42 protein-coding genes (1 of these 42 only partly in view) are annotated in these 57,671 nt (G+C 64.8%); 23 read left to right on the forward strand and 19 right to left on the reverse strand.

Annotation, left to right across the window (positions count from 1 at the left end; genetic code table 11):
• Window positions 1–235: 235 nt before the first annotated feature.
• From NJH59_RS14865 to NJH59_RS14880, 4 genes are all read right to left on the reverse strand, one after another.
• Complete coding sequence (locus NJH59_RS14865; protein WP_253086938.1) at window positions 236–2,131, reverse strand: hypothetical protein; 1,896 nt, start codon at window positions 2,129–2,131, stop codon at window positions 236–238.
• Between the two features lie 19 nt (window positions 2,132–2,150).
• Window positions 2,151–2,675 carry a hypothetical protein gene (locus NJH59_RS14870; RefSeq protein WP_253086939.1) on the reverse strand — a complete coding sequence of 175 codons (525 nt, stop codon included), beginning with the start codon at window positions 2,673–2,675 and terminating at the stop codon, window positions 2,151–2,153.
• Window positions 2,676–2,775: 100 nt separating this feature from the next.
• Window positions 2,776–4,449 carry a VPA1262 family N-terminal domain-containing protein gene (locus tag NJH59_RS14875; protein ID WP_253086940.1) on the reverse strand — a complete coding sequence of 558 codons (1,674 nt, stop codon included), beginning with the start codon at window positions 4,447–4,449 and terminating at the stop codon, window positions 2,776–2,778.
• Between the two features lie 1,031 nt (window positions 4,450–5,480).
• Window positions 5,481–6,395, reverse strand: a complete 915-nt coding sequence (locus NJH59_RS14880) for a LysR family transcriptional regulator (protein WP_058540294.1) — start codon at window positions 6,393–6,395, stop codon at window positions 5,481–5,483.
• A gap of 198 nt (window positions 6,396–6,593) precedes the next feature.
• On the opposite strand from NJH59_RS14880, the gene NJH59_RS14885 reads away from it, so the two are divergent.
• From NJH59_RS14885 to pgm, 5 genes are all read left to right on the forward strand, one after another.
• Window positions 6,594–7,616 carry a zinc-dependent alcohol dehydrogenase family protein gene (locus tag NJH59_RS14885; RefSeq protein WP_043863985.1) on the forward strand — a complete coding sequence of 341 codons (1,023 nt, stop codon included), beginning with the start codon at window positions 6,594–6,596 and terminating at the stop codon, window positions 7,614–7,616.
• 546 nt (window positions 7,617–8,162) lie between these two features.
• Window positions 8,163–9,572, forward strand: coding sequence for a hypothetical protein (locus NJH59_RS14890; protein ID WP_253086941.1), 1,410 nt, complete (start codon window positions 8,163–8,165; stop codon window positions 9,570–9,572).
• A 71-nt stretch (window positions 9,573–9,643) separates the two neighbouring features.
• Window positions 9,644–11,296: a VRR-NUC domain-containing protein gene (locus NJH59_RS14895; RefSeq protein WP_058540292.1), complete on the forward strand. Its 1,653-nt coding sequence runs from the start codon at window positions 9,644–9,646 to the stop codon at window positions 11,294–11,296.
• Window positions 11,293–13,554 carry an ATP-dependent DNA helicase gene (locus NJH59_RS14900; RefSeq protein WP_253086942.1) on the forward strand — a complete coding sequence of 754 codons (2,262 nt, stop codon included), beginning with the start codon at window positions 11,293–11,295 and terminating at the stop codon, window positions 13,552–13,554. The genes NJH59_RS14895 and NJH59_RS14900 overlap by 4 nt, the downstream gene beginning before the upstream one ends.
• Before the next feature lie 95 nt (window positions 13,555–13,649).
• Complete coding sequence (pgm, locus tag NJH59_RS14905) at window positions 13,650–15,290, forward strand: phosphoglucomutase (alpha-D-glucose-1,6-bisphosphate-dependent) (RefSeq protein WP_253086943.1); 1,641 nt, start codon at window positions 13,650–13,652, stop codon at window positions 15,288–15,290.
• A gap of 89 nt (window positions 15,291–15,379) precedes the next feature.
• On the opposite strand, the gene NJH59_RS14910 is transcribed toward pgm, so the two are convergent.
• Window positions 15,380–16,078 carry a pirin family protein gene (locus NJH59_RS14910; protein ID WP_229590174.1) on the reverse strand — a complete coding sequence of 233 codons (699 nt, stop codon included), beginning with the start codon at window positions 16,076–16,078 and terminating at the stop codon, window positions 15,380–15,382.
• Window positions 16,079–16,300: 222 nt separating this feature from the next.
• Here NJH59_RS14910 and NJH59_RS14915 point away from each other — a divergent pair, with 222 nt between their 5' ends.
• Window positions 16,301–18,790, forward strand: coding sequence for a UvrD-helicase domain-containing protein (locus NJH59_RS14915; protein ID WP_253086944.1), 2,490 nt, complete (start codon window positions 16,301–16,303; stop codon window positions 18,788–18,790).
• Here the strand turns inward: NJH59_RS14915 and preA are convergent.
• The 3 genes from preA to hydA form a co-directional block, all read right to left on the reverse strand.
• Complete coding sequence (gene preA, locus NJH59_RS14920) at window positions 18,772–20,046, reverse strand: NAD-dependent dihydropyrimidine dehydrogenase subunit PreA (protein ID WP_253086945.1); 1,275 nt, start codon at window positions 20,044–20,046, stop codon at window positions 18,772–18,774. The two genes, NJH59_RS14915 and preA, sit on opposite strands and share 19 nt — an antisense overlap.
• Complete coding sequence (locus NJH59_RS14925) at window positions 20,047–21,414, reverse strand: NAD(P)-dependent oxidoreductase (protein WP_043863979.1); 1,368 nt, start codon at window positions 21,412–21,414, stop codon at window positions 20,047–20,049.
• 126 nt (window positions 21,415–21,540) lie between these two features.
• Complete coding sequence (hydA, locus tag NJH59_RS14930) at window positions 21,541–22,980, reverse strand: dihydropyrimidinase (protein ID WP_054914390.1); 1,440 nt, start codon at window positions 22,978–22,980, stop codon at window positions 21,541–21,543.
• Window positions 22,981–23,327: 347 nt separating this feature from the next.
• Between hydA and NJH59_RS14935 the strand changes: the two genes are divergently transcribed.
• From NJH59_RS14935 to NJH59_RS14945, 3 genes are all read left to right on the forward strand, one after another.
• A complete protein-coding gene (locus tag NJH59_RS14935) occupies window positions 23,328–24,815 on the forward strand; it encodes an NCS1 family nucleobase:cation symporter-1 (protein WP_043863977.1) in 1,488 nt (495 codons plus the stop codon).
• 39 nt (window positions 24,816–24,854) lie between these two features.
• Window positions 24,855–26,135 (forward strand): Zn-dependent hydrolase, encoded by a 1,281-nt coding sequence (locus NJH59_RS14940; RefSeq protein ID WP_253086946.1) that lies wholly within the window; start codon window positions 24,855–24,857, stop codon window positions 26,133–26,135.
• A gap of 265 nt (window positions 26,136–26,400) precedes the next feature.
• Window positions 26,401–27,108 carry a YebC/PmpR family DNA-binding transcriptional regulator gene (locus NJH59_RS14945; RefSeq protein ID WP_043863975.1) on the forward strand — a complete coding sequence of 236 codons (708 nt, stop codon included), beginning with the start codon at window positions 26,401–26,403 and terminating at the stop codon, window positions 27,106–27,108.
• Window positions 27,109–27,136: 28 nt separating this feature from the next.
• On the opposite strand, the gene NJH59_RS14950 is transcribed toward NJH59_RS14945, so the two are convergent.
• The gene (locus NJH59_RS14950; protein WP_104572535.1) at window positions 27,137–28,444 is read right to left on the reverse strand and encodes a leucine-rich repeat-containing protein kinase family protein; all 1,308 of its coding nucleotides are present in this window, start codon (window positions 28,442–28,444) and stop codon (window positions 27,137–27,139) included.
• A gap of 129 nt (window positions 28,445–28,573) precedes the next feature.
• On the opposite strand from NJH59_RS14950, the gene NJH59_RS14955 reads away from it, so the two are divergent.
• Window positions 28,574–30,463, forward strand: a complete 1,890-nt coding sequence (locus NJH59_RS14955) for a propionyl-CoA synthetase (protein ID WP_078481714.1) — start codon at window positions 28,574–28,576, stop codon at window positions 30,461–30,463.
• A gap of 3 nt (window positions 30,464–30,466) precedes the next feature.
• Here NJH59_RS14955 and zapE read toward each other — a convergent pair whose 3' ends face one another.
• Complete coding sequence (zapE, locus tag NJH59_RS14960) at window positions 30,467–31,540, reverse strand: cell division protein ZapE (protein WP_253086962.1); 1,074 nt, start codon at window positions 31,538–31,540, stop codon at window positions 30,467–30,469.
• 260 nt (window positions 31,541–31,800) lie between these two features.
• Between zapE and NJH59_RS14965 the strand changes: the two genes are divergently transcribed.
• The 7 genes from NJH59_RS14965 (at window position 31,801) to NJH59_RS14995 (ending at window position 38,167) form a co-directional block, all read left to right on the forward strand.
• Window positions 31,801–32,328 carry a spore coat U domain-containing protein gene (locus NJH59_RS14965; RefSeq protein WP_078481712.1) on the forward strand — a complete coding sequence of 176 codons (528 nt, stop codon included), beginning with the start codon at window positions 31,801–31,803 and terminating at the stop codon, window positions 32,326–32,328.
• 28 nt (window positions 32,329–32,356) lie between these two features.
• A complete protein-coding gene (locus NJH59_RS14970) occupies window positions 32,357–32,890 on the forward strand; it encodes a spore coat U domain-containing protein (RefSeq protein ID WP_043863971.1) in 534 nt (177 codons plus the stop codon).
• 16 nt (window positions 32,891–32,906) lie between these two features.
• A complete protein-coding gene (locus tag NJH59_RS14975; RefSeq protein ID WP_043863970.1) occupies window positions 32,907–33,440 on the forward strand; it encodes a spore coat U domain-containing protein in 534 nt (177 codons plus the stop codon).
• Between the two features lie 3 nt (window positions 33,441–33,443).
• Window positions 33,444–33,941, forward strand: a complete 498-nt coding sequence (locus NJH59_RS14980) for a spore coat U domain-containing protein (protein WP_043863969.1) — start codon at window positions 33,444–33,446, stop codon at window positions 33,939–33,941.
• A 75-nt stretch (window positions 33,942–34,016) separates the two neighbouring features.
• Complete coding sequence (locus NJH59_RS14985) at window positions 34,017–34,772, forward strand: molecular chaperone (RefSeq protein ID WP_229590270.1); 756 nt, start codon at window positions 34,017–34,019, stop codon at window positions 34,770–34,772.
• Between the two features lie 168 nt (window positions 34,773–34,940).
• Window positions 34,941–37,181, forward strand: a complete 2,241-nt coding sequence (locus NJH59_RS14990) for a fimbria/pilus outer membrane usher protein (RefSeq protein ID WP_116055334.1) — start codon at window positions 34,941–34,943, stop codon at window positions 37,179–37,181.
• A complete protein-coding gene (locus NJH59_RS14995; RefSeq protein ID WP_229590169.1) occupies window positions 37,178–38,167 on the forward strand; it encodes a spore coat U domain-containing protein in 990 nt (329 codons plus the stop codon). The genes NJH59_RS14990 and NJH59_RS14995 overlap by 4 nt, the downstream gene beginning before the upstream one ends.
• On the opposite strand, the gene NJH59_RS15000 is transcribed toward NJH59_RS14995, so the two are convergent.
• Window positions 38,131–39,345, reverse strand: coding sequence for an MFS transporter (locus NJH59_RS15000; RefSeq protein ID WP_043863968.1), 1,215 nt, complete (start codon window positions 39,343–39,345; stop codon window positions 38,131–38,133). The genes NJH59_RS14995 and NJH59_RS15000 overlap by 37 nt on opposite strands.
• Before the next feature lie 96 nt (window positions 39,346–39,441).
• Between NJH59_RS15000 and NJH59_RS15005 the strand changes: the two genes are divergently transcribed.
• On the forward strand, window positions 39,442–39,897 hold the full coding sequence (locus NJH59_RS15005; RefSeq protein WP_043863967.1) for a helix-turn-helix domain-containing protein: 456 nt from the start codon (window positions 39,442–39,444) through the stop codon (window positions 39,895–39,897).
• 104 nt (window positions 39,898–40,001) lie between these two features.
• Here NJH59_RS15005 and NJH59_RS15010 read toward each other — a convergent pair whose 3' ends face one another.
• From NJH59_RS15010 to NJH59_RS15020, 3 genes are all read right to left on the reverse strand, one after another.
• Window positions 40,002–41,150 (reverse strand): M14-type cytosolic carboxypeptidase, encoded by a 1,149-nt coding sequence (locus NJH59_RS15010; RefSeq protein WP_210014728.1) that lies wholly within the window; start codon window positions 41,148–41,150, stop codon window positions 40,002–40,004.
• 48 nt (window positions 41,151–41,198) lie between these two features.
• Window positions 41,199–41,711: a DUF4880 domain-containing protein gene (locus tag NJH59_RS15015; RefSeq protein WP_229590168.1), complete on the reverse strand. Its 513-nt coding sequence runs from the start codon at window positions 41,709–41,711 to the stop codon at window positions 41,199–41,201.
• A gap of 435 nt (window positions 41,712–42,146) precedes the next feature.
• Window positions 42,147–42,479, reverse strand: coding sequence for a DUF3077 domain-containing protein (locus NJH59_RS15020; protein ID WP_054914395.1), 333 nt, complete (start codon window positions 42,477–42,479; stop codon window positions 42,147–42,149).
• A gap of 132 nt (window positions 42,480–42,611) precedes the next feature.
• Between NJH59_RS15020 and NJH59_RS15025 the strand changes: the two genes are divergently transcribed.
• The gene (locus NJH59_RS15025) at window positions 42,612–43,229 is read left to right on the forward strand and encodes a S24 family peptidase (RefSeq protein ID WP_078481708.1); all 618 of its coding nucleotides are present in this window, start codon (window positions 42,612–42,614) and stop codon (window positions 43,227–43,229) included.
• A gap of 72 nt (window positions 43,230–43,301) precedes the next feature.
• Here the strand turns inward: NJH59_RS15025 and NJH59_RS15030 are convergent, their stop codons facing one another.
• From NJH59_RS15030 to NJH59_RS15045, 4 genes are all read right to left on the reverse strand, one after another.
• Window positions 43,302–45,260: an acetyl/propionyl/methylcrotonyl-CoA carboxylase subunit alpha gene (locus tag NJH59_RS15030; protein WP_253086947.1), complete on the reverse strand. Its 1,959-nt coding sequence runs from the start codon at window positions 45,258–45,260 to the stop codon at window positions 43,302–43,304.
• Window positions 45,257–46,075, reverse strand: coding sequence for a gamma-carboxygeranoyl-CoA hydratase (locus NJH59_RS15035; protein WP_043863961.1), 819 nt, complete (start codon window positions 46,073–46,075; stop codon window positions 45,257–45,259). The genes NJH59_RS15030 and NJH59_RS15035 overlap by 4 nt, the downstream gene beginning before the upstream one ends.
• Window positions 46,076–46,078: 3 nt before the next feature.
• The gene (locus NJH59_RS15040; protein ID WP_043863960.1) at window positions 46,079–47,683 is read right to left on the reverse strand and encodes a carboxyl transferase domain-containing protein; all 1,605 of its coding nucleotides are present in this window, start codon (window positions 47,681–47,683) and stop codon (window positions 46,079–46,081) included.
• A gap of 83 nt (window positions 47,684–47,766) precedes the next feature.
• The gene (locus NJH59_RS15045; protein WP_043863959.1) at window positions 47,767–48,930 is read right to left on the reverse strand and encodes an isovaleryl-CoA dehydrogenase; all 1,164 of its coding nucleotides are present in this window, start codon (window positions 48,928–48,930) and stop codon (window positions 47,767–47,769) included.
• 204 nt (window positions 48,931–49,134) lie between these two features.
• On the opposite strand from NJH59_RS15045, the gene NJH59_RS15050 reads away from it, so the two are divergent.
• Entirely contained in the window at window positions 49,135–50,808 is a 1,674-nt protein-coding gene (locus NJH59_RS15050; RefSeq protein WP_253086948.1) for an AMP-binding protein, read from the forward strand.
• A gap of 132 nt (window positions 50,809–50,940) precedes the next feature.
• Here the strand turns inward: NJH59_RS15050 and NJH59_RS15055 are convergent, their stop codons facing one another.
• On the reverse strand, window positions 50,941–51,096 hold the full coding sequence (locus tag NJH59_RS15055) for a hypothetical protein (RefSeq protein WP_167400188.1): 156 nt from the start codon (window positions 51,094–51,096) through the stop codon (window positions 50,941–50,943).
• Window positions 51,097–51,238: 142 nt separating this feature from the next.
• Here NJH59_RS15055 and NJH59_RS15060 point away from each other — a divergent pair, with 142 nt between their 5' ends.
• The 3 genes in view from NJH59_RS15060 to glgB are tightly spaced (at most 27 nt apart) and all read left to right on the forward strand, a layout consistent with a single transcriptional unit that may run on beyond the window.
• Entirely contained in the window at window positions 51,239–53,245 is a 2,007-nt protein-coding gene (locus NJH59_RS15060) for an alpha-1,4-glucan--maltose-1-phosphate maltosyltransferase (protein ID WP_058540282.1), read from the forward strand.
• A 27-nt stretch (window positions 53,246–53,272) separates the two neighbouring features.
• Window positions 53,273–56,581, forward strand: coding sequence for a maltose alpha-D-glucosyltransferase (gene treS / locus NJH59_RS15065; RefSeq protein ID WP_253086949.1), 3,309 nt, complete (start codon window positions 53,273–53,275; stop codon window positions 56,579–56,581).
• Window positions 56,582–57,671, forward strand: the start of a protein-coding gene (glgB, locus tag NJH59_RS15070) for a 1,4-alpha-glucan branching protein GlgB (protein WP_229590165.1). The gene runs 1,124 nt beyond the window's last position; the window shows 1,090 of its 2,214 coding nt (coding positions 1–1,090); the start codon lies at window positions 56,582–56,584; its stop codon lies beyond the right edge, outside the window.

The following is a 57,671-nucleotide window of genomic DNA, read 5'->3' on the forward strand; positions in this document are numbered from 1 at the left end:
AACCTGAATGGTGGCTTGGGGCCATGTTTTGCGGGGTTTGCTGGGAGGCTGGTCTGTCAGAGGCTGTCAGGGGCGATTCAATCCTGACGAACACTGCAACGCCCGCACGATCCCAATGGGCGGGCCGGGTTGTCAGTAATACGGACTGTTTCGGGGATTTGGTCATCCTGCAGATGGTGCCGGGCTCGCTTCTCCTCAGCGAGCCCTTTGTAATGCGTCGGGTATCTACGATCGACTATCGTAGTCCCTCGATTAAGTCGACGTGATGAGGATCGATGTTGAATTTCTTTTTCGGGGCTTGTTCGTATTTGTGAGCGCTCGCGGCCAATGCTGACATGTCGATTTGCGCGATGGTGAGGAGATACCTTAGGTTTTGCTTAGTGGTGTTTTGGAGTAGCAGCGGAAGGAGCTTCAGAATGGAGCTTGTATTCGCAGAAACCTCCTTCAGTAATTCCGCAGCCTTTGGCATTGTTACTTCGTTGAGGTAAGCACAGTAAGCCTCTGCAGGCTGACCGGGTGCTACAGCCCATCGTATGCGGCGTATAGCCAAATGTTGCTGCATCTGACTCCAGAATTCGTCACCGTACAGGTCGATGCTAAGCATTTCCGTGGTAGCTGACCATAGCGCAGTGAAGAGCTTTGCAGTTTTGTCCAAGGCTTCGGTGTCCAGGGTTTCCTGTTCGTAGGCTGTGCAGTCAAGAATTCCCAGGCCGATGTCGAGCAACGTTCGCATTAGGCCCGACACATCCGAAGAGCGCCATTTGTCGGACGTTTGGGCAGTAGGGCGGAACTCCAAGATCTCTCTCAGCGCAACGCTACACTCCCACATGCGCAACCAATCATTCGCATAGTCATCACTCAGAGCGATTGAATAACCGAGTACTCTGCAGGCATAGTCGCTTGCGCGGGTCGCATGGTAGTGCTTGGCGTGATCTCGAAGTCGCTGGCCTTTGACCGAATCCCAATCCTCCACTGTCAGATTCCACTCATCGATGAAACTTTGTATATCCGGCGGGGCAAAATGGTCTGGTTTTTCACCGTGCAAGAGAGCGAGCATGCTTTGATAGACCCACGGCTCCCAACTGTTATCCAGATCGCTTGAGGCTCTGGATACAAATGAAGGGGCTATTCGGTCAGCCAAAGCCATCAGGAGGTGGCTGCTATCTATGAGTGTCTTACGCTGTGACTCATGAGCTGGGAAGTTAAGGGTCTGACGAGTAATCCACGTGCCCCAGCGTTTGAATATCCCGACGAAGTCGGAGCGCTTTGCAAGGGTATCGCTCAGGCGACTCAGCAAGGCTTCGACATGAGTTTCCAGTATATCCTTAGGGTGCTCTGTCCTATCAGCGACGTGAAGCAACATCGATTTACCATGGCGGATCAAACTCGGCAGCAATATTTCGCCGTTCCAAGAGCCGTCGTTTAAAAAACTTGGTGCCGCTCTGGAAGTTAAGCTCTCCCATAAATCATAATTATTGTAGAATTCTGGGCTCTCTAATATCCGGTTAAGCAGCACGGGATTTCGTATCGCACTCATCGTTTCGAACAACTGTTCAAAGTCTAACTCGGCAAGCAGTCGTACCCAAGACCAGCTCGAATCGTTTGATCGTGACTCGCGGAAGTGCCCGCTCCAAAGATCACCAAGCGTGAAGGGATCGTTATGGTCTTGTGGGTTATCTTTACTTAGTTGCTCCTCAACGTTGATAAAGTGTTGAGCAGCGATGGTGATGACAGTAATCCTGAAGCCTTCGTTTAACTTGGCGAATGCAGAGGTAGAGTCGATCCATAGGTGCTCAAGCCACCAAGAGTGTCGAGTCAGTGCCAAGAGTGCATTTGTTCTGAGCGCAGTTTCTTCAGAAGACCAAACTTGAACGAGTGCGCTGGATATGACAGCAAGTGACTCGGCGTCGTCTAGGATCTCCGATGCGTCATGAGTATCGCTTAACTCTGAGGAAAATTCATTAAGCGCGATTTTAGCGTCATAAGGGTTGCAAAAATAATTCCTGATGAGCGTTATTAAGTGAGATGGGTAATTGATATTTCCTGCGGCGTAGTTGTTGATGAGGGCTATGGCACTGTTGTAATCATTTTCAGTTCTATAGGGAGAGGGCAGTAACCATTCTGTTTTCATTTGTAAAAAAACTCCTAGATTAGTCGCTTACGCCATTCCACGCCATTTCGAAAAAATCGATCGCTCTGTGAGCATTAACATCCCAACCTCGGCTGGCAGCACTTACGCTGCGATGGAATCCGCCGACAGTCGCACCGAAATGCCATAACTCATCGTCTATGATGGCAAAACGGTCGTGTATATAGGGGAATTTGTTAATGGAGAATTTGATCTGAGCATCTAGTGGTGGGTTGAGTGGCAGTCTGCGATTTGAGACCTCTTCTGAAAGAGCTAGAAATTTTTGTGCTGCTTCTTTTTCATTAGGCGAAGTGCCCGTTAAAATGCGTACAGATTTAACCTGATCGGTGCTTTGGAACCATTTTACGACGGTGTCGAGTCGTCGTTTATGATCGGGTTTTTTGCCATCATCTGAAAGGATATGTTTATCTATTATCCAAACTCGTGACTGTGCTGCACAAATAGCACTGGAAAACTCGTCAGAAATTTGTACCTTTTCAACTCCTAGGCGTGCCTTAATGGCTGCTATGCTAGGAAAATGCTGCACTCCTTCTTCCCGGTGAAAGGGCTCGCATGGGATGAGTAGCTGAGGGCTTAAGACGGATTCGGTTATTGGGGCGACCTTGACAGATGGACTTGATAAAAGCTTAGGCATCGGATTCGCCCTGTTCCGAAAACCCTTCCAAAATAGCAGAATTGTCAAATAGCTGGCCTAAGAGATCTATGACTTTATCACCATGTGGAACTCGCATAATTAAAGTTGGCTGCGTGCCTATAGAATTCAGTGAGCTGCCAAGTATCCATACCCGACCGTCTATTGCAATGAATCGGTCGTGGAAGCTCGTTTCGCTTGTTTCTGCAATCCTGACTTCAAGAGGATTGGCGTGCAGGGATTTGAAACTATCGAGTGCGCTTTTGAAATCTGCTAGTTTTTCCTCTGAGGTAACTTCCGTGGTTTTACCATCTGCGGTTTTTTTTGATTTGGCGAAAGCGCTCTTAGAAGTCAGGATTTTTAATTTTATATTGCTGCGCTCAAGTGCAAAAAGAAATTGCGCGATTTGAGTTGCTGCGAAATAGGGGTCGACGATGAAAACGCTAGCTCGGGCATTCCTAATTTTGGTTCGTATGTAATCGAGTGCCAGTATACGTTGACCTGTGCCAAACCATGTTTGATCATACCGGAGGGCGCTGTAATTCAGACTTCGGTCATTCCGAGCCTCAGTCAAACGCTTGAAAGCATCGGAGGTATCTGCAGGGGAGCCGTAAGTTTGCGCCGAAGCTAAGGTCTTCTTTTCTGTGTGGTAATGGTTTTCCGCGCTATTTTTACTTTCGGTTTCAGGTACTGTCACCTTGACGCGTTGTTCAACGACTTCCATTGTGAAGTGCATTTGTCTCAGGAATGATTTCATGGGCGTCTGTAGTAACACACCTCGTTGCTCATGTGCTAGAACCAAGCCTGCGGTATCGATGGAATTCAGTCTTTTGATTTCAATCAGACCATCCTCGGGTACTTTTAGCGTTTGAAAGGCGGTCAGCATACCTTCCTGTCCCTCAAATACAGTCAGATTGAGGTTTTGCAATGGTCGCCCTAGATGAGGTTTAAGGTGGAAATACAGCGACTCAGAGTCGCCAGTCTTAGGGTCGATGAATTGTCTTACGGAAGCAACGTCTATGTCAGGAACGGCAAGTGTAATTCCGCCTAAATATTCGGGATAATCCCTAAGGTCTACATGCAAATTTCTTAGCAAAAAATCAAAGGCATCGTCGCTATTTTTTGTTCGTCCGCTGGGGTTCAAAAAATCGGGCCATGATTGAGTTCCTGAGATTCGACGAGAGTATCGGGTAATGCCGATGTTCTGGAATGGAACCGGAGATTGTTCCGATGAATCCGTAAGGCTTTCACTTTGCATCGGCACGCCTAATATCGGCCATTTGGGGAAGTCAGAAAGAGCTGCTACATCAAGTGGTGCGCCATCTGAGGCGTTTTTATTTTCGAAAGGGATCGGCGTTGTGAAAGTTCCAAATGAGCTTCTATACCAATTGAGCGCGTCTTCAGCACGCATTACTACTCGGTCCACTGCGATGCTGTATTTTTCTTTTTTGAATCGTTTGAATGCGGTGTCATATCGCTTCTGGGGTATTTGTCGACCCAGTGGCAAAAGCGAAACCGATCCGAAGATCAATCGCAGAGGGGGGCGTTCGGTTTGATCCGATTTGGGTTGTGGCGGTACTACTACTGCAATTCGAACAACTGCGTAATCGAAGCCCGCAAGCGCATCGGCGGATTGATAAGGTGATGAAAGGGTTTCTAAACTATCCATGTTTGGCTCATTCTATGAAGTGGCTTGCTGTTCACTTTGTATGCCGTACTAGCGTGCAGATCTTACCTAATGTTGGGTTAGGCCACCATCGTGCCATCAAATATTAGTGGTGTCAGAGGTTTGCGTGCTGATTGAGGAGCACACCGCGCGACGTTGGAGAACTGATCGTGTCGGCGGGATGTAGCCAGAAAGCAGGCCTTAACTCGCTGCCCAGAACCTCCAGTCGTTTCGAATTCGGCAAACTCCGCACGAACACGTTCAAGCAGGCCGCAGAGCGCGAGGCCAAAGTTGCTTCGATGGCCGAGGTACGCATCTGGGCGAGCGCTCCTCATGCACTGGGTAGCGACCAAACCGTCCGGTGTACTTATTAACTTGAGTGCCCAGATACCCATTGGCGATAGCTTTGGCAATGAGTGTCCACCTATCAACGAGGGATAGGTGTTTCATACAGTGCATAACAGATCGCGCGTCCGGTCAATAACATGCTCTTTTGCCTTTCGGGGAGGTACGACGCTTCTTCGATGCGACGTTCAAACAAATTGAGGTTGAAGACGATCTGGGCCAAGCGCTCTTTGCGAACCGTGGAAAGCTGCTTGAGGTTGGCTTGATGGTCGATGTACCAAGGATTACGGTGTCACGTCTGCTAGAGGTCTGTTCAAGCCTCCAGCATCCTAGGGGTGAGCTGCCTACTTTCTGGCAGCGCTTTGAAAAGCGTCGGAGTGAGGTCTGAATTCAGCTTGGCAAGCTACACCTGCGATCCTAATTGCACAGGAGGTATCACTCGGTTGCTCACGCACTTGGGCAGAGGAGAGCATCTCATCGGTCTACCTTCACTCCGCGGTGTGTGGGAACAACAAAGGGTGACTTTTCTAGAAGGGAACTGTTGGACCTCAGGCTGGGGCATCCTTTTCAAACCATCCAAAGCATGCCCTCAAATGTGCCCCCAATGTAGCGATCCACTGGAAGTGAATGGAACTTCGTGGTTTGTGGAAAGGCAGAAATGATCAGCCGAACAGCCTGCCAGACGACGTCTAAAGACTCTCAGGGTCGCCAAAAAACATCTGAATCCGCGACCGCAACCACCGCTCCCCCGGATCATTGTCCTGCGACCCGCGCCACGCCATATGCAGCTCGAAGCTCTGCACCTCCAGCGGCGGGTCTTCGGCGCGCAGGCCGCCGGCGGCGGTCAGCTGCTCGGCGGTGTAGTCCGGCACCGTGGCGAGGATGTCGGTGCCGGTCAGCAGGCTGCCCAGGCCGTTGAACTGCGGCACGGCCAGCACCACATGGCGCTTGCGCCCCAGCTTCTCGAGGATCTCATCCATGAACCCGCTCAGGTCGCCGGCAAACGACACCAGGGCATGCGGGCGTGCGCAGAATTCATCCAGGCTGAGGCTGCCCGGCTTGCTGTCGGCACGCAGCACCTTGGGCCTGCTGCGACGCAGCACCTTGCGCTTGGCGTTGGCCGGCAGGTCGCTGGTCCAGCTCACGCCCACCGAGATTTCACCCGACGCCAGCAGCGAGGGCATCAGCAGGTAGTTGACCCGGCGCACCACCAGCACGATGCCCGGCGCCTCTGCGCGCACACGTTTGAGCAGTTGCGGCAGCAAGGCGAACTCGGCGTCGTCGGAGAGGCCGATGCGAAACACCGCCGTGCTGGTGGCCGGGTCGAAGTCGGCAGCGCGGCTTACCGCCGTGGAGATGGAGTCCAGCGCCGGGGAGAGCAGGGCGAAGATCTCCACCGCCCGCGCCGAGGGCTCCATGCTGCGCCCGGTACGCACGAACAGCGGGTCGTCGAACAGGCTGCGCAGGCGCGACAGCGCCGCACTGATGGCCGGCTGGCCGAGGAACAGTTTTTCCGCGGCGCGGGTGACGCTGCGCTCGTGCATCAAGGTCTCGAACACGATCAGCAGGTTCAGGTCGACGCGACGCAAGTCGTTACGGTTCATCGGCTTCGCTTCATAGGTCTGGTCGGGGCAGGGGTGAATCTTAAGGGCAAAGACGGTACCCTGCACCGCATAAATTGCGCAGCAGGCGCTATCACCAATCAATGACAGGCATGTTGACTATTAATGGCCACTGATGGTCTAACCGCTATAGCCCCGATAGAGTTGCGGGTATTAGAGGTTCACTAGGCGAGGTTTGCGATGTCCCGCATGATCCGTTTTCACAAATTCGGCCAGGCCGAGGTGCTCAAGTGCGAGGACGTGGCCACGCCGCAGCCGGCTGCCGGTGAAGTACAGGTGCGGGTGCAGGCTATCGGCATCAGTTGGTACGACGTGCTGTGGCGGCAGAACCTGGCGCCGTCCCATGCGCGCCTGCCAGCCGGCATCGGCCACGAAATGGCCGGTGTGGTGACCGCCCTCGGCGCCGGCGTCGACGACCTGGCCATCGGCGACAAGGTCGCCAGCTTTCCGGCCACCAGCCCCAACGAGCACCCGGTGTATGGCGAGGTCATCGTGTTGCCGCGCAATGCACTGACCCGCTACCCCGATATCCTCAGCCCGATCGAGGCCAGCGTGCACTACACGCCGCTGCTGATCGCCTATTTCGCCTATGTCGACCTGGCGCGGGCCAAGGCCGGGCAGACCGCCCTGGTCACCGACGCCAGCCACTGCGCCGGGCCGGCCTTCGTGCAACTGGGCAAGGCCCTGGGCCTGAAGGTGATCGCCGCCACCAAGGACAGCGCCGAGCGCGACAACCTGCTCAAGCTGGGGGCAGAGAAGGTCATCGTGACCGAAGAGCAGGACCTGCTCATGCAGATCAACAAGTACACCGACAACCGTGGCGTGGACATGGTGCTCGATGGCCTGGGCGGCCCGCAGATGTCGTTGCTGGGCGATGTGCTGGCGCCACGCGGCAGCCTGGTGCTGTACGGCCTGCAGGGCGGCAACCAGACGCCGTTCCCGGCCTGTGCGGCGTTCCAGAAGAACATCCAGTTCTTCGTGCACTGCGTGAGCAACTTCACCGGCAAGCCGGAGCTGGGCATCACCCAGGACCAGGTGGCGCTGCAGCGCGCACTGCGCGATATCAACCAGTTCACCGCCGACCGCCAGGTATTGCCACACATCATCAAGGCCTACCCGTTCGACGAGGTCGTCGCCGCACACCGCCACATGGACGAGTGCCCGTGTGGAGGCCGCGTGGTACTGGTGCTGCCTGACGCCTGACAGGCTGCGCGACACGCCAAGCCCGAGCCGAGTCTCGGGCTTTTTTGTGGAAATTTCTTATTAAAGTTTCAGATGTTTCCTATTTAACTTGTGCGGACTAAGTACGGCGCTTGCGTTATGTTGTGGGCGTGGGAATAAAGACTTTCCGGTGTCCGTAAAATTACATCTTCGCGTGGAAGGGCTGCTGTTTCCTATGGGCGTCGGGCACTGTCGTGCCTAAGGCGGCGCTGTTCATCCAACCATCAATCATCTCAAGGAGCGAGATATGGTGTGCCAGCTGTACTGTTCATGGAGGTGGGGCCTTCGCACGCAACGCGCCGGGGGGCGCTGTCCGGGGCAAGGGTGGTCATCGGGCGATGCTGTTTCGACCTGAGTCGGAATAATCGTAGGAAGTTGTAAGAAACATCCTAAGACCATCATTCTTTTTTTAATTCACTTTGCCGTTGTTGCGCAACGATGTCCTGTTACCCGCATCGGGTAACTTCCGGCTGCCGGCAGTCGTTATCGAATCAGGTATACACCATGAGTACCCTCCACGATCAAGCCATGACTCACATTTACCAGCAGGTCCTGCAGCGACTGCTCGAGTGCCTTACCCAGGGCCAGCGCGCGTCGCTGCAATTGCTTATCCAGCGCATGCTGGTGGCTGCCGGCGGGATCGAGCGCATAGGCGACTTCAAGGTGATGCTGGCCCATGGCGGCGGCAAGGACAGCTCCTTCGCCCTGGCGTTTCTGCGCGCCGCGCAGCTGAGCATTGCGGCGCGTGCGCCGGCCACCTTCGAGCTGCGCGTGGTCACCGCCCGCCATGTGGGCATGTCGACGGCGGTGATCGAGAACATCGAGCGTGGCTATTCGGCGCTGGTGCTGCATGACGACCTGCGGGTCGAGCTGCTGGTGCTGGACGACGGCGGCCTCCAGCACTTCGATGCACTCAAGCCGCTGTCGCCGCGTCAGCAGCAGGTCGAGCGGTTCGACACCCTGGTTGCCGGGCACCTGACCGCCGGCCAGGTGCGGCCGATGTTCTGCAATCGCTTCTACCTGGCGCTGGCCGAACTGTACCGCCAGGGCATGGGCTGGGAGGGCGGGGTGGACGCATTGATCAACGCCGACCCGATGCCCGAGCGCAAACGCTACCTGGCGTGGGGCCGCCGCATGATGCGCGAGGCCGGGTTGAGCAGTGCAAGGCCGGCCCACTCACACCCTGGCGCCCTGTTGCAGGGCCTTGGCCAACTGCGCCGCATCTACCTCAACAAGGTGCTGGGGCTGCCAGCCGAGCCCCTTCGGCAGGTCCCGGGCCCCCGCCGTATCCCGCGCTTCATCGACATCGCCGACCTGCTGCAGGACAGCCAGCAGGGGCAGAGCGTGCTGCTGCTCGAATTTCTCAGGTTTCGCTATGACGAGCTGGCCCTGGGTTTCAGCCAGTCGGCCTGTGCCAACCCGTTGCTGATGGCACACCTTGCCGGGCTGCGCGCGCAGTGGGTGCAGGGGCAGGACTATGCGCTGGGCATTGCCGAGCACCTGCAGCAGGTCAAGGCCCAGCTGCGGCGCAAACCGGTGCCGGCGGCGCTGCAGGCACTGGCCATGGAAACCTGGCAAGACCGCGAGCGCCACGGCCAGCGCCGCCGCCTGGCGGACAACTTCGCCCTGCAGGGCTACAACCTCAACGAAGAACAGCTGGCCTGCCTGCTGTTCGCGCCCTTCGTCGACCGCGGGCGCAACCTGGAGCGCTTCGTACAGGCACGGCACCCCGGCATGCAGGCGGCGCTGCCCTACCTGCACAAGGCACTCAAGGGCGTACCCTCGCCACAGCCCATGGTGCAATGGCTGGAGGAGATCAGCGGCTTGTCCCTGAGCACGCTGCAGATGCTCTACCAGCGCGAAAGTGAAGCGGCCGCCGGTGGACGTTCGCTGCTGGCGCGGGCCCGCGACAGCGATCCGGGCCGGTTGCGCCATTGATCCGCTGAGGTTGCCAAGCTCGCCTGTCTGTATGTATAACCAGTGGATTCCTTCTGCTGGTTACCCGCTCCGTGATCGCCCATTCCGTCGCCGACCCGTTCTATTACCTGTGCAACTTTCAGCAGGTACTGGCCTGGGTGCAACTGCGCTACGCCGACCTGCTCGATGAACACGAACACGCCTTCATTCAACAGTTCGCGACGCTGGGCCAGGCCTCCCAGGCCCTGCTGGTACGCATGGTGATGCGCAAGGGTGTGATGTTTCGCGCCAGCAAGCTGACCTACCTCGAAATCGGCGCAATCGAGCCTGCCGCCGCGCCGCTGGTGGCGCTGGGCTGGCTCGACGACCAGCCGAGCCTGGGCCTGGACCACCTGTTCCAGTTGCTGCGCAAGGACGAAATCGCCCGCTGTTTCGCCGACGTGCTGGAGCGCCCGCGGGCTGCCAAGGGCGAACTGCTCGAACAGTTGTCGGCGCTGTATGCCGAGGCCAGGCCCCTGCGTCAGTGGTGGCCCGAATTCGACGAACCGGTGTACGTGCTGCACCTGCAGGCGCTGTGCGATCGTCTGCGCCTGCTGTTTTTCGGCAACCTGCACCAGGACTGGTCGGAGTTCGTGCTCGCCGACCTTGGCCTGCTGCGCTACGAGCAGGTCGCGTTCGGCGAGGATTCCCGGGCGCTGCGCGAGCGCGCCGATATCGACCTGTGCCTGGCCCTGCACACCTGTGCCGAGCAGCTCGAGGCCGGGCAGCCGGTCGAGCAGGTGCTGGCACTGCTGGACGGCCTGCAGCCGAGCAACCCGTGGCTGGAACGGCGCCGCGCCAGGTTGCTGTTCCAGCTTGGCCAGCATTGCGAGCGCAGCGGCGACTGGGCCCAGGCCCTGAACATCTACCCCCGCAGCAACCACCCCCAGGCACGTATCCGGCATATCCGCGTGCTGGAGCGCAGCGCCGATCATGCCGCCGCCCTGGAGCTTGCCAGCGTAGTGGGCGCCAAACCGGCCAACGCGCTGGAGGTCCAGGCGCTGGCGCGCATCGTGCCCCGCCTGCAGCGCAAGCTGGGCGGCCCGCCACAGCGTCGGCGCGCCCCGGCAGCGATCAGCCGGCTGGACCTGTGCCTGCCTGTCGATCTGTCGACGCTTGGCGTGGAGCAGGCGGTGCAGGTGCACCTGGCGGCCGATGACGGGCCGGTGCACTACGTCGAGAACACCCTGTTCAACAGCCTGTTCGGGCTGCTGTGCTGGGAAGCCATCTTCGCGCCCGTGCCCGGCGCGTTCTTCCACCCGTTCCAGAGCGGCCCGCTGGACCTGCACGACGCCGGCTTCCAGGCGCGCCGCGCCGAGCATTTTGCCGCCTGCCTGGGGCAGCTGGACGATGAGCGCTACCGCCACACCATCCTGGCCAACTACCAGGCCAAGCACGGCCTGCAATCACCCTTCGTGTACTGGGAGCTGCTGGATGCCACGCTGTTGCAGCAGGCCCTGGACTGCCTGCCGGCGGCGCACCTCAAGCGCTGCTTCGAGCGCCTGCTGGAGGATATCCAGGCCAACCGCGCCGGCATGCCCGACCTGATCCAGTTCTGGCCCGGGCAACGGCGCTACCGCATGATCGAAGTGAAGGGCCCGGGCGATCGCCTGCAGGACAACCAGCTGCGCTGGATCGCCTTCTGCACCGAGCACGGCCTGCCCGTCGAGGTGTGCCACGTGCAGTGGGCACAGCCGGCAGCATGAGCTACAAGGTAGCGGTGCGTGCGCTGTGCGAGTTCACCGCCAAGGTCGGTGACCTGGACCTGCGCTTCACCCCGTCGCCCTCGGCCCAGGAGGGCATCACCGGCCACCGCACGGTGGTTACGCGCCGGGGTCGGGGCTATGAGTCGGAGGTGGCGCTGGAGGGGCAGTTCGAGCAGTTGCAGGTACGCGGGCGCGCCGACGGCTACAACCCGGCGCTCAACCGCCTGGAAGAGATCAAGACCTACCGCGGCGACCTGGCCAGCCAGCCCGACAACCACCGCCAACTGCACTGGGCACAGGCCAGGGTGTATGGCTGGCTGCTGTGCCAGCAGCGAGAACTGGCCGAGGTGAACCTGGCGCTGGTGTACCTGGACGTGGACAGCGACCGCGAAACCCTGGTGGAGGCCCGCCATACCGCCGCCGAACTCGAGCAGTTCTTCATCGCCCAGTGCACGCTGTTCCTGCGCTGGGCCCAGCAGCAGATGCAACGCCAGGCCTTGCGCAACAGCGGCCTGCAGGCGCTCGCGTTCCCCCACGCCAGCTTTCGTACCGGGCAGCGCGAGCTGGCCGAGACCGTGTACAAGGCGGTAAGCACCGGCCGCTGCCTGATGGCCCAGGCCACCACCGGCATCGGCAAGACGCTGGGCACGCTGTTCCCGTTGCTCAAGGCGATGGTGCCGCAGCAACTGGACAAGGTGCTGTTCCTGACCGCCAAGACGCCGGGGCGGGCGCTGGCGCTGGAGGCCGTGCAGCGGGTCATGCACGCCAGCCCCGAGCTGGCCCTGCGTAGCCTGGAACTGGTGGCACGGGAAAAGGCCTGCGAGTTCCCCGGCACCGCCTGCCACGGCGAAGCCTGCCCGTTGGCCAAGGGCTTCTACGACCGCTTGCCCGCCGCCCGCCAGGCCGCCGCGCAGCAGCCGGTGCTGGACCAGGCCCGCCTGCGCGAGGTAGCCCTGGCGCACCAGGTGTGCCCGTACTACCTGGGGCAGGAAATGGCGCGCTGGGTGGATGTGCTGGTGGGCGACTACAACTACTACTTCGACCAGAGCGCCTTGCTGTTCGGCCTGGCCCAGCTCGACCAGTGGCGGGTGGCGGTGCTGGTGGACGAGGCGCACAACCTGGTGGAGCGTGCACGCCAGATGTACAGCGTGAGCCTCGATCAATGGCAATTGAAGGCCCTGCGGCGTGATCCCCCGGCAGGCATGGCCAACGCCTTGCAGCGCCTTGACCGGGCCTGGAACGCCGTGCACAAGGACCAGGACGTTCCCTACCGCGCCACCGGCCAGTTGCCCGAGGCCTTTCTCAAGGCGCTGCAGCGTTTTGTCAGCCATGTGCAGGACAGCATGAACCAGCAGCCTGCCGGCGTCGAAGGGCCGCTGTTGCAGCTCTTCTTTCAGGCTTCGCAGTTCCTGCGCCTGTGCGAGGTGTTCGACGAGCATTTCGTGTTCGACATCAGCAAGCGCGACGGCCCGGGCCGGCGCAGCCTGTCCACCCTGTGCCTGCGCAACGTGGTGCCGGCGCCGCTGATCGGCCCGCGCATGGCCGCTGCGCGCAGCGTCACGCTGTTTTCCGCCACCCTCAGCCCACGCCATTACTACGCCGACCTGCTCGGCCTGCCGGCCGACACCGCGTGGCTGGATGTGGCCTCGCCGTTTGCCGCCGAGCAGTTACAGGTGCGCGTGATCAGCAGTGTGTCGACGCGTTTCCAGCACCGGCAGGCGTCACTGGCGCCGATCGTGGAACTGATCGCCGAGCAGTACCGCCTCCAGCCGGGCAACTACCTGGCGTTCTTCAGCAGCTTCGACTACCAGCAGCAGGTGGCGCGGCTGCTGGCCGAGCGCTACCCGCACATCGTGCAATGGTCGCAGTCGCCCGGCATGGACGAGGCGCAGCGCAAGGGCTTTCTCGAACGCTTTGTCGAAGACGGGCAGGGCGTGGGCTTCGCCGTGCTGGGCGGGGCGTTCGGCGAAGGGGTCGACCTGCCTGGCACCCGGCTGATCGGCGCCTTCGTTGCCACCCTGGGGCTGCCTCAGGTCAACCCGGTGAACGAACAGCTCAAGCTGCGCATGGGCGCTCTGTTCGACGCGGGCTTCGACTACACCTACCTGTACCCCGGCGTGCAGAAGGTGATCCAGGCGGCCGGGCGGGTGATACGTGGCACTGAAGATCGCGGTGTGGTCATGCTGATCGACGACCGTTTTGCCGAGCCCCGGGTGCAGCGGATGTTTCCCGGCTGGTGGGCACCGCAGTACAAATAGTCGCGGCGGGCGGGATCGCCGCCGTCGCGTTGTGGTCGAAGTGCCAGTAAACTGCGTATTTTCATCACCCTGTACATCTTTACTTGAGGTTTTGCATGAAGCTCAGTCCCTTGGCGGGTAAACCGGCGCCAGCCTCCGTGCTGGTCGATATCCCCCAGCTGCTGACCGCGTACTACACCGGCCAGCCCGATGCAGGCGTCGCCACCCAGCGCGTTGCCTTTGGCACGTCGGGGCACCGCGGCAGCTCTGTGGACCTGGGCTTCAACGAAGCGCACGTGCTCGCCATCAGCCAGGCCATCTGCCTGTACCGCAAGGCGCAGGGCATCGACGGGCCGCTGTTCATCGGCATCGACACCCATGCGCTGTCGACCCCGGCGGCGGCTACCGCACTGGAGGTGCTGGCAGCCAACGGCGTCGAGGTGATGCTGGCCAAGGATGACGAGTACACCCCGACCCCGGCCATCTCCCACGCCATCATCTGCTACAACCGTGGCCGCAGCCGTGGCCTGGCCGACGGCATCGTGATCACCCCGTCGCACAACCCGCCGCAAAGTGGCGGCTTCAAGTACAACCCGCCCAATGGCGGCCCGGCCGACAGCGACGTGACCAAGTGGATCGAGGCCAAGGCCAACGAGCTGCTGGCCGACGGCCTCAAGGGCGTACAGCGCATGGGCCATGCACAGGCCCTCAAGGCCAGCACCACGCACCGTCACGACTACCTGGGCAGTTACGTCAGCGACCTGGTCAATGTGATTGATTTCGATGTGATTCGTGGTGCGGGCCTGCGCCTGGGTGTCGACCCGCTGGGCGGCGCCGGGGTGCGTTACTGGTCGGCGATTGCCGAGCACTACAAGCTCGACCTGGACGTGGTCAACACCGAGGTCGACCCCACGTTCCGCTTCATGTGCGTGGACTGGGACGGCCAGATCCGCATGGACCCGTCCTCGCCTTACGCCATGCAGGGCCTGATCGGCCTGCGTGATCGGTTCGACGTGGCGTTCGGCTGCGACCCCGACCATGACCGTCACGGCATCGTCACCCCGTCAGGCGGCCTGCTGGCGCCGAACAACTACCTGGCGGTGTCCATCGACTACCTGTTCCAGAACCGCCCGCAATGGCGCGCCGATGCGGCCGTGGGCAAGACCGTGGTCAGCAGCGGCATGATCGACCGCGTGGCGGCACGCCTGGGGCGTCGCCTGTACGAAGTGCCGGTGGGCTTCAAGTATTTCGCCGATGGCCTGTTCGACGGTTCGCTGGGCTTTGGTGGGGAGGAGAGCGCCGGCGCCTCGTTCCTGCGCAAGGACGGCACGGTGTGGAGCACCGACAAGGACGGCCTGATCCCGTCGCTGCTGGCGGCAGAGATGACCGCCCGTACCGGGCGCGACCCAAGCCAGTCATACGAGGCGCTGGCCGAGGCGCTGGGCAGGCCGTTCTCCACCCGGGTGGATGCCAAGGCCACGCCGCAGCAGAAGGCCCAGTTGGGCAAGCTGTCGCCGCAGCAGGTCAAGTCGACCACGCTGGCGGGCGAGCCGATCGAGCAGATTCTCAGCCATGCGCCGGGCAACGACCAGGCGATTGGCGGCTTGAAGGTGATGACGGCCAACGGCTGGTTCGCGGCGCGGCCGTCGGGCACCGAAGACATCTACAAGATCTATGCGGAGAGCTTCGTCGACGACGCGCACCTGCAGCGCCTGGTGGGTGAGGCGCAGGAGCTGGTGGACGCTGCCATCGCCTAAAAGCTTCGCGGGTCAAGCCCGCTCCCACAAGGTTTTGCGGCGTTCGCAAACCCTGTGGGAGCGGGCTTGACCCGCGATGACGTCGGTACCTACGCCACATCCACCAGCACAATCTCGCTGTCTTGCAGCGCCACCACCCTGAGCACCTGCTCATCCTCCACCGCCACCCCGTCGCGGGCCTCGGCGCGCAGGCCGTTGACCTCGATCACGCCCTTGGCCGGCACCAGGTAGGCCCGGCGACCCGCATCGATGCGGTACTCGGCGCTTTCCCCGGCCTTCAGCGTCGCCGCCACCAGCCGCGCATCGGCGCGGATCCCCAGGCTGCCTTCATCCCCCTCGCGCCCGCTGGCCAGGGTCACGAACCCTTCGTCGCGCTCGCCCTTGGGAAACGGCCGCACGCCCCACGACGGTGCCTGGCCCACACGCTGGGGCACAATCCAGATCTGGAAGATCCGCGTGTCCACGGCCTCCACGTTGTACTCGCTGTGAGTGATGCCGGTACCGGCGCTCATCACCTGCACGTCACCGGCTTCGGTACGTCCCTTGTTGCCCAGGCTGTCCTGGTGGGTGATCGCGCCTTCACGCACATAGGTGATGATCTCCATGTCGCGGTGCGGGTGCGGCGGGAACCCGCTGCCGGCGGCGATCAGGTCGTCGTTCCATACCCGCAGCGTGCCCCAGTTCATGCGGCGCGGATCGTGGTATTCGGCAAAGGAGAAGTGATGGTGGGCATCCAGCCAGCCATGGTTGGCGTGGCCAAGGGTGTCGAAGGGGCGCAGTTGCAGCATGCTCGTGTCCTCGGTAATCAGGTGGATGGCGCTGATGATCCTCTCGATAAACATCGAAAAAAAGCGTAAATATCGGCTAAATATGATCGTTATATTCGATATATAACCTGCGGTAGTTTCGCCGCTTCGTCGCCTAATCCACTGATCTGAAAGCATTCGGCTGGTGATTTGGTCGTGATAAGGCGAACATGGCCGCTGATTGAATTGATTGCCGGAGTCGGTGTGTCACACGAGCGTCCCAAGCTACCCACGGATCTAACCCCACCCGCGCAACTGCCCTGGGTCAGACGTCTGGCCGCACGCCTGCTGGGCCGTGGCCTGAGCCGGTTGCAGGCACAGCACCGAGATTCGTGGTTCCAGGGCCATGCCAACGGCCAGCGCACCGGGCATGCCGACGGGCTGCGTGAAGGCTATGAAGAAGGGCGCGTGGACGGTTTCGAGGCCGGGCGCCAGGTGCTGGTGATCCGCGATACGCGCCCGGATGCCCACGGCGTGCCGGGGCTGGACGATGCCCTGTTCGACGACTGGCGCCTGCCGCTGACCCCCGAGCTGAAGAAGCGCTTCAAGGCCGACGTCGCCGCGCGCCTGCCGGCCCACGCCCAACCCAGCGCAGCGCAGTGGAAGATGATCTTCAGCGACACGCCGTCCACCTGCGTGATCGCCGGCGCCGGCGCTGGCAAGTCCACCTCGCTGGTGCTGCGTATCCTGTTGCTGCGCCATTACCTGGGCTTCGAGCTGGAGGCCATGACCGTGGTCACCTTCACCCGCGAGTCGCGCAAGGACTTCATTGCCCGCCTGGTGCAGGTGTTCGGCCTGTGGCAACTGGCCCTGAGCCCGGTGCAGGCGCGTGAGCTGGTGCGCACCTTCCATTCGCGCATCCTGCCCCTGGTGCGCAGCCTGCCGGGCTTCAGCCAGGTGCGGGCGTTCGAGACCCTGGGCAGCGAGCAGCCCGGGGGCAGCGAGGCGGGCGTGGACAGCAACCCGTTCGACCTGCGCATCAACGATGCCCAGCGCCAGCAACTCAACCTGTGCTACCGCGACCTGCTGCACACCAGCCCGCGGTTCGCCGAGCTGATTGCCGGGCTGCGCCGCGAAGCCCTGCAGCTCAAGGCCCTGGACCGCGACCACCCCGACGTGCAGAAGCGCGTGGCGGTGACACAGCTGTCGTCCGGGCGCGACGAAGAGCTGTGCGACGTGATCGAAGACCTGTGGTTCCAGGCAGGTGCCTGGCCGATCAAGGGTATCGAGCCCAGCCGCGAAACCGTCGAAATCAACGGCAGCCGCTTTCATTTCCACGGCCATATCGCCGAGCTTGACGCCTGGGTGGTGCTGGGTTTCGACCCCAAGGAGAATCAGCAGTACAAGCGCCCCGGCGCCAAGCTGCCGGTGTGGGCCGAATGGGTGATCAAGCGCACGCTGTTCCAGGCGTTCTGCGACAAGCCGGTGATCTGGCTGGAAAACTACGCGGCGGCCAAACGCCTCACCGCCTCGCTGGCCGGTGATGCGGTGGCCGGGCCCGGCTTTGACTACAAGGTAAAGGGCGAGCTGGGCGCGGCGCCCTTGCTGGATGCGTTCGTCGGCGCTGCCGGGTTCATCGAGAACCTGGGGTTGGATGTGAGCGTGGCGGTGGGCGGCATGAGCTTCCCGCAGGGCGACACCGACGCGCTGTTCTTCGAGGCCCTGAGCCTGTACTGGAAGGCGCTGGAGGCGCACCTGCTGGCACAGTCGCCGCCGATCATGAGCTACAACCGCATGTTCGCGCTGTTCGGCGAGAACAACCCGGAAAACCTGCGCCTGCTGCCCGACCCGATGCTGCGCCCGTTGTCGCACCTGATGATCGACGAGTTCCAGGACGTGTCGCCGCAGATCGTCTCGTGGCTTCGCGCCTGCCTGCGCGAGATCCGCCGTCGCGGCCCGGCCATGCACGTGGGGCAGGTGGCGCAGCATTCCTCGCTGCTGTGCGTGGGGGACGACTGGCAGTCGATCTATGGCTGGCGCGGCAGCTCGCCCAAGTACTTCATGGAGTTCGCCAAGCAGTTCGTCGCCCCCAGCACCACCCGCGTGATGCTGGCCGACAACTACCGCAGCCACCAGCACATCATCGATGCAGCCGAGCATATCGTTAAGTCGGCCCCGGCAATTGCCGGCAAGAAGGCCCGTGCCTGCGGCCCGGCGGCCGAGCAGCCGGTGCCGGTGATGGTGATGGAACGCGACGAAGCCACACTGGCCCGGCAGTTGATGGACCACTACCGCGATGGCGAGTCGGTGATGCTGCTGTACCGCAAAAGCGTCGACAAGTCGGTGATTGCCGAGCACCTGCAGCCCTTGCTCAACCACGAGGCCAGCCTGCCGGCGGCGCAGCGGCGGTTCCGCCAGCTCACCTACCACAGCGCCAAGGGCCTGCAGGCCGATGCGGTGTTCATGCTCGGTGACTGCCAGCACCTGACGCGCTCGCCGTACAAGAACCAGGTGTACCGCCAGGCCGGGCTGGGCCGGGCGGGCGACCCCGAAGGCTACGACAACGCCCAGAAGGACGAGATCCTGCGCCTGGCCTACGTGGCCATCACCCGCGCGATCAAGCACTGCTACTGGCATGTGGAGACGCCGACCGGGGAGGCGGCGAACCTGCCCCGGGCGACTGTTCAGGTGGACGGGAACAAGGCCTGCTTCGAAGACCTGCGCGGGGCGCAGCCTCAGGACGCCTCGCGGTAGGGGTTGCGTGGGTCGTGCAGCCAGTCCAGGAACGGCTTGCCGGTGTCCTGGGGCACCATCTCGATGCAGTCCTCGACCGGGCAGGTGATCTGGCACAGGTTGCACCCCACGCACTCGGCGTCGATCACCTCGTAGCGGTGCCCGCCCTCGGCCTTGACCAGGCTGGCGATGGCCTGGTGCGAGGTGTCTTCGCAGGCAATGTGGCAGCGCCCGCAGCCGATGCAGGCCTGCTGGTCGATCCTGGCGATCACCTGGTAGTTGATGTCCAAGTACTTCCAGTCGGTGGTGTGGCCCACCGCGCGCCCGCGAAAGTCCTGCAGGCTGTGGTAGCCCTGACTGTCCATCCAGCGCGAGAGGCCGTCCTTCATTTCATCGACGATGCGAAAGCCATGCAGCATCGCCGCGGTGCACACCTGCACCGAGCCGCAACCCAACGCAATGAACTCGGCGGCATCCCGCCAGCTGCCGATGCCGCCGATGCCACTGATGGGCAGCCCATGGGTGGCCGGGTCGCGGGCGATCTCGGCCACCATGTTCAGCGCGATCGGCTTCACTGCCGAACCGCAGTAGCCACCGTGGGTACTGGCCTCGCCGACGATCGGCAGGGCGATCATGCGCTCAAGGTCGACGCTGGTGATCGAGTTGATGGTGTTGATCAGCGACACCGCGTCGGCGCCGCCGCGGTGCGCGGCGCGGGCCGACTGGCGGATGTCGGTGATGTTGGGGGTGAGCTTGACGATCACCGGCAGCGAGCAGTAGGTCTTGCACCAGCGTGTCACCTGCTCGACGTACTCCGGCACCTGGCCCACCGCCGCGCCCATGCCGCGCTCGGGCATGCCGTGGGGGCAGCCGAAGTTCAGCTCGATGCCGTCCGCCCCGGTGGCCTCCACCAGCGGCAGGATGGTTTTCCACGCGTCCTCCACGCACGGCACCATCAGCGATACGATCAGCGCGCGGTCGGGCCAGGCCTTTTTCACCTGGGTGATCTCGCGCAGGTTGATCTCCAGCGAGCGGTCGGTAATCAGCTCGATGTTGTTGATGCCCAGCACCTCGCGGTTGGGCCCGAAGTGCGCCGAGTAGCGTGACGACACGTTGACGGCGGCGGGGTCTTCGCCCAGGGTTTTCCAGACCACGCCACCCCAGCCGGCCTCGAACGCACGTATCACGTTGTAGGCCTTGTCGGTGGGCGGTGCGGAGGCCAGCCAGAACGGGTTGGGCGCCTTGATGCCAGCGAATTCGATCGACAGGTCTGCCATTTATGCGGCCTCCACGTTGAGGGTCAGTTGGGCATGGATGGCCTCGGCGGCCCGCTTGCCGTGCTGCACGGCCTGTACGGTGAGGTCCTGGCCCAGGTGCGTGCAGTCGCCGCCGGCGTACACGCCCGGCAGGCTGGTGCGCAGGTTGTCGTCCACGCGGATACGCTCGCCATCACGCTCCAGTTGCAGGGCCTGCGGGTCGCTCAGGGCCTGGCCGTCGAAGGCCTGGCCGATGGCCTTGAAGATCGCATCCGCCGCCAGTTCGAAGGTTTGCCCAGTGGTTTGCAGTCGCCCGTCCACCAGGTGCGTGCGGGCAAAGCGCATGCCGCGCACCCGGCCCTGGTCGTCGAGCAGCACCTGCTCGGGCTGGGCCCAGGTCAGCAGCCGTACCTGGTTGGCCTTGGCGATGTCCTGTTCATGCTGGGTGGCGCCCATGTCCTGCAGGCCACGGCGGTACACCAGGTTGACGTCATGGGCGCCCAGGCGGGCCATCTGTACCGCCATGTCGATGGCGGTGTTGCCGGCGCCGAGCACGATGCAGCGTTCGGCCAGGGGCAGGGTGCTCAGGTCGTCGGCCTGGCGCAGTTCGCGGATGTACTCGGTGGCGCTGAGCAGGCCGGGGGCGCCTTCGTCGGGCAGGCCCAACTGGCGGCTGGCGGCCAGGCCCAGGCCGAGGAACACCGCGTCGAACTGCTGTTGCAGCTCGCCCAGGCTGAGGTTGTCGCCCAGCACCTGGCCGTGGCGGATCTCGATACCGCCCACCTGCAGCACGAAGTCCAGCTCGCGCTGGGCGAAGTCGTCCACCAGCTTGTACTTGGCGATGCCGTATTCGTTGAGGCCGCCGGCCTTTTCCCGTGCTTCGAAAATCACCACCTCATGCCCGTGCCAGGCCAGCCGGTGGGCGCAGGCCAGGCCTGCGGGGCCGGCGCCGACCACGGCGATGCGCTTGCCGGTGCTGGGCGCACGCTGGAACGGGTGCTCGGCGAACTCGGCATGATCGACCGCGTAGCGTTGCAGCAGGCCGATCAGCACCGGGGCGCATTCCTGGGCGTTGTTGCGCACGCAGGCCTGCTGGCAGAGGATCTCGGTGGGGCACACCCGGGCGCAGCTGCCACCGAGGATGTTGGCCGAGAGAATCTTGATGGCCGCGCCCTGCACGTTGTCCTGCTGGATGTTGCGGATGAAGGAGGGGATGTCGATGTCGCTGGGGCAGGCGTCGACGCAGGGGGCGTCGTAGCAGTACAGGCAGCGCGCGCTTTCCACGGCGGCCTGGCGCGGGGTGAGGGGCGGAGCCAGGTCGCTGAAATGCGTGGCGAGGGTGGCGTTGTCGTCTTGCGGGTGCGGAAGATGGTTCAAGGCGTTGATCACGGTAGTGGCCTCTTTGTTTTTTTATAGAAACCGGGGCGCTGGCGCGCCCATCGCGGGTCAAGCCCGCTCCCACCGGGATCGCACGATACCTGTGGGAGCGGGCTTGACCCGCGATGCTTTAAAGGCTCAGCGCTTGACCGCGCCGGGCCTGCACTGCTGCGCACGCTTGCTCAGCAGGTCGAACACCGCCGGGTATGCCGGCCGTTCGACATAGCGCCCGGCGCCGCGCTCGGCGCGCAGGTCGCCGTCGGCCCACACCAGCTTGCCCTGGCTGATGGTATGGCTGGGCACCCCGCGCACCGTCTTGCCTTCGAAGATGTTGAAGTCGACATTCTGGTGGTGGGTCTTGGCCGAGATGGTGCGCGTGCCGTGCGGGTCCCACAGCACCAGGTCGGCATCGGCGCCGACCCGCAGCGCACCCTTGCGTGGGTACAGGTTGAAGATCTTGGCGGTGTTGGTGGAGGTGAGGGCGACGAAGTCCTGCATCGACAGCCGGCCGGTGTTCACGCCTTCGTCCCACAGCACCGCCATGCGGTCCTCGATGCCCGCCGTGCCGTTGGGGATACGGCTGAAATCGTCACGCCCCGCGGCCTTCTGCTCGGCGCAGAAGCAGCAATGGTCGGTGGCGGTGGTATGCAGGTTGCCCGATTGCAGCCCGTGCCACAGGGCCTCCTGGTGCCCGCGCGGGCGAAATGGCGGGCTCATCACATAGCCGGCCGCCGTCTGCCAGTCGGGGTGCTGGTACACGCTGTCGTCCAGCAACAGGTGGCCGGCCAGCACTTCGCCGTACACCGGCTGGCCCTTGGCGCGGGCATAGGTGATCTCGTCCAGCGCCTCGCGGGTGGACACGTGCACCAGATACAGCGGGGTGCCGAGGGTTTCGGCAATGCGGATGGCACGGCTGGCCGCTTCGCCTTCCACCTGCGAAGGGCGCGACAGCGGGTGCGCTTCGGGGCCGGTGATGCCCTGGGCCAGCAGCTTGCGCTGCAGGTGGTACACCAGCTCGCCGTTCTCGGCATGTACCGTGGGCACCGCGCCCAGCTCCAGGCAGCGCTCGAAGCTGCCGACCAGGGTGTCGTCGGCGGCCATGATCGCGTTCTTGTAGGCCATGAAGTGCTTGAAGCTGTTCACCCCGTGGTGGTTGACCAGCTCGGCCATTTCCTCGCGCACCTGCTCGCTCCACCAGGTGATGGCCACGTGAAAGCCGTAGTCGGCCGCCGATTTCTCGGCCCAGCCGCGCCACTGGTGAAAGGCTTCGAGCAGCGATTGCTGCGGGTTGGGGATCACGAAGTCGATGATCGAGGTGGTGCCGCCGGCCAGGCCGGCGGCGGTGCCGGTGTAGAAGTCCTCGCTGGCCACCGTGCCCATGAAGGGCAGCTGCATGTGGGTGTGGGGGTCGATGCCGCCGGGCATCAGGTACTGCCCGCTGCCATCGAGCACGGTACAGCCGGCGGGGACGTCGAGGTTGTGGCCGATGGCCTGGATCAGGCCGTCTGCGCAGTACACGTCGGCCGGGTAACTCTCGTCATGGGTAATCAGGGTGGCGCCACGAATCAAAAGCGTCATCACGAAGCTCCTCGCAGGCTTGACCGGTTGCTACCGGCTCTAGATTTTTGTCGTGATCGGCGCCGGAGTAATCCTGTCATCGCCGTCAAGAATTGAATCTAGTTGGCGATCCGGGATTGGGCAAGATTATTTTTTATATGCTTATTCTGTTTTCAACTTATTGAAAAATAAGAATAAAACTTCTTTTTACGGGTTAGGAGAGGTTTCTGGCGAGTCCTGTCTTGCTTGACAGGATGCGTAAATGGTCAAGATTTCTCAGATCACCTGACCGTGATTGCCTTACCTGCACGCGCAAGACTCCGGCGCCTCATCGCGAGGTGCACATAACCAGAAAAGTGGAGCGGCCAATGCACCAGACCCGATCGCAAGTGAGCGAGCGTGACGGCTTGTTCGAGCTCGACGCCGGCACCGACGTCCTCGACAGCCCTCGCTACAACCATGACATCGCCCCGACCAAGGTGGGGCAGCGCACCTGGAACAAATGGCACATCACCGCACTGTGGGTCGGCATGTCGATCTGCGTGCCCACCTACACCCTGGGCGGGGTGCTCACGGCGTATTTCGGCCTGACGGTGGGCGAGGCGCTGCTGGCGATCCTGCTGGCCAACACCATCGTGCTCATCCCGCTGACGCTCAATGCCTTCCCCGGCACCAAGTACGGCATCCCGTTCCCGGTGCTGCTGCGCTCCTCGTTCGGCATCATCGGCTCCAACGTGCCGTGCCTGATCCGCGCGCTGGTGGCGTGCGGCTGGTTCGGTATCCAGACGATGTTCGGCGGGCTGGCCATCCACCTCTTCCTGGGCTCGTTCTGGCCGGAATGGAAGGCGCTGGGCGGCACCGGTGAGGTCATCGGCTTCATGCTGTTCTGGTGCCTTAACCTGTGGGTGGTGCTGCGCGGCGCCGAGTCGATCAAGTGGCTCGAAACCCTGTCGGCACCGCTGCTGGTGCTGGTGGGTGCCGGGCTGCTGGTGTGGGCGCTGCCCAACGTGTCGTTCAGCGAACTGCTGGCGCAGCCGCCCAAACGCCCCGAAGGCGCCAGCGTGACCGGCTACTTCTTCGCCGGGCTGACCGCCATGGTGGGTTTCTGGGCCACGCTGTCGCTGAACATCCCGGACTTCAGCCGCTACGCCCGAAGCCAGAAGGACCAGATCCTGGGGCAGATCTTCGGCCTGCCGCTGACCATGTTCCTGTTTGCCGCGCTGGGGGTAGTGCTGACCGCTGCCTCGGCCTCGCTGGTGGGCGAGACGGTGTCCGACCCGGTGAGCCTGATCGGGCATATCCAGAGCCCGCTGTGGGTGGCGCTGGCCATGGCGCTGATCATCATCGCCACACTGTCGACCAACACCGCGGCCAACATCGTTTCGCCCACCAACGACTTCCAGAACCTGGCGCCCAAGTGGATCGGGCGTACCACCGCCGTGCTGCTGACCGGGCTGGTGGGCCTGCTGCTGATGGCCCATGAGCTGCTCAAGAAACTCGGCCTGATCGTCTCGGACGTGAGCCTGGAGTCGGTGTATTCCAACTGGCTGCTGGGCTATTCCAGCCTGCTGGGGCCGATTGCCGGGATCATGGTGGTGGACTACTTCCTGCTGCGCAAGCAGACCCTCGACCTTGCCGGGCTGTACCGCGACGACGTGTACCCGGCCTGGAACGCGACCGGCTTCATCGCCTTCGGCGTGCCGGTGGTGCTGACCCTGTTGTCGCTGCACAGCCCGGCGTTCAGCTGGTTCTACGACTTCGGCTGGTTCACCGGCTCGGCGCTGGGCGGGGTGATCTACTACGCCCTGGGCAGCCTGAAGGGCGCGCGTGCCACCAGCCTCAAACCCACCGTGTAACCCCACGGCCCGCAGAGGCCGGCCAAGCAGGAGATGCTCATGCAAACCGCTAAGGACGTTCTGCAAAGTACCCAGGCCCACATCGATGGCCAGCGCCTGTGGCAGTCGCTGATGGAGCTGGCGCAACTGGGTGCCACCGCCAAAGGAGGCGTATGCCGCCTGGCCCTGACCGACCTGGACCGCCAGGCCCGCGACCTGTTCGTGCAATGGACCGAGGCTGCCGGCTGCACCGTCAGCGTGGACGGGGTGGGCAACATCTTTGCCCGCCGGCCCGGGCGCAACCCGCAACTGCCACCGGTGATGACCGGCAGCCACATCGACACCCAGCCCACCGGCGGCAAGTTCGATGGCTGCTTCGGGGTGCTGGCCGGGCTGGAAGTTCTTCGTACACTCAATGACTTGCAGATAGAAACTGAGGCGCCACTTGAGGTTGTGGTGTGGACCAACGAGGAGGGCTCGCGGTTCGCGCCGTGCATGATGGGCTCGGGCGTGTTCGCCGAGAAGTTCACCCTTCAGGAGACGCTGGCCAAGCGCGATGCCCAGGGCGTGAGCGTGGGCGAGGCGCTGAATGCGATCGGCTACGCCGGCACCCGCGCGGTCAGTGGGCACCCGGTGGGCGCCTATTTCGAGGCGCATATCGAGCAGGGGCCGATCCTGGAGGACCAGCGCAAGACCATCGGCGTGGTGCTCGGCGCGCTGGGGCAGAAATGGTTCGACTTCACCCTGCGCGGTGTCGAGGCCCACGCCGGGCCGACCCCGATGCACCTGCGCAAGGACGCCCTGGTAGGCGCCAGTGCGGTGGTGGCGGCGGTCAACCGCGTGGCTCTGGAGCATCAGCCCCATGCGTGCGGCACGGTGGGCTGCCTGCAGGCGTACCCGGGCTCGCGCAACGTGATCCCCGGCGAGGTGCGCATGACCCTGGATTTTCGCCATCTGGAGCCGGCGCGGCTGGACTCGATGATCGCCCAGGTGCAGGAGGTGATCGCCGCGACCGCGCAGCAGCACGGGCTGACCTACACGCTGACGCCCACCGCGGACTTCCCGCCGCTGTACTTCGACAAGGGCTGCGTGGAGGCGGTGCGCAGCGCGGCGCAGGGGCTGGGCATGTCGCACATGGACATCGTCAGCGGGGCCGGGCACGACGCGATCTTCCTGGCCGAACTGGGCCCGGCCGGGATGATCTTCGTGCCGTGCGAGGGCGGCATCAGCCATAACGAAATCGAGAATGCCGACCCGAAGGACCTGGCGGCTGGGTGCGCCGTGCTGCTCAGGGCAATGCTGGCGGCGGCGCAGGCGGTGGCGCAGCGTGAAGCTGCTTAACTACATGAGGTTGTTGGCTTATCTGATTGATTTATATGAAATAAAAATTACAACTTAAAGTGGTTTCTAGGTTGTGGATGCTGGCCTCTTCGCCGGCAAGGCCGGCTCCTGCAACGCCAGTAGGAGCTGGCGTTGCCGGCGAAGGGTTCACCAGGCCCGGCAACAGCCCAGCGTTTTTTTGTCGATTGCCCGGCGCAGCCTGTATAAACTGCACGCCACCTTGCTGGTCGCTACCTGAACCGGCAGCTGAAACAAGAGAGTCGAGATGGGCGCACAGTGGAAAGCCAAGCATAGAGAAGTAGCAGCCAACGCCAAGGGCAAGATCATGGGCAAGCTGTCCAAGGAGATCCAGATCGCGGCCAAGGCCGGTGCCGACCCGGACATGAACCCGCGCCTGCGCCTGGCCGTGGAACAGGCCAAGAAGGCCTCGATGACCAAAGAGACCCTGGAACGTGCCATCCGCAAGGGCGCGGGCCTGGATGGCGACGCGGTGCAGTACCACCACGTTACCTACGAAGGCTTCGCCCCGCATCAGGTGCCGCTGATCGTCGAATGCCTGACCGACAACGTCAATCGCACCGTGGCGCAGATTCGCGTGCTGTTCCGCAAGGGCCAGCTGGGCGCTTCGGGTTCGGTGGCCTGGGACTTCAACCATGTCGGCCTGATCGAAGCCAGCCCTGAAACCCCTGATGCCGACCCGGAAATGGCCGCCATCGAAGCCGGTGCACAGGACTTCGCGGAAGGTGAAGAAGAGGGCTCGACCCTGTTCATCACCGACACCACCGACCTGGACGCGGTACAGAAGGCCTTGCCGCAACAGGGCTTCAAGGTGATCTCGGCCAAGATCGGCTACACCCCCAAGAACCCGGTCAGCGGGCTCAGCGACGAGCACATGGCTGAAGTCGAGGCATTCCTGGAAGCCATCGACGACAACGACGACGTGCAGAACGTGTACGTCGGCCTGGCGGGCTGATAACCCACTTCGCCGGCAAGGCCTGCTCCTACGCCTCTTGCAGGAGCCGGCCTTGCCGGCGAAGCACCCGTTCAACCTGCGCAAAATCCGGCCTTGCCAGCACCTGCGGTTGAACACAGCTCGCCTGCAAGTCCGCCAGTTCCTCTGACGCCTCCCCGCAACACGCCAGCAGTTCCCCCAACAACACCCCGAACGCCCGCACCTCGATACGCTGCAATGCGTCTGCTGCAACACTGCCATCCTGCGCAAAGAACGATGCCGCGCCAAAGTCCCCGAGCACCGCGTTGCCCTGTGCATCGCACAGGATGTTGTGCGCGTACAGGTCGCCGTGGGTGATGCCGCGCTGGTGCAGGTGCGCCGCGACCGACGCGATGGCCGTCGCCAGCCGGGTTGCGGCTTGCAGGCCAAGGCACAGGTCAGGCGGGTAGACGTCTCGGGTGCAGGTTTGCAGGCTGGGCGGCCCGGCCAGGGCAGACAGGTGGGTGCCCACCAGCGCCATCAGCAACCCCGGCACCTGGTGCGGGTGGTTGGCTACCTGCCCCAGCAGCGGGATCAGGTTCGGGTGGGCGCCAGCTGCCACGCACGCCTGCATTTCGTTGAGCGGCGAGCCATCGCTGGTCATCTGGCCCTTGTACAGCTTGAGCGCCGCCTTTCGGCCCGCCACCTGCACGCGGTGAATCACCCCGGAGGCGCCCTGGCCCAGCACCTCGCCCAGCTCGAGGGCGTGCCAGTCGATGGCGTCGCACCGGCCCGGCGCCTGCGGCGCCGCAAGGCCCTGGGGCAAGGGGTTGCCGGCATACGCCAGCCACGCCAGGCGGGGCATCGTCAGCAGCCACTGGGGCAGTTCGCTCAACCGGTTGGCCGACACCCGCAGCAGTTCGAGCCGCTGGCACCGCGCAAGGCTGGCCGGCAGGGCGCGCAGGCGGTTGCCCGCCAGCATCAGCTTTTGCAGCTGCTGGCAGTCGCCCAGTGCGTCGGGCAACTGTTCAAGGCAATTCTCGGTCAGCACCAGTGCCCGCAGGTTGGGGCCCAATGCGGCGGCCGGCAGGTGCGTGATGCGGTTGTTGCGCAACCCGACCATTTCCAGGCGCAGGCACTGGCCTACGCTGGCCGGCACCTCGGTGAACCGGTTGTGGGAGCAGAACAGCACCTTGAGCCGGTGCAGCCGGCCCAGGTCATGGGGCAGGCTGCTCAACGCATTGCCGCTCAGGTTGAGCACTTCGAGGCTGTCGGCCAGTTCGAAGATCTCATCCGGGAACTGCGTGAGCCCGCAGCTCAGGTCGAGGCGGGTGGCGCCTGCCAGGCGGCCGCGCCTGAGGTCGTCGAGGGTGTGCATGAAGGGGCTGCAAGGGCAATGAAGACGGCGGCGATGATACCCGACTTAAGTACCATGGCAGGCGCGCAATTGGCGTCCATACTCGATATTCGCCCTTTTAATAACAACAAAGTTCAGGGTTACCGATCGATGACTTACCAGCACAGCTACGACCGCTCCATTGCCGACCCCGCTGCGTTCTGGGCCGAACAGGCTGACCACCTGGCCTGGTACCGCAAGCCTGCGCAGACCCTTGTGGCCAACCCGGACGGCACCCACCAGTGGTTTGCCGACGGGCAACTCAACAGCTGCTACCTGGCCCTCGACCACCAGATCGAGCAGGGCCGTGGCGAGCAGACCGCACTGATCTACGACTCGCCCGTCACCGACACCCGCCAGACCTTCACCTTCGTGCAACTGCGCGACGAGGTGGCGCGCCTGGCCGGCCTGCTGCGCGAGCTGGGGGTGAAGCAGGGCGATGGGGTGATCATCTACATGCCGATGGTGCCGCAGGCGGCCATGGCAATGCTGGCCTGCGCCCGCATCGGCGCGGTGCATTCGGTGGTGTTCGGTGGCTTTGCCGCCAACGAGCTGGCCCTGCGCATCGACGATGCGCGGCCTGCGCTGTTGCTCACCGCCTCCTGCGGGCTGGAGTTCGACCGCGTCATCGAGTACAAGCCGCTGGTGGACAAGGCCCTGCAACTGGCCACCCACCAGCCGCGCCAGGTGCTGGTGCTGCAGCGCCCGCAGGCCCGCGCCGAGCTGCGCGAAGGCCGCGACCTGGACTGGCAGGCGGCAGTGGCTGCGGCCAGCCCGGTGCCACCGGTGGCCTTGGCCGCAGGCGACCCGCTGTACATCATGTACACCTCCGGCACCACCGGCAAACCCAAGGGCATCGTGCGTGAGAACGGCGGCAACGCCGTGGCGCTGCGCTTTGCCCTGCGCCATATCTACGGCATGCAGCCGGGGGATGTGTGGTGGGGCATCTCCGACGTGGGCTGGGTGGTGGGGCACTCGCTGATCGTCTACGGGCCGCTGATGAACGGCTGCACCACAGTGTTCTACGAGGGCAAGCCGATCCGCACCCCGGACGCTGCCGCCTACTGGCGCGTGGTGGAGCAGTACCGGGTCAACGGGCTGTTCTGCGCACCCACGGCCATGCGCGCAATCCGCAAGGAAGACCCGCAGGGCGAGCTGTTCAAGCGCCATGACCTGAGCTCGCTGCGCCAGATCTTCCTGGCCGGGGAAAAACTCGACTCCAGCACCCATCAATGGCTGGAGGCGGCCAGCGGCAAGGCCGTGCACGACCACTGGTGGCAGACCGAAACCGGCTGGCCGGTGACCGCGCCCTGCGTCGGGCTGGAAGGTTGCGGGGTGCGTCCGGGTTCGAGCAACCGCGCCGTGCCGGGTTACCACGTGCGCGTGCTGGACGACGACGGGCACCTTCTGGGCCCCAACGAGCAGGGTGCCATCGTGATCGCACTGCCGCTGCCGCCCGGCTGCAGCCAGACGCTGTGGGGCGACCATGCGCGCTACCTGCAGGCCTACCTGCATAGCCACCCCGGCTACTACCACACCGGCGATGGCGGCTACCTCGACGAGGACGGTTTCGTCTACATCATGGGGCGCACCGATGACGTGATCAACGTGTCCGGGCACCGGCTGTCCACCGGCGAGATGGAAGACCTGGTGGCGCGCCACCCGGCGATTGCCGAGTGCGCGGTGGTGGGGGTGCGCGACGAAATCAAGGGCCAGGTGCCGTTGGGCCTGGTGGTGCTCAAGGACGGGGTCAGCCTGAGCGAGCAGCAGTTGCAGGCCGAACTGGTGGCCAGCGTGCGCGAGCAGATCGGCGCGCTGGCCTGCTTCAACCAGGTGCGGGTGGTCAAGCGCCTGCCCAAGACCCGCTCGGGCAAGATTTTGCGGGCGGTGCTGCGCAAGATCGCCGACCACCAGCCTTACACCCCGCCCTCGACCCTGGACGACCCGGCCGTGCTGGCCGAGATCGAAGGGGTGCTGGCCAGCCTGGCGCGGGCCAGCTGAGGGTCAACCCGGGCAGGCTACCGGGCCCAGCACATTGAGCTGGCCCAGCCGGCTGCGGGTGCGGGCCAGGTCGATGGCGCTGCCGCCCAGGCTTTCGCACAGCGAGGCCTGGCCGACCAGCACCAGGTGCTTGTCCTGGTCATACAGCACGTCCACCAGGTTGATGAAGCGCTGCTGCGCCGCCATCGAGCACTGCGCCAGGTCCGGCAGGTGCTCGATCACCCAGTGGTCGTAGCGGCGCGCCAGCTCCAGGTAGTCCATCACCGCCGTGGGTTGCTCGCAGATCGCCTCGAAGCTGAAGCCTACCGCGCGCTCCTGGCTGAACAGGGCGTGCAGCGAGCGCTTGCCCACCTGCAGCCTTACCGGCGCGCCGGCGTGATCCAGGCCGGCGGCATGGCGCTGCGCCGGGCTGCCGGGCCAGAGGTAGTGACCCTGGGTGAAGCGCTGCTGGCTGCCGGAGGCCGGGTGGCTGCGGTAGTCCTGCTCCCCGCCCACTTCAAGCACCTGCATGTGCGCCTCGATCAGGCGGATCACCGGTTCGAAGCGCTGGTGGTAGAGCGGGTTGGGCAGCAGCCCGGCAGGCGGGTAGTTGGAGGTCAGCAGCACGAACACGCGGCGCTCGAACAGCGCCTTGAACAGGCCGGTGATGAGCATCGCGTCGCCGATGTCGTGCACGTGGAACTCGTCGAAGCACAGCACCTGGCAGCCTTGCAGCAGCTCGTCCAGGGTCGCGCCCAGCGCATCGTCCTGCTGGCGATGGCGGAACATGCCCTCGTGCAACTGGGCGAAGAAATCGTGAAAGTGCAGGCGGCGCTTGTGCGGATGCTCCAGTGACTGGAAGAAGCCGTCCAGCAGCCAGCTCTTGCCCCGTCCCACCGCCCCGTACAGGTACAGGCTGCGCGCCGTGCCGTCAGCCAGGTGCGCGGCCTGCTCGGCCATGCAGGCGATCACCCGCTGCTGGCCGTGGCTCAAGGTATAGCCCTGCTCATCGGCCTTTCGTCGGAAGAATTCATCGACTTCAACAGCCGCCAGGCGCTTGGCCGGCGGGTGTGCACGGGCAGCCAGGCGCTGGCGCAGGGCACGCAGCGGCGAACGGATCCAGGACGGCGGTAAGGCGGTCAATCTCAGGCTCCTTGGGGGTGCCGGGCACAGGGGCCGGCTGAGTGGGCGGCGCTAATGTACCGAATAGGGGGTTGGGCTGCCAGTCATGTCGTGCCTGGCAGGTCATGTAGGAAGGTTCTTGTACGCGGCCTATACATTTCCGAGCTTGCTGGCAGGTTTTTCTTCGGCTGCTACCCTCTGGAACAGATGGATCCTGCATTGCAAGGAGGGTAACGGTGAAGGGACGCTCTCTGGCTGCGCTGCTCGGGCTGGTTGTCGCAGACGCTGCCGCCGCCGCAGATTTTCTGGTGGAAGTTCGCGTGGATGTACAGCGTGGTTGCCAGCTGGTGCACCAGACCCGCGATGCCGGCGCCCAGGCCCAGGGCCTGCTCGACTTCGGCCGTACCGCGCGCCTGGACGATCCGCAAGGCCCGCTGACCGGCGCCTTGCTGCAACAACGCCCCCCACGTCTGGAATGCAACCCCGATACGCTGTACCAGGTAAAGGTCGATGGCGGCCAGCATGGCGGCGTCGGCGAGGTGCGCTACCTGGCCAGCGACACGCCACAGGCCCGTCCCATCCCGTACCGCCTCTACCAGGACCCGGCCTGGCGCACTCCGCTGGCGGTGAACATCGCCCAGCACGCACGCGTACCCGACTCGGGGTCGGTGGAACTGCCGCTGTACGCCCGCATCGACACCCTGGCCCAGGTGCCCCGTGTCGGCCATTACTCGGACTTGCTCAAGGTGACCGTCACCTGGTGACCCTGTGCGTGCTAAAGGAACTGGCAGCATGAAGACATCGCAGATTCTGTTGATCAGCCTCGGGCCCTTGCTGTTGTGTCCGATGGCCAATGCCGCCCTCAGCGGGCATATCCAGGCACGCCTGGTGATCAGTGCAGCCTGCCAGATCAGCAATGTGCCGGACGACAGCCCGGCCGGTGGCGGCCTGGGCCTGCTGGACTTCGGCACCCAGGGGCCAAGCTGGGCCCGCCCGCTGAGCGCCAACCTCGACCAGACCGGCGGCAGCGGCACCCTCCAGGTCAGTTGCAACCCCTCGGTGCGGGCCTTCACGGTGAGCATCAATGGCGGCAGCAACGATGCCAACGGCGTGCGCCGCCTGCGCAACGGCAGCGAGCTCATCCCCTACCAGCTGGCGGCCGATCCAAGCGGTGCAGTGCGCTACGGCATCGGCCAACAGCGCAACTTCTCGATCAGCAGCGCTGCGCAAATCCCCATACCGATCTACGGCGCCGTGGTGGCACACCCCAGGGCGCTGCCGGCCGGCATCTACCGTGACACCCTGATGGTGACCCTGGACTGGTAACAACAAGGAGTGACTCATGCATCCCAACGTCTCACGCATACTCTTCGCCGGGCTTGGCCTGGCCCTTGCCAGCCAGGCCCAGGCGGCCACGGTCACGGGCAATATCAACGCCACCCTGACCCTGACCGCGGCCTGTCAGGTGAACGGTTCGACCGCCACCACCGGGGTCAACTTCGGTAACCTGGATTTCGGCTCGCAGATTGCCCTGTTCACCGAGGCCAGCGCCCAGGTGATCGGCACCGGTGGTGGCGGCGCCATCAGCGTGCTGTGTTCGCCCGGTGCCACGCCGGTGGTGAAGGTGGGCGCAGGCGCGCATGACGCGGCCACCACCGGTGGCAGCCGCGCGCTGGCCATGGGCACCAACTACGTGCCCTATGACTTCTATACCGATGCCGGGCACACCAATCTGCTGGCAATCAACGGCACCATCACCCTCGCCACCAGCACCGGGGTGGCGCAGACCGTCAACCTGTACGGCCGCGCCGTGGGCAAGCCGTCGCTGCCGCCAGGGGTGTACACCGACACGGTGGCGGTCGAGCTGAGCTTCTAGGTCATGCGCCGGTTGCTCGGTGGCCTTGCGGTGCTGGCCTGGGCAGTGCCCATGCCGCTGGATGCCGCGCTCACCAGCACGCTTCAGGTCAGCGCAACGATTGCGGCAGGTTGCCTGGTGGTGGGCGGCGCCAGCAACTACGGCACCCTGGACTTCGGCACCCGTCCGGCGCTCGGCGCCGCCAGCGTGAACACCCAGCTGGCAGGCACCACGGTGACCCTGCAATGCACGCCCGGGGTGGCCCTGAAGATGAGCGTCGACGGTGGCCTGAACAACAACGGGGTACGCAACCTCAAGCGCACCAGCGGTACCTCGCTGGTGGCCTATCAGTTGTACCGCGACGCGGCCTTGTCCCAGGTGCTGGGCATCGGTCAGCTCGTGGCGGTCAGTTACAGCGATCCGACGGCGATCAAGCTGCCGGTGTATGCGCAAGCCCAGTTACCCGGCGTGTTGCCGGCGGGCACCTACACCGACGTGGTGCAAGTGGTGTTGTCCTGGTGAGTGCGCTCCCGGGGTTGTATCGGAACAAGCCAAAGGAGAGGGTGCATGGCGCTGTACGCACGTGGATGGCAAGGGATGGGCAAGTGGCTGCTGGTGGGCGCCTTGCTCGGCGCAGGGGGCGCCCAGGCGGCCACATCGGTGTTGATCTGGCCGATCGACCCGGTGCTGGAGGCCGACCAGAAGGCCGGGGCGTTGTGGTTGGAAAACCGTGGCACCACCCCGGCTAACCTGCAGGTCAGGGTGTTCGCCTGGCGCCAGGACGGGTATGACGACCAGTTCCAGCCCCAGCGCGAGATCATCGGCAGCCCGCCGGTGGCGACCATCAAGCCGGGCGAGAAACAGCTGATTCGCCTGACCCGCACCGGCCAGTCGCCGGCCGGCCAGGAACAGGCCTACCGCATCATCATCGACGAAATCCCACCCGCCCTGCCGGCCAGCGATGCGCAGACTTCCCAGGCGCAGATCCGCTTCCAGATGCGCTACTCGGTGCCATTGTTCGTCTACGGCCAGGGGCTGTGGAGCAAGCCGGACGCCGAGGGCAAGCGTGATGCAGCGGGCGTGGGCACGCCGTTGCTGAGCTGGCGACAGGTATCGCAGCAGGGCAAGCCCTTCGTCGAGATCCGCAACGTGGGGCCGGTGCATGCGCGCCTCACCGATGTGGTGATGCAGCAGGGCGCCCAGAGCAAGCCGCTGGTCGACGGCTTGCTGGGTTATGTACTGCCCGGCGCGACCATGCGCTGGCCGGCACCTGCAGCAGCCTCGGCGGCCAGTGTGCTCAAAGGGCGCGTCAACGGGGCCGAGCCGCCCCAGACCATCAACCAGGGCCACTGAGCCCGGCGCCTCAAGGGCGCATGAAGATGGAGCAGGGGCCAGGGAGGACCCGGACATGGTGGGACGGCGTGCGTGAGTACTTCTCTGGCCTGCACCCGCAGCGTGACGCTGGCGGTGCTGCTGGCGGGCAGCGCGGTCGCAGGCGAACTGCCGCCACCCCCTGCGAGTATGGAGGCTGTCGCCGATGCGCCGTTGTACCTGGAACTGGTGGTCAACCAGATGAGCAGCGCTAGCGTGGTGCTGGTGCACCAGCGGGCCGGGCGCCTGTACATGGCCACCGCCGACCTGCAGGCGGCGGGCGTGCAACTGCCCGGGCAGCCCGGCCCGGAACTGGCGCTGGACGCCATCGATGGCTTGCACAGCGAGTACGACAGCCAGAACCAGCGGCTGCTGGTGCAGGTGCCGGCGGCGTGGCTGCCCAACCAGCGCATCGGCGAGCGCTCGCTGGGGCCGGCCGGCGAGGCGTTGAGCAGTTTCGGCGCCTTGCTCAACTACGACGCCTACTTCAACGACACCGATGAGGGGGGCACCTACCTGGCAGCCTGGAACGAACTGCGGGTGTTCGACAGCTGGGGCACCTTCTCCACCACCGGGCAGTGGCGCCAGCGCCTCGGCGGGGCAGGCTACGAAGGCGCCCAGGAAGGTTTTCGGCGGTACGACACCACCTGGCGCTACACCGACGAGGCGCGCCTGCTGACCTTCGAGGCCGGCGATGTGCTGACCGGCGCCTTGCCCTGGACCAGCTCGGTGCGGGTGGGCGGGGTGCAGCTGTCGCGGGACTTTGCCGTGCGCCCGGACCTGGTGACCTACCCCTTGCCGGCCTTCGCCGGTGAAGCCGCGGTGCCCTCGTCGGTGGACCTGTTCATCAATGGCTACAAGAGCGCCAGTGCCGACCTGCAGCCAGGCCCCTATACCCTGACCAACGTGCCGTTCATCAACGGTGCCGGCGAGGCGGTGGTGGTGACCACCGACGCCCTTGGCCGGCAGGTCTCGACCACGTTGCCGTTCTACGTCACCAGCAGCCTGCTGCAACAGGGGCTGGCGGACTTCTCGGTGGCGGCCGGCGCCCTGCGCCGCGACTATGCCGTGCGCGACTTTGCCTACGGCCCCGGCGTTGCGGCGGGCAGCCTGCGCTATGGCCTGACCGACTACTTCACGCTGGAAAGCCATGCCGAGGCGGCCGGGTCCCTGGGCCTGGGCGGGCTGGGCGGCAACCTGCGGGTGGGCAACTTCGGCGTGCTCAACACGGCGCTGAGCCAGAGCCGCTTCGAAGGCCGCAGTGGCCAGCAGTTGAGCCTGGGCTACCAGTACAACAACCGCTGGCTGGGCTTCAACTACCAGCGCCTGGAGCGTCATGGCGACTACGCCGACCTGTCGCTGGTCGACAGCCCGTACATCCGCCTCAGCCAGCGCAGCGAGCAGGTCACCCTGAGCCTCAACCTGCAACGCTATGGCAGCCTGGGGGCGGGCTACTTCGACGTGCGCGCCGCCGACAACTCACGCACGCGCCTGCTCAACCTCAGCTGGAGCAAGCCGCTGTGGGGCAACAGCAGCCTGTACCTGTCGGCCAACCGCGACCTGGACGACAGCCAGTGGGCGGTGCAGGCGCAGGTGGTGGTGCCCTTCGACCTGCACGGCACGCTGGCCCTGAGCCTGGAGCGCAACCAGCAGGGCGAGAACCTGCAGCGGGTCAACTACAGCCGCGCCGTACCCGCCCAGGGCGGCGTGGGGTTCAACCTGGGCTATGCCGGCGGCGACCGTGAAACCTACCGTCAGGCCGACCTGACCTGGCGCCTGCAATCGGTGCAGTTGCAGGCCGGGGTGTACGGCAGCAGCGACAACATGACCCGCTGGGCCGACGCCAGCGGCTCGGTGGTGCTGATGGACGCCGGGGTGTTCGCGGCCAATCGCATCGACGACGCCTTCGTGCTGGTCAGCACCGAAGGCTTTGCCGATGTGCCGGTGCGCTACGAGAACCAGGTGGTGGGGCACACCGACAGCCAGGGGCACCTGCTGGTGCCCTACGGCAGCGGCTACTACCGCGGCAAGTACGAGATCGACCCGCTGGAACTGCCCCCCGATGTGCGCTCACCGAATGTGGAGCAGCGCGTGGCGGTAAGGCGCGGCGCCGGCTACCTGCTGGAATTTCCGTTGCGCCGGGTACTGGCCGCCAGCGTGGTGCTGGTGGATGCCGGCAACAACGAACTGGCCGTGGGCAGCCAGGTACGCCACGAGCAGAGCGGCGCGCTGGCGGTGGTGGGCTGGGATGGCCTGGTGTACCTGGAGGACCTGAGCGAACACAACAGCCTGGTGGTGCAACTGGCCGGAGGCGGCAGTTGCCGGGTGCAGTTCGAGCTCAAGGCGCAGGCCGACCAGGTGCCGCTGATCGGCCCGCTGGTGTGCCAATGAAGCGCCGGCTGACGGGGCTGCTTGCGCTGCTGGCACTGCTGGCCGGCATGCGCGCCCAGGCGCTGTGCCAGGTGCTGGCAACCACGCCGGCCACTTTCGGCCTGGTCAACTCCACCCTGATACGCACCACGGTGCAGACCACCACGGCGCCCAGTGCCGGCTTGAGCTGCACCGGTTCGCTGCTGACCCTGCTGCGTTCGGATGACTCCTTCAAGGCCACCTTCACCGCCAACAACGGCACCACCGGGCTGGTGGGCCCCACCGGCGACGTCATCCTCTACACGCTGTACGCCAACAACAGCACCAGCTACCCGATCACCCGGGGCCAGCCCTACGATTTTGCGCGCAACGGCATCATCGATGCCCTGGGCCTGCTCGGCGGCACCTCGCCCAAGACCGTGCCCATCTACCTGCGCACGCAAATGACCAGCAACGTGGCGGCCGGCCTGTACCAGGAGACGTTCACCGTGGCCTGGAGCATCGACTATTGCTGGGGGCTGGGTCTGGGCAGCGCCTGCCTGGGGCGGCAGGTGTTCAACGCCACTACCACCCTGACCATCAACCTGACCGTCACCAACGACTGCCAGATCAGCTCACCCAACATCGTGTTCGGCAGCGCGCCGGTGGTCAGCGGGTTCGCCACGGTGAGCCAGAACGTCAACCTGGCCTGTACCAAGGGCAGTGCCTACACGGTGGGGCTGGATGACGGGCAGAACGTGGCAGGCGGGCGTCGGCGCATGAAATCCAGCGCCGGCAACTACCTGGCCTATGACATCTTCAAGAGTGGCGGGGGCGTGCGCTGGGGCAGCCTGAGCAGTGCGCGGCGCGCCAGCAGCGACGCCGACATCAACCCGGGCAACGGCAATGGCAGTGGCAGCGCGGCCGGCAGCCAGGTGTTCAACTACAACGCCAGGGTCTACACCGACCAGGCCACGCCGCCGGCCGGCGACTACCTGGACAGCGTGATACTCGACGTGCAGTTCTGAGCCGGCTGGCGCACGGTGCGCCACCAGTACCCCAGTGCCAGCACATTCAACCCCGCGCCCAGCGCGCATACCAGCAGCCAGCCGCCCCAGGCGTAGGCCAGCGTCGAGGCCAGCGAGCCCAGTGCACTGCCGATGGAGTAGAACAGCATGTAGGCGGCGGTGAGCCGGCTGTGGGTATCGGCCGGCAGGCGGTAGATCAGGCTCTGGCTGGCCACGTGCAGCGCCTGCAGGCCCAGGTCGAACACCACCACCCCCAGCAGCAGTGCCCACAGCGATTGCTGGGTGAGGGCGATGGCGCCCCATGAACCGATCATCAGCAGCAGCGAGAGGCCGCTGACCCGTTGCCCCAGGCCACGGTCGGCCAGCCCGCCGGCACGCGCGGCGGCCAGCGCCCCGGCTGCGCCGGCCAGGCCGAACAGGCCCACCTCGGTTGCCGACAACGACAGCGGCGGGGCGCTCAGGGGCAGTACCAGCGGGGTCCACAGCACCATGGCCGAGGCGAAGCTGAGCATCGCCAGCAGGGCCCGCTGGCGCAGCACCGGCTGCTCGCGCACCAGTTGCCACAACGACACCAGCAGCGCGCCGTAGCCAGTGTTGGGGCGCGCAGCCGTGTGTGCGGGCAGCACGCGCCACAGCAGCAGGGTCATCAGCAGGGTCAGCGCTGCCGACAGGGCGTAGATCGAGCGCCAGCCGGCCAGATCGGCCATCGCCCCGGACAGGGTGCGGGCCAGCAGGATGCCGATCACGATACCGCTGGTGACCATGCCCACCACATGCCCGCGTTCGGTGTCGGCCGATACGCTGGCGGCATGCGCCACCAGCAGTTGCGCCACCACCGCCAACAGGCCGGTCAGGGCCATGCCGACAAACAGCCAGGCGCTGCTGGTGGCCAGCGCGATCATCAGCAGGGCCAGCACCGACAGCAGCGACTGCAGCACGATCAGCCGGCGCCGCTCGAACAGGTCGCCCAGAGGCACCAGCAGTATCAGGCCCAGGCCGTAGCCCACCTGGGTCAGGGTCACCACCAGCCCCACCAGCGCCGGGTCGATGGCGAAGTCGCGGGCCATCGCGTCCAGCAGTGGCTGGGCGTAATACACGTTGGCCACCGCCAGTGCGCAGGCGACGGAGAACAGCAGGGCGAGCCACGGCGAAAGCCGGGGCGCAGGGGAGGCAGGCATGGCGATATCCTATGTGGTTGCATAATGAAACTGGTTGTATGCTGAGAGGACCGGTTTTATATTGCAACTACTTTTTTCAGCCTGCCGAGAGCGAACATGGTTCAGCGTACCCGCCTGCAAGATGCCGAATGCCCGGTGGCCCGGTCACTGGACGCGATCGGTGACTGGTGGTCGCTGTTGATCGTGCGTGATGCGTTTGATGGCTTGCGCCGCTTTGGCGAGTTCCAGCGCAACCTGGGCATGGCCAAGAACATTTTGGCCTCGCGCTTGCGCCAGTTGGTGGAGCACCGGATTCTGGAGCTGGTGCCGGCGTCGGATGGCAGCGCGTACCAGGAGTACGTGCTGACCGAGAAGGGGCGTGGGTTGTTTCCCTTGATCGTGGGGCTGCGCCAGTGGGGCGAGGCGTTTTTCTACCAGCCTGGCGAGGCGCATTCGGTGCTGGTGGACCGCCAGAGCGGGGCGCCGGTGGGCCCGCTGCAGCTGCGAGCGGCGGATGGGCGGGTGCTGGGGCCGGATGATTGCGTGCGGGTGGCGGGGCCGCCGCCGGCCTGACCTGCCTCATCGCGGGTCAGGCCGCTCCCACAGGGCACTGCAAGCCTTGTGGGGGCGGGCTTGAACCGCGATGGGGAGCGCTGCGGGGCGGCGGTGCGTCAGCCCTAGCGCAGCTCTGCGACCAGCTTCGCCAAGGTGTCGATCACTGCGCTGCCCAGCGCCTTGGAGCGTTCACCCGACCAGCCGGTCACCGCATCGGGCGCGTCGTCGTGATCCTTGAACGGCATCTCCAGGGTCAGCGACAGGCAGTCATGCGCCTGGCCCACCGCATTGCATGCCAGGGTCATGTTGGCCTGCCCAGGCTTGCTGCGCGGGTAGCCGTGGGTGGTCTGGAAGTCCCGGGTCACGCTGCACAGGGTGCTGCGAAAACGCTCCTCCAGTGCCGCGATCCGATCCGTGTAGCCCGGGTTGCCTTCGCACCCGGCCGTGAACACATGGGGTATTTCCTCATCGCCATGGGCATCCAGGAACAGGTCCACGCCATACAGCTTCATCTGCTGCTGGGCGAACAGCACCTCAGGGGTGTGTTCGATGTTCGCATCCTGCCAGGCGCGGTTGAGGTCCTTGCCCCTGGCATTGGTGCGCAGGTGCCCGGCAGCGGCACCGTCCGGGTTCATGTTGGGGATCAGGTACAGGTCGGCGACCGCCAGCAGGGCCTGCACGGTGGCATCGTTGCCCTGTATGCGGTCGATCACGCCCTCCATGAACCACTCGGCCATGTGCTCGCCGGGGTGCTGCTGGGCGATGATCCACAGCTTGCGCTTGCCCGCGCCCCCGTCGCCCGCCCGCAGCAACGGGATATCGCGCCCTTCGACGCTGCGCCCGGTGGCCAGCAGTTCCACGCCCGGCAAGGCGCTGGCGCGTTCGATCAGCTGATTGTGCCGCGCGCGCGGGTAGGGCTCGAAATAGGCGAACCAGGCCTGTGTTTCGCGGGGCTCAAGGCTGAAGTGCAGGGCCTTGCCGTCGTAGCGGGTCGGCACGCGAAACCAGTTCTGCTGGTCGTAGGACGCTACCGCCTGGTAGCCCTCCCATGCAGCGCTATAGGACGACTGGCTGGCGTTGTCCAGGCTGAAGGCGTGGGTATGCCCGGGCGTCAGCCCGCTGGCCTTGAAGTGAAACCACTGGAAATGCCCGCTGTGGGTGTCGGGGCGGATGTTCAGGTGAATCCGGGACGGGTTGCCGGCATCGACGAGCAGGATGTTGCCGGCATCGAATGCGCAATCGATGCTAACGGGGGACAGCGTCACGGTCATGGCCAGGCTCCGGTAGAGTTGTTGTGCCAACCACTCTACACCCCTGGATCACGACCAGAAACCGATCGCCAGCGCCGCTGCCAACCCCAGGCCGAGCGCCACCGAGCAGCCTCCCAGCGAAACACCGGCCCAGGCCTGGCGATACCAGTGCCCATCGCCCAGTTGCCGGGCCGGTGCCAGCAGGTTGCGCCAGCGCAGTTCGGTGGCATGGAACGCATACAGGTGTTCGGGGGCGGCATCCAGCCAGCGGCGAAAGTCGATGCGCTCGCTGGCGGTGATGTCCGGGCTCTGCAGGCGCACATACCATTGTGCCGCCGCAGTGCTGGAGGCGCTGCGCACCGGCAGGGCGGCCTGCAGTACCTGGCCCATGTGCCGTTCCACGGTCGGTGCGCCGATATCCAGGCGCTGGGCGATGGCGGCGAACGACAGTTGATCGAGACGATTGAGCAGGAACACCTGCTGTACCCGGCGTGGCAGCTTTTTCAGGCGCACGAGCAGGGCATCTTCGCCGAGGTCGGCGCTATCGTGATGGTGTTCAAGGGGCAGCAACAGACGGGTCATGTACGAGCTCCTTGCAGAAAGAAACGACTGAAGAGAAGGGGGCGTCTTCCCTGACGCTGCGACAGCTTAATCTACATGAGATTGATTCTCAAGTGCTGAATCGGCAAAGGCTTGTCTCGGGGTTACATATCGAGACATACATTTGCTATCATCGCTGCCAATCAAGCACCACCCGCCTTCATTAGCCTGAAGAGCCAAAAAAAAAGACCCGGCAAAAAGCCGGGTCAAAAACCGTGATTAGCCTGATGAGGAGATAATCTGAGAGTCCGACCTAAGGGCTTTCAGTTATCCAACCAGTCTCGCGACCAGTTGTTTGCAATAATAATCGTTCTCATTTTCAAGTCAAATGAATTTTCTGTTATCCAGCAAAAAATTCCGCATCGCTGTGCCTGGTCGTTGAACCACGGCCTGCCCCACCGCCGTTCCCGTTGCCCATCATCCCTCCCTTGATTGAAGCTCCTGCCGCCTGGCCTGTTCCGCGAGGCTGCGGTCCAGCAGCGCCCTGGCCATGTTGATCATGTGCATCACCGAGAAGGCCATGTCCCGTGAGTTGCCCTTGAGGTTGTCGGCCGACTCGTAGGCGCTGGCTGCGGCGCAGCGCAGCATGCTCGAGGCGTGTTCGGTGGCCGCTTCGGCCGAGAGGTCCTGGCGGGCGATGAACAGCTGGTCGTCCGTGTGGCTGACCGTAGATGGGGTAGGGTTGAGGTAATAGTCCAGTGCGCGGCGTGCCGCTTCGCTGTCTAGGTCGTTGAAAGGGGGTGGGGTCATGGGGCTGCCTTCCTTGTGGTGAGTAGGAAAAGATTACCCTTCAATCCTAAGTACATGTTGTATTGTATTCCATCGCTTAAATACTACAGATTATGTATTGAGTCGCTGCTGTCAGTCCGTATCGTGCCAGCGATGAAAAAATGGAATGAACTGGCGAAAGCCAGAATGCGCGAGCTGGGCCTCACGCAGGAGAAACTGGCCGAACGCCTCGGGGTGACCCAAGGTGGCGTTGGCCATTGGATTCGGGGAAGGAACAACCCACCGCTGGCCACCATCGACGAAATCCTGCGGATACTGGGCATGGGGCGCATGGGCGTGGTCTGCGACGACGCCGTCGCGGAGCCGTCCGGGGTCTATGCCACACCGGCGCTGGGTGCATTCCGCTACCCGCTGTCGGACTGGGAGCACCTGGCCGAGCCTGTCGAAGGCGCGCCGACCGTGCTCAGCGACCACCTGGCCGATGGCCCGTGCTACTGGCTGACGGTGGAAGGTGACGCGATGAATTCGCCCATGGGCCTGAGTGTGCCGGCGGGCATGATGGTGCTGGTGGACAGCGGTCGAACTGCCGAGATCGGCGCGCTGGTGATCGCGCGCCTGCCCGGCAATCCTGTCGCGGTGTTTCGCCAGCTGGTCGAGGAGGGTGGTCAGCGGTACTTGCAGCCGCTCAATCCCACCTGGCCCAAACTGACGTGGGAGGAGGGCACCGAGGTGCTCGGTGTGGTGGTGCAGGCGTCTATCCGGCTGGGCTGAAAAGCGTCGCTGGCAAGCCGGCCCACACAGGGTTTCGTGGCGCCCACAAAACCCTGTGCAGGTGCAGTGCCGTCAGCCTTCCTGAACCTCCAGCTCCACCAGCGCGGCCCCTTCGCTGACCATCTCGCCTTCCTGGCAATACAGCGCCTTGACCGTCCCGGCCTGGGGTGCGCGGATGCTGTGCTCCATCTTCATGGCCTCCAGCACCACCAGTTGCGTGCCGGCTTCGACCACCTGACCGACCTCCACCAGTACCCGCACGATGCTGCCGTTCATGGGCGCACTCATGCCGCCCTGGTGCGCATGGCCGGCGTCCGCCTCGGCAATCGGGTCGAAAGCGCTTACCCCGTGCAGCTCGCCATCCCACTCCAGATACAGCGTTTGCCCACGGCGCACGGCCAGGTGCCTGCGCCGCACGCCTTCGTGCTCGATCACCAGGTGCTCGCCGTCCATGCGCGCGGACACCGACCCGGGGTTCAGGCTCAGTGCCCGGTCTTCGCCATTGCAGCGCAGGTGCAGGGCGGTCTGCGCCGGTACGCCCGGCCTGAAACCGGTGGCGGCTGCCCACGGCGAGTGCCGGTCATCAGCGCGCACGCAGGCGGGGCGCGATTGCTGGAAGGCCTGCCCGGCAGCCTGCCAGAACGCTGTCGGCAACGCGACGGGGGCGGGCAGCAGTTGATCCTGATAGCGCGGGATGAACCCGGTATCCAGTTCGGCCTCGGCGAAGGCGCGGTGGGCCAGGATGCGGCGCAGGAAGGCGATGTTGGTCTTCAGGCCGCCAATGGCGAAGCTGTCGAGCATCGCCAGCAGGCGCAGGCGTGCCTGCTCCCGGTTCTCGCCCCAGGCAATCAGCTTGCCCAGCATCGGGTCGTAGAACGGCGAGATGCTGTCACCTTCGCACACGCCGCTGTCGACCCGGCGCCCTTCGCCCGGCGCCGACTCGCGGTACAGCGCCAGGTGCCCGGTGGCCGGCAGAAAGTCGTTGGCCGGGTCCTCGGCGTACAGGCGTACTTCGATGGCATGCCCGTGCAGCGGCACCTGGTCCTGCGTCAGCGGCAGCGCCTCGCCGCACGCCACGCGGATCTGCCAGGCCACCAGGTCCAGGCCGGTGATCGCCTCGGTCACCGGGTGCTCCACCTGCAGGCGGGTGTTCATTTCCATGAAGAAGAATTCGCCGCGGGCATCGAGCAGGAACTCGACCGTGCCTGCGCCCACATAGCCGATGGCCTGGGCCGCACGTACCGCCGCCTCGCCCATGGCCTGGCGCTGCGCCGGGCTCAGGCCGGGGGCCGGGGCTTCCTCGACCACCTTCTGGTGACGACGCTGGATCGAGCAGTCGCGCTCGTTCAGGTACACGCAGTTGCCATGCTGGTCGGCGAACACCTGGATCTCGACGTGACGCGGCTTGAGCACGTACTTTTCGACCAGCATGCGTGCGTCGCCGAACGACGACAGCGCTTCACGCTGGGCCGAGGCCAGGGCTTCACCCAGCTGGCTTTCCTGCTCGACCACCTTCATGCCCTTGCCACCGCCACCGGCGGTGGCCTTGAGCAGTACGGGGTAGCCGATGCGCTGGGCGGCCGCGCGGAAGGTCTCCAGGTCCTGGGCTTCGCCGTGGTAGCCAGGCACCAGCGGTACCCCGGCCACTTCCATCAGCGCCTTGGCCGCCGACTTGCTGCCCATCGCGTCGATGGCACTGGCCGGCGGGCCGAGGAAGATCAGCCCGGCCTCTTCGATGGCCCGGGCAAAGCCTGCGTTCTCCGACAGAAAGCCGTAGCCCGGGTGTATCGCCTGGGCGCCGCTGGCCTTGGCCGCGGCAATCAGCCTGGGGATGTCCAGATAGCTCTCGGCCGCCTTGGCGCCACCCAGGTCAACCCGGATATCCGCTTCGCGGCTGTGCCGCGCATCGCGGTCGATGGCGCTGTGCACGGCCACGGTGGTCAGGCCCATGGCCTTGGCGGTGCGCATCACGCGGCAGGCGATCTCGCCACGGTTGGCGACCAGCAGGGTGGTCAGCAGAGGGCGGCTCATGGGCGTGGCTCCTTGTCCGAAGCGGGGGTTTGCCAGGCTGGCGTGCGTTTTTCGAGGAAGGCGCGCAGGCCCTCCTGGCCTTCGGCGCTCACGCGGATACGCGCAATGGCGCCTTCACAGTAGCGGCGCAGGGCAGGGGTGAGCTCACCATTGCCCACTTCGCGCAGCAGCTCCTTGCTGGCGCACATGGCCTGCGGGCTGTTGAGCAGCAGGTTGTCGACCCAGCGCTCGACCTCGGCATCCAGCTGCGCGGCCGGGCAGGTTTCGGCCAGCAGGCCCAGTTCGCGGGCCCGCTCGCCGCTGAAGCGTTCGGCGGTCAGGGCATAGCGGCGGGTGGCGCGCTCGCCCATGGCCTGCACCACGAACGGGCTGATCACCGCCGGCGCCAGGCCGATGCGCACTTCCGACAGGCACAGCTGCGCGTCGTCGGCACCGATGGCCATGTCGCAGCAACTGATCAGCCCCACGGCACCGCCGAAGGCTGCGCCCTGGACCACCGCCAGGGTCGGCACCTTGAGCCGCGCCAGGTTGTACATCAGCTCGGCCAGCTCGCGGGCGTCGTCCAGGTTGGTGTTGTAGTCCAGCTGCGCCGACTGCTGCATCCAGGCAAGGTCGGCGCCGGCACTGAAGTGCCGGCCGCGCCCGCGCAGCACCATGAAGCGCAGGCTGGCGTCGTTGCCGATCTGGTCGATGGCAATGATCAGTTCGCGGATCATCTGCGCGTTGAAGGCGTTGTTCTTGGCCTCGCGGCTCAGCCACAGGGTGGCGAAGCCGCGCGGATCGCGGATCAGTTCAAGGGTAGAGAAGTCGCTCATCGGTCACATCCGGAAAATGCCGAAACGGCTCGGTTCGATCGGGGCATTGAGGGCTGCCGAGAGGGCCAGGCCGAGAATCTCGCGGGTTTGCGCAGGGTCGATGACGCCGTCGTCCCACAGCCTTGCGCTGGAATAGTAGGGGTGGCCCTGGTGTTCGTACTGGTCCAGGATCGGCTGCTTGAGCTGCGCCTCGTCCTGCGGGCTGAAAACCTGGCCGCTGCGCTCGCTCTGTTCGCGCTTGACCTGGGCCAGCACGCCTGCGGCCTGTTCGGCGCCCATCACGCCGATGCGCGCGTTGGGCCACATCCACAGAAAGCGCGGGTCGTAGGCACGCCCGCACATGCCATAGTTGCCGGCACCGAAGCTGCCGCCGATGATCACGGTGAACTTGGGCACCTGGGCGCAGGCCACTGCGGTCACCAGCTTGGCGCCATGCTTGGCGATGCCGCCGGCCTCGTACTTCTGGCCCACCATGAAGCCGGTGATGTTCTGCAGGAACAGCAGCGGGATGCCGCGCTGGCAGGCCAGCTCGATGAAGTGCGCGCCTTTCTGCGCGGCCTCGGCGAACAGGATGCCGTTGTTGGCCAGAATCGCCACCGGGTAGCCGTGCAGGTGGGCAAAGCCGCACACCAGCGTGGTACCGAACAGCGCCTTGAACTCGTCGAACAGCGAGCCGTCCACCAGGCGCGCGATCACCTCGCGCACATCGAACGGCTGCTTGGCATCGGCCGGCACCACGCCGTACAGCTCGTCGGCTGCGTACAGCGGGGCGATCGGGGTGCGCACCTGCAGCTGGCCCAGCTTGCGCCAGTTGAGGTTGGCCACGCAGCGCCGGGCGATGGCCAGGGCGTGTTCGTCGTTGTCGGCATAGTGGTCGGCCACGCCGCTGACCTTGCAGTGCACGTCGGCACCGCCCAGGTCTTCGGCGCTGACCACCTCACCGGTGGCGGCTTTGACCAGCGGCGGGCCGGCCAGGAAGATGGTGGCCTGCTGGCGCACCATGATCGCCTCGTCGGCCATGGCCGGCACGTAGGCACCGCCGGCGGTGCACGAGCCCATCACCACGGCGATCTGCGGTATGCCCTGGGCGCTCATGGTGGCCTGGTTGAAGAAGATGCGGCCGAAGTGCTCGCGGTCGGGGAACACCTCGTCCTGGCGCGGCAGGTTGGCGCCGCCGGAGTCCACCAGGTACACGCAGGGCAGGCGGTTCTGCTGGGCGATGGTCTGGGCGCGCAGGTGCTTCTTGACAGTCAGCGGGTAATACGAGCCGCCTTTGACCGTGGCGTCGTTGGCCACGATCATGCACTCCACGCCCTCGATGCGGCCGATGCCGGCGATCACGCCGGCGGCAGGCACGTCTTCGCCGTACACCTCGTGGGCGGCCAGCTGGCCGATCTCCAGAAACGGCGAACCCGGGTCGAGCAGGCGGTCGATGCGGTCGCGCGGCAGCAACTTGCCGCGTGAGGTGTGGCGCTCCTGGGCCTTGGGCCCGCCGCCCTGGTGCACGCTGGCGAGCAGGTCACGCAGGCCTTGCACCTGTTCGAGCATGGCCGCGCTGTTGAGCGCGAATTCGGGCGCGCGGGGGTTCAACTGAGACTTCAGAATCATCGTGGCTCCTGGCGCAGCTTCAAGCGGCAAGCTCCAAGCTGCAAGAGTGGGTCTGCGTTATGGCGGCGTTGCCGCTGAGCGCCTCAGCGCGTCTCGTTGAACAGCTCGCGACCGATCAGCATGCGCCGGATCTCGCTGGTGCCGGCGCCGATCTCGTACAGCTTGGCGTCGCGCAGCAGGCGGCCTGCGGGGAATTCGTTGATGTAGCCGTTGCCGCCCAGAATCTGGATTGCCTCGAGGGCCATCTGGGTGGCGCGCTCGGCGGTATAGAGGATCACCCCGGCGGCGTCCTTGCGGGTGGTCTCGGCGCGATCGCAGGCCTGGGCCACGGCATACAGGTAGGCGCGGCTGGCATTGAGCTGGGTGTACATGTCGGCGATCTTGCCCTGGATCAGCTGGAACTCGCCGATGCTCTGGCCGAACTGCTTGCGGTCGTGGATGTAGGGCACCACCAGGTCCATGCACGCCTGCATGATCCCGGTAGGGCCGCCGGAGAGCACCACACGCTCGTAGTCCAGGCCGCTCATCAGCACCTTCACGCCACCGTTGAGCTGGCCGAGGATGTTCTCCTGGGGCACCTCGACGTTGTCGAAGAACAGCTCGCAGGTGTTGGAACCGCGCATGCCCAGCTTGTCGAACTTGTTGCTGCGGCTGAAGCCGGCCCAGTCGCGCTCGACGATGAACGCGGTGATGCCGTGGGGGCCCTTTTCCAGGTCGGTCTTGGCGTAGATCACGTAGGTGTTGGCGTCGGGGCCGTTGGTGATCCAGGTCTTGCTGCCGTTGAGCACGAAGCGGTCGCCGCGCTGTTCGGCACGCAGTTTCATCGACACCACGTCGGAGCCGGCGTTGGGCTCGCTCATGGCCAGGGCGCCGATGTGCTCGCCGCTGATCAGCTTGGGCAGGTATTTGGCTTTCTGTTCGGCGGTGCCGTTGCGGTTGATCTGGTTGACGCAGAGGTTGGAGTGGGCGCCGTAGGAGAGCGCGACCGAGGCCGAGCCGCGGCTGATTTCTTCCATGGCCACCACGTGGGCCAGGTAGCCCAGGCCCGCGCCGCCGTATTCTTCGCTGACGGTGATGCCCAGCAGGCCCATGTCGCCGAACTTGCGCCACATGTCGGCGGGGAACAGGTTGTCCTGGTCGATCTGCGCCGCACGCGGGGCCAGCTCGGCTGCGACGAACGCCTGCACCTGGTCGCGGAGCATGTCGATGGTTTCGCCCAGGGCGAAGTTCAGGGTCGGATAACGCATGCTGGCACCTTTCTTGTCGATTGTTCTTTGAGTGGCGTGGTGGTTGACCCGCGATCAAGGCGCTGCGATCTGTCACCTTTACGTTAACGTAAACCCCGCGCCGAACACTGTCAATCTCCCCATGACCTTTACGTTAACGTTAATTTGCGCCACATTAGGTCTCGCGTGAATCAGCACCCACAACAATCACAATACGGGGTCGTCATGAATCAACCGAGCTACACCCAGGGTCGCCAGGACAAACCGCTGCTGGCCATGACCATCGGCCAGGCCCTGGACAACACCGTGGAGCGCTTTGCCGAGCGCGAGGCACTGGTGGTACGCCACCAGCAACTGCGCTACAGCTGGCGCGAACTGGCCGACAGCATCGACCTGCATGCCCGCGCCCTGATGGCGCTGGGCCTGAAGACCGGCGACCGCCTGGGTATCTGGGCGCCCAACTGCGCGCAGTGGTGCATCGCCCAGTTCGCCACCGCCAAAATCGGCGTGATCCTGGTCAACATCAACCCGGCCTACCGCACCAGCGAACTGGAATACGTGCTGCGCCAGTCTGCCTGCCAGTGGCTGATCTGCGCCGGCACCTTCAAGACCTCCGACTACCATGCCATGCTCGGCGAACTGCTGCCGGAGCTGGCGCACCAGGCGCCAGGCCAGCTCAATGGCGAGCGCCTGCCCGACCTGCGCGGGCTGATCAGCCTCGACGACGCGCCGCCGGGCGGCTTCCTGCCGTGGGCGGCGCTGGCCGGCATGGCCGAGCAGGTCGCCCCGGCCGAGTACCAGCAGCGCCAGCAGAGCCTGCAGTTCGACCAGCCGGTGAACATCCAGTACACCTCCGGCACCACGGGCTTCCCCAAGGGCGCGACCCTGAGCCACTACAACATCCTCAACAACGGCTACATGGTCGGCGAGAGCCTGGGCCTGACCGAGCATGACCGCATGGTGATCCCGGTGCCGCTGTACCACTGCTTCGGCATGGTCATGGGCAACCTGGGCTGCATCACCCACGGCACCACCATGATCTACCCCAACGACGCCTTCGACCCGCTGCTGACCCTCGAAGGCGTGGCCCGCGAGCGCGCCACCGTGCTGTACGGGGTGCCGACCATGTTCATCGCGCTGCTCGACCAGCCGCGGCGCGGCGACTACGACCTGAGCAGCCTGCGCACCGGCATCATGGCCGGCGCCACCTGCCCGATCGAGGTGATGCGTCGGGTGATCGACCAGTTGCACATGGGCGAGGTGCAGATCGCCTACGGCATGACCGAGACCAGCCCGGTGTCGCTGCAGACCGGCCCGGACGACGAGCTGGAGCTGCGCGTGACCACGGTGGGGCGCACCCAGCCGCAGCTGGAGAGCAAGATCGTCGACGAACACGGCTGCATCGTGCCGCGTGGCACCATCGGCGAGCTGTGCACCCGCGGCTACAGCGTGATGCTGGGCTACTGGGGCAACCCGGCGGCCACCAGCGAGGCGATCGACCCGGCGGGCTGGATGCACACCGGCGACCTGGCGAGCATGGACGAGCAGGGCTACGTGTGCATTGCCGGGCGCAACAAGGACATGATCATTCGCGGTGGCGAGAACATCTACCCGCGCGAGCTGGAGGAGTTCTTCTTTACCCACCCGTCGGTGGCGGACGTGCAGGTGATCGGCATTCCGGATGAGCGTTACGGCGAGGAGATCGTGGCGTGGATCAAGCTGCACCCTGGGCACAGCGCCACCGATGGGGAGCTGCAGGCCTGGTGCAAGAGCCGCATCGCGCACTTTAAAACGCCGCGACATTTTCGTTTCGTCGAGGAGTTTCCGATGACGGTGACCGGCAAGATCCAGAAGTTTCGCATGCGCGAGATCAGCATCGAGGAGTTGTGCAACCGTTGAGCTCGGCGTTTCAGCCATCGCGGGTCAAGCCCGCTCCCACAGGTATCGCGCATTTCTGTAAACCACCGCACTCCTGTGGGAGCGGGCTCGACCCGCGATGGGCACACCGCAGTGCAACTGCCAGATCCCGGTCTACGCTTGCACCTTCACCGGCGGCTCTTCACTGGGCGGATCGCCCACGGGCTCCTGCTCCTTGGGCGGCTCGGGCTCCTTCTCGGGCACCGGTGGTGGCAGATTGGGGTCATCGATATTCGGATCGGGCGTTTCAGCAGGAATAGGAATATTCATGGGCCGAACCTCACATAAAGGGCTGTTCAAAGGCTGACCCATTCTTCGACCGTGGCCGCGCCGCATCGCTCATTTTTTATTGAACCCCCACGCCTGCCATTGCTCTGAACCTTACCGTCACAGCGTAACGGAGCGATGTTCGATGACCCGCGATGAGCCTTTCAGCACCGATGAAACCAGCGAGCACACCCTGACCCTGGCCAGGGCGCTGCTGCTGCCGCGCATAGTGATCGAGAACACCGAACCTGTGCTCGACGCCGGCCAGCACGCGGTCAAGGGTACCGTGGGCGAACAGGTCACCGTTACCAGCAAGGTCTTCGCCGACGGCCACGACGTGCTGGCCGTGCGCCTGAGCTGGCGCCGCCTGCAGCACCCCAACTGGCACGAAGTGCCCATGACGCTGCTGGGTAACGACAGCTGGGAGGGGCGCTTCACGGTCAGCGAGGTGGGCCGCCACCTGTTCATGATCGAGGCCTGGATCGACCAGTACGCCAGCTACTGCTACGAGCTGGAGAAGAAATTCGCCGCCGGCGTCGACGTAGGCCTGGAGCTGGAGGAGGGCCGCCGCCATCTGATGCAGAGCGCAGAGCGCAGCAGCGAGCCGCTGCGTGCGCAACTGGAGGCGGTGGCCCTGCAACTGGCCAGCCTGCCTGCCCAGGCCGGCGTCGAGCTGCTGCTGCACGGCGACACCCGCGCCCTGATGGGCCGCGCCGACCACCGTGCCTACCTCAGCCGCAGCGCCGAGTTCCCCCTTGAGGTGGAGCGCGAGCGCGCACGCTTTGCCAGCTGGTACGAGCTGTTCCCGCGTTCGGTCACCGACGACCCGGCCCGCCACGGCACCTTCAACGACGTGCATCAGCGCCTGCCGATGATCCGCGACATGGGCTTTGACGTGCTGTACTTCCCGCCCATCCACCCCATCGGCACCCAGCACCGCAAGGGCCGCAACAATGCCTTGCAGGCCGGCCCCGACGACCCCGGCAGCCCCTACGCCATCGGCAGCGCCGACGGCGGGCACGAGGCCATCCACCCGCAGCTGGGCAGCCGCGAAGACTTCCGCCGGCTGGTGGCCGCCGCCGCCGAGCATGGTCTGGAAATCGCCCTGGACTTCGCCATCCAGTGCTCCCAGGACCACCCCTGGCTCACCGAGCACCCGGGCTGGTTCAGCTGGCGCCCCGACGGCACCATCCGCTATGCCGAGAACCCGCCGAAAAAATACCAGGACATCGTCAACGTCGACTTCTATGCCGCCGACGCGGTGCCCGCCCTGTGGCTGGCCCTGCGCGACGTGGTGCTGGGCTGGGTGCAGGAGGGCGTGACCCAGTTTCGCGTGGACAACCCGCACACCAAGCCGCTGCCGTTCTGGGAGTGGCTGATCGCCAACGTGCGCAGCCAGCACCCGCAGGTGATCTTCCTCGCCGAGGCCTTCACCAAGCCGGCGATGATGGCGCGCCTGGGCAAGGTCGGCTATTCGCAGAGCTATACCTACTTCACCTGGCGCAACACCAAGGCCGAGCTGCAACAGTACTTCAGCGAACTCAACCAGCCGCCGTGGTCGTACTGCTACCGCCCCAACTTCTTCGTCAACACGCCGGACATCAACCCGTTCTTCCTGCACGACTCCGGCCGCCCGGGCTTTCTGATTCGCGCAGCGCTGGCCACCATGGGCTCGGGCCTGTGGGGCATGTATTCGGGGTTCGAGCTGTGCGAGGCGGCGGCGATACCGGGCAAGGAGGAATACCTGGACTCGGAGAAGTACGAGATCCGCCCGCGCGACTACACCCAGCCCGGCAACATCATTGCCGAGATCGCCCAGCTCAACCGCATCCGCCGCCAGCACCCGGCGCTGCAGACCCACCTGGGCATCCGCTTCTACAACGCCTGGAACGACAACATCCTGTACTTCGCCAAGGGCGATCCGGCCAGCGGCAGCCTGATCCTGGTGGCCGTCAGCCTCGACCCGCACAACGCCCAGGAGGCGCACTTCGAGTTGCCGCTGTGGGAGCTGGGCCTGGAGGACGACGCCGAAACCTTCGGCGAAGACCTGATGAGCGGCCATCGCTGGAGCTGGTACGGCAAGACCCAGTGGATGCGCATCGAACCCTGGCACCAGCCGTTCGGCATCTGGCGCATCACCCCGGCCCGCTAGCCCCCCGCCAACCAGAAGGAGTCGTACATGGCGAAGAAAGCCCGCCCAGCCACGTTCATCAACGACCCGCTGTGGTACAAGGACGCGATCATCTACCAGGTGCACGTCAAGTCGTTCTTCGACTCCAACGGCGACGGCATCGGTGATTTTCCCGGCCTGATCGCCAAGCTCGACTACATCGCCGAGCTTGGGGTCAACACCCTGTGGCTGCTGCCGTTCTACCCCTCGCCACGGCGCGACGACGGCTACGACATCGCCGCCTACAAGGCCGTGCACAGCGACTACGGCACCCTGGCCGACGTGCGACGCTTCATCGCCGAGGCGCACAAGCGCAACCTGCGGGTGATCACCGAGCTTGTCATCAACCACACCTCCGACCAGCACCCGTGGTTCCAGAAGGCCCGGCGCGCCAAGCCCGGCTCCAGGGCGCGGGACTTTTATGTGTGGTCCGACACCGATACCAGGTACGACGGCACGCGCATCATCTTCCTCGACACCGAGCACTCCAACTGGACCTGGGACCCGGTTGCCGGCCAGTACTTCTGGCACCGCTTCTATTCGCACCAGCCCGACCTCAACTTCGACAACCCGCAGGTGCTCAAGGCGGTGATCGGGGTGATGCGCTACTGGCTCGACCTGGGCGTGGATGGCCTGCGCCTGGATGCCATCCCGTACCTGATCGAGCGCGATGGCACCAACAACGAGAACCTGCCCGAAACCCACCAGGTGCTGAAGAAGATCCGCGCCGAAATCGACGCCAACTACCCCGACCGCATGCTGCTGGCCGAGGCCAACCAGTGGCCCGAGGACACCCAGCTGTACTTCGGCGAAGGGCAGGGCGACGAATGCCACATGGCCTTTCACTTTCCGCTGATGCCGCGCATGTACATGGCGCTGGCCCAGGAAGACCGCTTTCCGGTCACCGACATCCTGCGCCAGACCCCGGAGATCCCGGCCAACTGCCAATGGGCGATCTTCCTGCGCAACCACGACGAGCTGACCCTGGAGATGGTCACCGACCGCGAGCGCGACTACCTGTGGAACTACTACGCCCAGGATCGTCGCGCGCGCATCAACCTGGGCATCCGCCGGCGCCTGGCACCGTTGCTGCAACGCGACCGGCGCCGGGTCGAGCTGCTGACCAGCCTGCTGCTGTCGATGCCGGGCACCCCGACCCTGTATTACGGTGACGAGATCGGCATGGGCGACAACATCTACCTGGGCGACCGCGACGGCGTGCGCACGCCGATGCAATGGTCCATCGACCGCAACGGCGGCTTCTCCCGCGCCGTCCCGGCACGCCTGGTGCTGCCGCCGATCATGGACCCGCTGTACGGCTACCAGTCGGTGAACGTCGAGGCCCAGGCCAGCGACCCGCATTCGCTGCTCAACTTCAACCGTCGCCTGCTGGCGGTGCGCAAGCAGCAAAAGGCCTTTGGCCGCGGCAGCCTGACCATGCTCTCGCCCAGCAACCGCCGCATCCTGGCGTATGTCCGCGAATTCACCGGCAGCGACGGCAAGGGCGAAACCATTCTGTGCGTGGCCAACGTGTCCCGCGCCGCCCAGGCGGCAGAGCTGGACCTCTCGGCCTATGTCGACCAGGTGCCGGTGGAGATGCTCGGCGGCAGCGCGTTCCCGCCGATCGGCCAACTGCCGTTTCTGCTGACCTTGCCGCCCTATGGCTTCTACTGGTTCCTGCTCGCGCCCAGGGACCAGATGCCCAGCTGGCATGTGCAGCCCGTGCAGCCGCTACCGGAGTTCACCACCGTGGTGCTCAAGAAACGCATGGAAGAGCTGCTCGAATCGCCGTCGCGCGACACCCTGCAAGACGCCATCCTGCCGCAGTACCTGCCCAAGCGCCGCTGGTTCGCGGGCAAGGGCGCCGCGCTGGAAAAGGTGCGCATCGCCTATGGCGTGCGCTTCGGTGCGGCCACCAGCCCCGTGCTGCTCAGTGAAATCGAGGTCGACAGCGGCGGGCAGACCAGCCGCTATCAGTTGCCGTTCGGCCTGATCGGCGAAGACCAGCTGACCAGCGCATTGCCCCAGCAACTGGCCCTGTCACGGGTACGCCGGGGGCGCCAGGTGGGCCTGATCACCGATGGTTTCGTGCTCGAAAGCTTCATTCGCGCGGTGCTGGCCGGCTTTGCCGATGGCACGCGCCTGAGCTGCAGCGACGGCGAGTTGCAGTTCCAGGCCACCGAGCAACTGGCCGCCCTGGAGTTGGGCGACGAGCCGGCGGTGCGCTACCTGTCGGCCGAGCAGTCCAACAGCTCGGTGGTGGTAGGGGGCAGCCTGGTGCTCAAGCTGATCCGCCGGGTCAATGGCGGCATCCACCCCGAGCTCGAGATGAGCGCCTACCTCACTGCCGCCCGCTACCCGAACATATCACCGCTGCTGGGCTGGCTGAGCCGGGTGGACGCCACCGGGCAGCCGCACCTGCTGATGATCGCCCAGGGCTACCTGAGCAACCAGGGCGACGCCTGGGACTGGACCCAGAACACCCTGGAACGCGCGATTCGCGACGAAATGGAACCCGGCACCCAGGCCCCGCAGGCCCATGCCGATGCCTTGCAGGAGCTGCAGGCCTTTGCCGCGCAGCTGGGCCAGCGCCTGGGCCAGATGCACCAGGTGCTGGCCGCGCCCACCCAGGACCCGGCGTTCAAGCCGCGGGTGAGTAGCGCGCGCGATGGCAAGGCCTGGGGCAAGCAGGTCAGTGCCCAGCTCAACCAGGCGTTCGACCTGCTGGAGCAGCACCGCGATGAGCTGGATGCCGACAGCCAGGCGCTGGTCGACGACCTGGGCAAGCAGCGCAAGGGCCTGCTCGAACAGGTCAGCGAACTGGCCATGCAGGCGGTCGGTGGCCTGCTGATACGGGTGCACGGCGACCTGCACCTGGGCCAGGTGCTGGTGGTGCAGGGCGATGCCTATATGATCGACTTCGAAGGCGAGCCGGCGCGCCCACTGGAGGAGCGACGCGGCAAGCACAGCCCGTACAAGGACGTCAGCGGCGTGCTGCGTTCGTTCGACTATGCTGCTGCGATGGTGTTGCGCAGCGCGTCGGGGGTGGACGTCTCGCCGCCGGCCCGCCAGGCCCGTCAGCGCGTGGCGCGGCGCTACCTGCACCAGGCCCGGCATGCCTTTGTTCAGGCCTACGATCTGGCCACCGCCGACCTGCCGCACGCCTGGGAACAGCCCGGCGGGGCACGCGCGGCGCTGGACCTGTTCAGCCTGGAAAAGGCTGCCTACGAAATTATGTATGAAGCCGAGAATCGCCCGAGCTGGTTGGCCGTGCCCTTGCATGGCCTCCATGGGCTTGTCAGTACGTGGGGAGAATGAATGAGCGCGCACAAGCGGGAACAGGCTGGGTTGGGCACAAGGGATATCGATGACCTGGTCAATGCCAGGCACGGCGACCCGTTCGCGGTGCTCGGGCCGCACCCGGATGGCGCGGGCGGGCAGTGGATACGCGCCTACCTGCCCGATGCCCTGAGTGCCCGGGCGGTGGCCCGCGACAGCGGGCAGGTGCTGCTGGAGTTGGAGCAGGGCAGTGTGCCCGGGCTGTTCAGCGGGCGGTTGCAGCAACCGCAGGCGTACGACCTGCACATCAACTGGGCAGGGGGCGAGCAGGTCACCGAAGACCCCTACAGCTTTACCCAGTTGCTGCTGGGCGAGATGGACCTGTACCTGTTCGCCGAAGGCAATCATCGCGACCTGGCCAAGGTATTCGGCGCGCAGCCCGCGCAGGTGGACGGCATCGACGGGGTGCGCTTTGCGGTGTGGGCACCGAATGCGCGGCGGGTGTCGGTGGTCGGTCACTTCAACAACTGGGACGGGCGCCGCCACCCGATGCGCAAGCGCGTGCCCAGCGGTGTGTGGGAGCTGTTCATCCCGCGCCTGCAGGCCGGCGAGACGTACAAGTACGAACTGCTCGGGCCCGACGGCATCCTGCCGCTCAAGGCCGACCCGCTGGCACTGGCCACCGAGCTGCCGCCCAGCACCGCCTCGAAGGTGGCCGCCGCGCTGGGCCATGTGTGGCAGGACCAGGGCTGGATGCGCGTGCGTGCGGCGCACCAGTCCACCAACGCGCCGCTGTCGATCTACGAACTGCACGCCGGTTCCTGGCAATGCGAGCTGGATGAAAGCGGTGAAGTGGCCCGCTACTACAACTGGCGCGAACTGGCCGAGCGGCTGGTGCCCTACATCCAGGAGCTGGGCTTCACCCATATCGAGCTGATGCCGATCATGGAGCATCCGTTTGGCGGCTCGTGGGGCTACCAGCCGTTGTCGATGTTCGCGCCCACCGCGCGCTATGGCACGGCCGAGGATTTCGCCGCGTTCATCGACGCCTGCCACCAGGCCCACATCGGCGTGATCCTCGACTGGGTGCCGGCGCATTTTCCCACCGACGAACATGGGCTGGCGCAGT

This window comes from Pseudomonas sp. VE 267-6A (assembly GCF_024126555.1).
In the GTDB taxonomy this organism is placed as follows: Bacteria; Pseudomonadota; Gammaproteobacteria; order Pseudomonadales; family Pseudomonadaceae; genus Aquipseudomonas; species Aquipseudomonas palmensis.

What these genes read in the sequence shown, in the direction of transcription:
- NJH59_RS14865 (WP_253086938.1), bottom strand. Translation starts at nt 2,131, where the DNA reads ATGAAAACAGAATGGTTACTGCCCTCTCCCTATAGAACTGAAAATGAT.
- NJH59_RS14875 (WP_253086940.1), bottom strand. Translation starts at nt 4,449, where the DNA reads ATGGATAGTTTAGAAACCCTTTCATCACCTTATCAATCCGCCGATGCG.
- NJH59_RS14880 (WP_058540294.1), bottom strand. Translation starts at nt 6,395, where the DNA reads ATGAACCGTAACGACTTGCGTCGCGTCGACCTGAACCTGCTGATCGTG.
- NJH59_RS14885 (WP_043863985.1), top strand. Translation starts at nt 6,594, where the DNA reads ATGTCCCGCATGATCCGTTTTCACAAATTCGGCCAGGCCGAGGTGCTC.
- NJH59_RS14890 (WP_253086941.1), top strand. Translation starts at nt 8,163, where the DNA reads ATGACTCACATTTACCAGCAGGTCCTGCAGCGACTGCTCGAGTGCCTT.
- NJH59_RS14900 (WP_253086942.1), top strand. Translation starts at nt 11,293, where the DNA reads ATGAGCTACAAGGTAGCGGTGCGTGCGCTGTGCGAGTTCACCGCCAAG.
- pgm (WP_253086943.1), top strand. Translation starts at nt 13,650, where the DNA reads ATGAAGCTCAGTCCCTTGGCGGGTAAACCGGCGCCAGCCTCCGTGCTG.
- NJH59_RS14910 (WP_229590174.1), bottom strand. Translation starts at nt 16,078, where the DNA reads ATGCTGCAACTGCGCCCCTTCGACACCCTTGGCCACGCCAACCATGGC.
- preA (WP_253086945.1), bottom strand. Translation starts at nt 20,046, where the DNA reads ATGGCAGACCTGTCGATCGAATTCGCTGGCATCAAGGCGCCCAACCCG.
- hydA (WP_054914390.1), bottom strand. Translation starts at nt 22,980, where the DNA reads ATGACGCTTTTGATTCGTGGCGCCACCCTGATTACCCATGACGAGAGT.
- NJH59_RS14935 (WP_043863977.1), top strand. Translation starts at nt 23,328, where the DNA reads ATGCACCAGACCCGATCGCAAGTGAGCGAGCGTGACGGCTTGTTCGAG.
- NJH59_RS14940 (WP_253086946.1), top strand. Translation starts at nt 24,855, where the DNA reads ATGCAAACCGCTAAGGACGTTCTGCAAAGTACCCAGGCCCACATCGAT.
- NJH59_RS14945 (WP_043863975.1), top strand. Translation starts at nt 26,401, where the DNA reads ATGGGCGCACAGTGGAAAGCCAAGCATAGAGAAGTAGCAGCCAACGCC.
- NJH59_RS14950 (WP_104572535.1), bottom strand. Translation starts at nt 28,444, where the DNA reads ATGCACACCCTCGACGACCTCAGGCGCGGCCGCCTGGCAGGCGCCACC.
- NJH59_RS14955 (WP_078481714.1), top strand. Translation starts at nt 28,574, where the DNA reads ATGACTTACCAGCACAGCTACGACCGCTCCATTGCCGACCCCGCTGCG.
- NJH59_RS14970 (WP_043863971.1), top strand. Translation starts at nt 32,357, where the DNA reads ATGAAGACATCGCAGATTCTGTTGATCAGCCTCGGGCCCTTGCTGTTG.
- NJH59_RS14975 (WP_043863970.1), top strand. Translation starts at nt 32,907, where the DNA reads ATGCATCCCAACGTCTCACGCATACTCTTCGCCGGGCTTGGCCTGGCC.
- NJH59_RS14980 (WP_043863969.1), top strand. Translation starts at nt 33,444, where the DNA reads ATGCGCCGGTTGCTCGGTGGCCTTGCGGTGCTGGCCTGGGCAGTGCCC.
- NJH59_RS14985 (WP_229590270.1), top strand. Translation starts at nt 34,017, where the DNA reads ATGGGCAAGTGGCTGCTGGTGGGCGCCTTGCTCGGCGCAGGGGGCGCC.
- NJH59_RS14990 (WP_116055334.1), top strand. Translation starts at nt 34,941, where the DNA reads ATGGAGGCTGTCGCCGATGCGCCGTTGTACCTGGAACTGGTGGTCAAC.
- NJH59_RS14995 (WP_229590169.1), top strand. Translation starts at nt 37,178, where the DNA reads ATGAAGCGCCGGCTGACGGGGCTGCTTGCGCTGCTGGCACTGCTGGCC.
- NJH59_RS15000 (WP_043863968.1), bottom strand. Translation starts at nt 39,345, where the DNA reads ATGCCTGCCTCCCCTGCGCCCCGGCTTTCGCCGTGGCTCGCCCTGCTG.
- NJH59_RS15005 (WP_043863967.1), top strand. Translation starts at nt 39,442, where the DNA reads ATGGTTCAGCGTACCCGCCTGCAAGATGCCGAATGCCCGGTGGCCCGG.
- NJH59_RS15010 (WP_210014728.1), bottom strand. Translation starts at nt 41,150, where the DNA reads ATGACCGTGACGCTGTCCCCCGTTAGCATCGATTGCGCATTCGATGCC.
- NJH59_RS15015 (WP_229590168.1), bottom strand. Translation starts at nt 41,711, where the DNA reads ATGACCCGTCTGTTGCTGCCCCTTGAACACCATCACGATAGCGCCGAC.
- NJH59_RS15020 (WP_054914395.1), bottom strand. Translation starts at nt 42,479, where the DNA reads ATGACCCCACCCCCTTTCAACGACCTAGACAGCGAAGCGGCACGCCGC.
- NJH59_RS15025 (WP_078481708.1), top strand. Translation starts at nt 42,612, where the DNA reads ATGAAAAAATGGAATGAACTGGCGAAAGCCAGAATGCGCGAGCTGGGC.
- NJH59_RS15030 (WP_253086947.1), bottom strand. Translation starts at nt 45,260, where the DNA reads ATGAGCCGCCCTCTGCTGACCACCCTGCTGGTCGCCAACCGTGGCGAG.
- NJH59_RS15035 (WP_043863961.1), bottom strand. Translation starts at nt 46,075, where the DNA reads ATGAGCGACTTCTCTACCCTTGAACTGATCCGCGATCCGCGCGGCTTC.
- NJH59_RS15040 (WP_043863960.1), bottom strand. Translation starts at nt 47,683, where the DNA reads ATGATTCTGAAGTCTCAGTTGAACCCCCGCGCGCCCGAATTCGCGCTC.
- NJH59_RS15045 (WP_043863959.1), bottom strand. Translation starts at nt 48,930, where the DNA reads ATGCGTTATCCGACCCTGAACTTCGCCCTGGGCGAAACCATCGACATG.
- NJH59_RS15050 (WP_253086948.1), top strand. Translation starts at nt 49,135, where the DNA reads ATGAATCAACCGAGCTACACCCAGGGTCGCCAGGACAAACCGCTGCTG.
- NJH59_RS15055 (WP_167400188.1), bottom strand. Translation starts at nt 51,096, where the DNA reads ATGAATATTCCTATTCCTGCTGAAACGCCCGATCCGAATATCGATGAC.
- NJH59_RS15060 (WP_058540282.1), top strand. Translation starts at nt 51,239, where the DNA reads ATGACCCGCGATGAGCCTTTCAGCACCGATGAAACCAGCGAGCACACC.
- treS (WP_253086949.1), top strand. Translation starts at nt 53,273, where the DNA reads ATGGCGAAGAAAGCCCGCCCAGCCACGTTCATCAACGACCCGCTGTGG.